This is a genomic window from Hyphobacterium lacteum (assembly GCF_036330345.1).
GTDB classification, from domain to species: Bacteria; Pseudomonadota; Alphaproteobacteria; order Caulobacterales; family Maricaulaceae; genus Hyphobacterium; species Hyphobacterium lacteum.
On the sequence record NZ_JAZDRP010000002.1, the window covers coordinates 224,005 to 281,675 of the forward strand.

The following is a 57,671-nucleotide window of genomic DNA, read 5'->3' on the forward strand; positions in this document are numbered from 1 at the left end:
CGGAATTTTCAACAGCACCGTCAGTAGACGTGCCGTCATCATCACTCATCTCGCCGCCCGGGCTACAGGCGGTGACAAGGGCAAAACAGCTGGTAGCCAGCAAAAGCTTCTTGAACACAGATCAGCTCCCCAAAAAAACACCAACGGGGACACTAGTCCGGATCGGTCGGGGCTCAACTGACAATACTGTCATTTTTGAATAACAGAGCGGCCGGGCAGCTTTCCTCTATGGGTCCGGCACAGTGCGCACCGCAACGCTGGTCCCCCCGAAAACGTCATCATCCGCATCGGTGACAAATACCGTGATCCGGTTGGCATCCGGCGCGTTGGCAACATCAATTCCCTGCCCCTGAACAAAGAAGGAGAACGTTCGCACCTGTCCGTTGGCGAGAGAAAATTGTGGTCGCATCTGCGAGGGCGGCGCAAGACACTGCCCCGTAGCAGGATTGGTTTCGCACGCCAGAACACGAAGCGGCATTTGGGCAGAAATGGGTTCGGGAGTGCCTTCGGCATTATGAGCAGAGCGACCGTTCACCAGATATAGCATCTGAAGATTCTCGCCATCGAGGCCGACATTGCGGAGCGCCATCGAGAAAGCGGAACCGCCATTCAATGGCACCTCCACCGCTCCGGAATTCCCGATCGTCGCAGCCACGGCAGCAATATCGACATTGCGGAAATCATCCGCTGAAAAACGAAGCGTATTGAGGTCCGCGACGCTGCCCGCCGCAACAACCGTGTCGCAACGGAAAATCGGCCGCAAAATCGTCGACGGCTTGGACGGCTGGATCGTCGACGGTGTCAGGCTCAGAATGAAGGTCTGGGCGCCGCCCGGCGGGATGGTGACCGGCGTATTCGGCTGCCCCGTGGGCGTATTGGTTGCCGGATCCGTGGTTTGATAGGTCCAGTCTCCATTGAAGCCGAATGGCGGATCAATACGGCAGTTTTCACCGGCAACACCTGGTCCCGCAGGATTGATGACGGTCGCAAAGGCCGTTGTCGGCTGGCCGACCTGCCCGGTTCGCACGGTCGGCAGAACCGACGCGACCAGCCGATGCGCCGGTTGGCCCGTCATGGCCCAGGGCAGGTCGAAAACGGCCTCCTCGGGACCGTCGACGAAAATCAGATAGGTTTGTCCGGCCGTCGCATTAAACGGCGCTGGACCGTTGAGCCCGGCCTGAATTGCATTCAGATCACTGTCGAAGATGACCAGCACTGTCTGTTGTGTACCCAGCGTCGGACCAAACCAGACAGGCCCGCTCATCGGAGCCGTCCACCGGAACCAGACCGAGTGTCCAAACCGCGTCAGGTTCTGTCCCTGGATCCCCAGAACAGGCTCGTTGGGATCGGTCGTTGCACCATAGGTCGTACCCGCAATATGCCCCCGCGATCCGGTGAGCACCGTGGCATTCGCCATCATGTCGTTTTCGGGTTGCAGGATCGGCCGGAGCGTGGCCAACCCCTCACCGCCGGTCGCCGACTGTCCGGCAACCGCAATATGGTAGGTCTCTCCCGCACTGCTTTCGAATACCCGGACATGGATCGGCGCGCCTGTTCCGGGAGCCACACCGGTATCGCCCTGGCTTTGCTCGGGCGAAAGTGCCCCAATCGAATTGCCGGTATAGACGGCGATCACCGGATCAAAGTTCGGATTTGACAGGACAAAGCCAACAAGGCCGGAATAGTTTGCCGTCCAGCGATACCAGACGGTCGCCCCGGTTCCTGCAACGCCGTGATTGCCTTCTCCGGCTTCCGTCGTCGCCGTGGTTGAGTCTATCAGGAATTCGTTGGCCCCCAGCGCCAGTTCAGCGGCATCGGAAAAATTGTCGTTCGCCGCCGCTGGCAGCACCGTCATTCTGGCCGCCAGGCTGAGCGTGTCCGTACTCGCTTGCGTGGATATCTGATAGCGGGACTGATAGGCGCCGGGATTCATCCCGGTTGCGTTTGCCAGGACGAAAACCGTCGTGCTGGCCCCAGGCTCAAGCCGCCCCCCGAGAACCTCGACAGCATTACCCAGGGAATTCTCGCTGCCCGGGCTCGCCTGGGAAAACCGTATCCAGCCGGCATGGGAACTGATCGTCCAGTTCAAAGGCGTGTTCCCGGTATTCCTCAAAGTATGCACCTGCCCGAAGCGGGTGATGGGCGATGCCTGTGAGACCACCGGGTCAAACGGCTGGATTGGAGAAACAGAAAGATTTCCAAGCGCGCCATTGCCGGCAATTGTCAGCTGGGCATGCGCTGCATCCACCTGGATTCGGGGCGCTTCAATGCCATAACGCTGAGCGGTGATGACCCGCCCGGTGGCTTCCAGCGCATTCTCGATCATGTCGACGCTGGCATCCGGATGGGCCGCCCGCAACAGGGCGAAGGCGCCCGCCACATGCGGCGATGCCATGGAGGTGCCGTCGAGATTCTGAGCGCGCGCCGGTCCCGTATCACCGACCCTCGGAAAGGCCGAGAGAATGGCGCTGCCGGGAGCCAGCAGGTCAATCGGATAACCGCTGTTTGAAAACAGCGACAGCTCATCCGTATCGGTGGTTGAGCCGACTGTGATGGCTTCTGCGATACAGCTTGGTGTCCCGACCCTGTCGCGGAACCGCGCATTGCCGGAGGCTATCACAGTCGCCACGCCCGCCGACCGCAGCATCCTGATCCAGGGCGCTACATTGGCATTTCGGCAGGCATGCCGGTACTGGCTGCCGCCCAGGCTCATATTGATAGAGGCCAGACTGAACGCATTGCGGTTGTTGTAGAGCCATTCAAGCGCAGCAGCCTGATCGGAATCAAACGTGGTTATGTTTCCATTGCGCTGCCGGCTGAAAACATTGACGGCAACAATATTGGCGCCGGGCGCCACACCCCGAATGAACTGACCGGGAATATCCGGGTTTTCAAAATCGGCCCCGGCAGCAATGCCCGCCACATGCGTGCCATGATGACAGTTCTGGCCACCGTTTTCGGGGTCATCCTCCAGATCCTCGCAATTATCCCCCGCCTGTGGAGAGCTGGTATCAACGTGCGTCCCGTTCGGGCAGAAACTGGTGGTCTGGTTGGCCGGGTCTGATCCGGAAAAACAGGCCGACCCCACTATCCGCCCGGCAAACATCGGATGCTGGTGATCAACGCCGCTGTCCAGAATGGCAACCGAAACGCCCGAGCCGGTCAGGCCTGCCGTGTGCAGGTTGCGCGCACCCACAAGATCAACCGAGGTGTCGAGGAGCGGATAACTCACACGATCCAGCTCGATACGGCTGACAGCAGGGTCGCGCAACATGGAATCGATTTCCGCCGCGGAGAGATACATCGCGGCGGCCGGAACATAGCTGTATTCATACATCAGCCCGGGCTGCTGGAGGGTCAGAGGCTGACCCGCCATCATGTCGGGCGACACACCCAGCGACCGCTCGATAATGGCATCCCGCGAGGCGTCCATCTGCGCGATTTGCGATTCCAGGTCAAAGCCATCGCCGCCATCCCGCGCCAATTGCGGAATATCGAAAAAAACGAAAACCCGAACCCGGGGCTGCTCCTGAAGCGCCTCCTGCAAATCCGGAGTAATATTGAGGGTCTGGGCAGTCGCAGCAGGCGTCAGAAAAACGCCGAGAACAAGCGAAAGCAGGATAACGCGCAACATTGAAACCATCCCCCACGTTGAAACCATAGGGAAATTAAGCCCGTTAACCATGCTATGGGCAAGCACCACTTAAAAAAAATGGCCCGGCGCAAGGCCGGGCCATCTCATGACAAGGTGTTTTTTTGTTCTACCAGATCCGGACGCGTTCTTCCGGCGGCAGATAGAGCAGATCGTCTTCCTCGATGCCGAAAGCGTCATACCAGGCATCCAGATTCCGCACGATACCATTGGTGCGGTATTGCGACGGGCTGTGCGGATCAGTCACCAGACGCTGACGCAGATTGTCCTCGCGATAGAGGCGGCGCCAGACCTGGGCCCAAGCCAGGAAGAAGCGCTGATCGCCGGTATAACCGTCGATCACCGGCGCACCTTCATCGCCATAGGTTGCCGCGACATAACGCTGATAGGCCGAATAGGCCATCTGCACACCGCCAAGGTCACCAATGTTCTCGCCCATGGTGAAGGTGCCGTTCACGCACTCGCCTTCCAGCGGACAATAGGTGTCATACTGGCTGCCCAGCGCACCGGCCCGCTCCATGAAGGCGTCATTGGTGGCATCCGACCACCAGTTCCGGATACGGCCAGCCTCGTCGAACTGACGGCCCTGGTCGTCGAAACCGTGACCGATTTCATGGCCGATCACCGCACCGATGGCACCGTAATTGATCGCTGCATCAGCATTCGGATCAAAGAAAGGCGCCTGCAGGATGCCTGCCGGGAAGGTGATCTGGTTCATCAACGGATTGTAGGAGGCGTTCACGGTTTGCGGCGGATACGGCCAGTCACCGCGATCAACCGGACCGGAAAGGTCCTCGACCTGCTGGTTCCAGTTGAACTCGGCGATGCGGCGCAGATTGCCGAACAGATCGCCGGCCTGGATTTCCAGCGCCGAATAGTCGGTCCACTCGTCCGGATAGCCGATGCGCGGCTCGAAGGTTGAAAGCTTGAGGAGAGCCTGCTGGCGGGTCTCGTCATCCATCCAGGACAGGTTCTGAAGACGCTCCTCGAAAGCCGCGGTCAGATTGCCGACAAGCTCTTCCATCTGGGTCTTGGATTCCGGCGGGAAATGGCGGTCGACATAGACCTGACCAACAGCCTCACCCAGAACGCCACCGACCAGGTTCACGCCCCGGCGATCGCGCGGGCGCTGTTCCTCGGTACCATTCAGCGTGCGGCCGAAGAAGTCGAAGCTCGCCTGGTCAAAGGCCAGCGGCAGCGCGTTGGTATTGTCGTTCAGCGTATGGAAAACCATGTAGTCGCGTAGAACGTCGACCGGGGTTTCCGAGAAAATTGTCGCCGTACCTTCGATCGCGCTCGGTTGCGCAACGAGATAGGTCTCGACGCTGTCGATACCCAGAGCGGTCATGCCGGCTTCGAAATTGAATTGCGGCGCCAGCGTCGCCAGATCGCCCAGCGGCATCGGATTGTAGATCGCCTGGATGTCGCGGCTCTGCTCCTGGGTCCAATGAACCTCGGCAATCCGCATCTCCAGATCCATGATCGACTGAGCGCGCTCGGCACTATTGTCATAGCCGGCCAGATCGAAGAGCTGGGTGATATAGGAAAGATAGGCGGCGCGGTATTCGTCATAGCGCTCGCCCTCGCTCAGATAGAAATCGCGATCCGGCATGCCGAGGCCGGACTGGCCGACAAACACGGTGTAGCGCGAGGTATCTGCCGGGTCTGGAATGATACCCACACCGTACATGGCCGGGCTGTGGACCGTGGCAAACATGGTTGCGAATTGCTCGTGGGTCTCGACCGCTGCGATGGCATCAAGATCCGGCTGGATCGCTTCCAGACCGCGCGCATCCAGCGCTTCGGTATTCATCCAGCTGGCATAAAGATCGCCAACCTGTTGCTCGACCGAACCGGTATCGCCACCGGCTTCAGCGAGCTCGAGGATAATGTCCTGGACGTCCTGCTCGGCTTCCAGCGCCAGCTCGGTAAACATGCCGTAATTCGACAGGTCCGCCGGGATCTCGGTGGTGTCCAGCCATTCGCCATTGGCATAGCGGAAGAAGTCATCGCCTGGATCGACGGTCATGTCGCGCCCGTCCAGGTCAAAACCCCAATCGCCGATAGCGGCAGACGCCATTTCGACTTCGCCGCCCTGCGCCTCGGTATTGCCCTGAACCGTGGTGGTATCGGTGGCCGGTTCACTGCACGCCGCCAGCAAGGCAAGGCATGCGGTACCCAATAGCAGTTTCTTCATTGTCTCATTTTCCTCTTGAAGCCGGCCCCCGCGACCGGCTGGACTGATTGTGTAAACGGATATTAGCGGCAGAAAGCCGGCTGGCCAGCCCGCCATGCGGGCCGGCCAGTCCTGGCTGACTTATTCGGCAGGCTGGATGGTACCGACATCGGTCTCCGGCTCGCCGCCCTTGGTCTCGTGATAGGTCGATCCAATTCCCGGCTGTTTCTTGCCGGTCCACATTCCGACGATACCGCGCTTGATATCCACACCGATCGCGTACAGCGCCGGCACCAGAAGCAGGGTCAGGAACAGGGCGAAAACAACCGCAAAGCCCAGCGAAACCACCATCGGCTTCAGGAACTGGGCCTGGGTCGAGGTTTCGCCCATCATCGGCAGGATACCGAGGAAGGTGGTGACCGAGGTCAGGATGATCGGGCGGAAGCGCTGTACGCCCGCATCGATCAGCGCCTGGAAGGCGCCCACGCCATTGGCGCGGAGCCGGTTCACGAAGTCCACGAGAACCAGATTGTCATTGATCACCACGCCGGCCGCTGCGCCCACTCCGAACCAGGAGAACAGGGCGAAGGAAATACCGAAGAAGAGGTGGCCGAAAACAGCACCCGCGAAAGCGAAAGGAATGGCGATCAGGATCAGAGCCGGCTGGGCGTAGGACCGGAAGGCGATCGCCAGCAGGATGTAGATACCGCCCAGAACCAGGATCACCAGGTTGAACAGCTCGGCCATGAACTCGGCTTCACCCTCAGCCTGACCGAACTCCTGGCGGGTTACATTGGGATGGCGGGCTTCCCACTCCGTCCAGAAACCATCATTCAGGCTTTCCATGATCTCGCCACGCGCCGCCGGGTCGCTCAGTTCGGCGCTCACCGTAATGGTGCGCATCCGGTCGCGTCGGTTGATCCGGTTGAGGCCAGGGGCGAATTCCACATCGGCAACTGCCGACAGCGGGACTTCCCGGCCATCACTGGTGCGGATGCGGTAGTTGCGCAGCGTATCCAGTGACCGGCGGGCATCCTCCGGCAAGCGAAGCATGACGCGGACATCCTGACCATCGCGGGGCAGCCGCATGACTTCCTCGCCATAGAAGGCCTGCCTTACCTGACGGGTCACATCTGCCAGAGTAATGCCAAGGGCCTGCGCATCGGGGCGCAGCGAGAACTGAAGCTCTTCAGCGGACGACTGGAGATTGTCGACCACATCATAGAGCGTGTCATAGGAACGCAATTGTTCCTTGAGTTCGTCGGCAGACGCCCGCAGTTCATCCAGATCCTGTCCGGAGATCGCAAAGCGCAGACCGTTGCCGCCATTGTTGATGGTGGTATCGAGACGCACTTCCTCGGCATCCGGGATCGGGCCCAGGAATTCGCGCATCCGCTGTGCCACTTCACGCGTCGACAGACCGCCCGGGCGTTCTTCCGGCGGTGCCAGCGTGACCCAGGCCCGGACACGGCCATCCGTTGCCAGGGTTGAACGGCTGTCGATCATGTCGATCTCGCCGGGGAATTCCTCGCGATAATATAGAAGGGTTTCTTCTTCAGCGTGTTCCAGTTGCTGGCGTACAGCTTCGGTACGCTGCCACGCCGTGCCTTCTGCCAGCTGGATCGTCACCTGCACGGTGTCGTTCTCGATTTCCGGCATGAACACCGTGCTGACACGGTTGGTCGCCTGCAGCACGATGGCCAGGCCAAACAGGCCGATAAAGAAGAGCAAGGTGGCATAGCGCTGGCGCACGGCGAACACGGCAACGTGGCGATACACATGGCGCGCGAACCACACCATAGAGTCGGCAATGGCACGCTGAAGCTTCAGCAGGGGGCCCATCAGGCCCGTCATTTTCTGCGGCTTCATGTGGCCAAGGTGGGCCGGCAGGATCAGCAGTGACTCGATCAGCGAGAAGACCAGCGCCGCAATCACGACAAGAGAGATCTGGCGGGTGAACTGCACTTCCGGGCCAGACAGCAACATCCAGGGCGCAAACATCAGAATGGTCGTGATGACGGCAAAAATCACCGGCTTCATGACCATCTGCGTTCCGACGACCGCAGCCGTCAGCCCGGTTTCGCCGCGCTCAACCCTGTTGTGAATATTCTCGCCGACAATGATCGCATCATCGACCACGATCCCGATCACGATGAGGAAGGCGAAGAGGGACAGCATGTTCAGGGTCACACCGAACATGGGCAACATCAGGAAGGCGCCAAGGAAGGCGGTGCCGATACCGACCGTCACCCAGAAGGCCACGATCGGGCGCAGGAAGAGGATCAGGGTCAGCAGAACCAGCGCCATACCGAAAGTCGCCGAGTTGAAGATCGTATTCATCCGGCCCTCGTAGAGCTCGGAAGAATCCCACCACAGCGAAAGCGATACGCCTTCCGGGAGGGTTTCCTGGCGTTCAGCAATGAAACGCTCGACGCCATCAGATACGTCCACGACGTCCATGCCGGGGCTGGTAAGGATCACAACCAGCGCCATCGGCTCACCATTATACGTGCCGATCAGGTTGGCATCGACAAATCCGTCGGTAACCGAGCCGATATCGCTGATGCGGATCGTGCCGCCATCTGCCGTTTGGCGAACAATAATGTCCTCGAAATCCTCGGCGGTATCGCCCAGCTGGCGTGCCGTGAGTGAAACATCGCCGATTTCGGTACGGACCTGACCGGCGGAAGCGTTCAGAGAGGAGTTGCGCAGTGCGCGCGCGACCTGGTCAAACGTCAGATTATAGCGGCGCAGATCACTCTCATCGACCTCGATCGAGACTTCCTCCGAGAGCGTGGCCCAGACATTGACCAGCGACACTCCGGGCACATCGGCAGCCACCTCGTCACGAATTTCGCGCGCAATGCGCTGGAGATCCCGGCGTGGCACATTGCCATGGATGGCAAAGCCGACGACCTGGTCTTCATTACGCCACTGATTGACGATCGGACGGAAAGCAGATGGCGGCAGATTGTTGACCGAATTCACCTGCTGTTCGATTTCATTGATAAAGGTACGCATGTCGACAGTGCGCGTACCCTCGATATTGATGAAGGCACTGCCCTCGCGTGAAGTCGAGGTAATGGTCTCAATACCGTCAACCGAGGAAACGGCTTCCTCGATCCGAACAGTGATCTGTTCTTCCATTTCCTGCGGAGACGCACCCGGCCAGGCGATGGAAACCGTCGCACCCGAGAAGCTGGCCGTCGGGAAGACTTCCCTTTGCATTGAAAGGTAACCGAGGATACCGCCGACAATCGCGACCAGCATCAGCAGGTTGGCGGCAACGCCGTTGCTCGCCCACCAGGCAATGATACCCTTGAATTCGGTTTCCTGCTTGGGATCTGTCATCACCGCCTCCTTGATCGCGGATGGATGCTGGGTCTAGTCGACCGAGCTGACGAGCTGGGCTTCGTCGTTTCCTGCCTCGGCCTCAGCCGAATCTTCATCGTCGTCATCATCGCCGGTCGGCAGAGTGGTGGACCGCGATTCGACGATCTCGCCCGACTGGTCGAAAGTCCGGATTCTCATGCCGTCACTGGCGGCACGCACAGGGCTCGTGACGACCATGTCGTCAATAGTGACACCATCGGCGACGACCAGACGCTCGGGGCTTGATGTGATCACACTCACATTACGGATGCTCAGCAGGCCGCCCTCTTCAGCCACATACACCGTGTTGGCACCACGAAGTGCCGAGCGCGGCAATATATAGGCATCAGCAACAACGCGCCCTTCAATCTCGGCATCCACGAACAGACCCACCGGCAACGGTGCACCGACGCGCTCAGCCGTCTCGCCATAAGGATCATCGATCCGGGCGATACCGTAGAGCACGCGGGTTTGCGTATCGATAGCGCTGTCGGTCCGCACCAGTTCAGCTTCCCATTCACGGTACTGGCCGGCCAGTGTGGCCGTTATCCGCACGCGCGGACCAGGCTGGTCAGAATTCGCCTGGAAGGCCACCGGAATATTGAGCATGGACAATTCATTATCCGTCAGCGGCAGCCGGACCTGCACTGCATCCGTGGCAAACACTTCGCCCAGTGGAGTTCCCGGAGCAACAAACTGGCCGAGGTCGGCCGACTTGGTGCGGACACGGCCAGCGAAGGGCGCTGAAATCCGGGTTCGTTCAAGACCCAGGCGGGCTTCCTGCAATTGCGCCTGAGCCGCCGCCAGGGAGGCGCGGGCCTGTGCCAGTTGCGGTTCGCGTAACGTCAGGGAAGACGCCTGGCCTTCGCCCAGCTCTGCCCATTCGGCAGCCGCCAGGTCGGATTCCGCCTGTTCGCGGACCAGTGCCTGTTGGGCCTGGGCGACCTGAGCCTGGGCCCGGGTGACCGCCAGACGATAATCGGCATCATCAATCTGGATCAGCGTCTCACCGGCTTCGAAAAAGCCGCCCTCGATGAAGTTCGGATTCACGTAGACAATGCGGCCGGAAACCTGTGGAACCAGACTTATCTGGGTGACCGGACGAACTTCTCCCTGCGTGTTCACGCGGAGCGTGACGTCCGTATTCTCTACGGCCGAGGCAAAGACTGCCACCGGTCGCGGCTGCGCATTCGCCCGCTCCGGCTCGGGCGCACTAGCGATCAGCGCGCCGTAAATTACAAAAAATATGGCGCCAACGCCGAGGAAAATCAGGACTGAAAGAATAATGCGACCCATGACGATCTCCTAACCCTCTTGGTTCCGCAGATCGGGCGCTTCAAAGCTTCCGCCGATCGCAAGATAGATATCCACTCGATTTGTGGCGCGCTCACGGCGCGCCGAGATGTATTGACCCTCTGCCGCTATTCTACGGCTCTGGGCGTCCAGCAGTTCAAATACGGTCGCAAGACCGGACCCGTATTGACGGATCACCAGTTCTTCAGCGGCTGCGGCCTGTTCGTAGGCGGTCTGCAGGGCATCCACCCGGGCCGCCAGCATGCCATCCGCATAGATGGCGTCCTCGGCTTCGCGCCAGGCGGCCAGCACCGTGCCGGCATAGTTCCGGACGGCTGCTTCTGCAGCCGCCTCGGCCCGGTCCCGTTCGGCCCGAAGAGCGCCGCCCTGGAAGATTGGCGCCGTCAGGCCGCCAATAACCGTTGCCACCAGCGTGTCCAGATCAAACATGTCGGCCGGGTCGGCACCGCCGGTATCCAGATTGCCCCTCAAGGTCAGGCTGGGAAGCAATGCATCGCGGGCAATTTCCGCCTGGAGACCCGCAGCTTCCAGACGAGCCTCGGCCGCCAGTAGGTCCGGACGGCGCGTCAGCAATTCACCCGGCGCACCGATACCGGTCAGCTCTGAGAATTGCGGCAGATCGGCTTCGTGCTCGATGGCACCGGCAGGATACCGGCCCAGCAGAATTTCAAGACTGCGGGCGGCGGCGGCCTCCGCGCGCTGGCGCGAGGCCAGCACGGCCTGGCTGGAGGCCAGGGCCGAGCGGAAGGTACGAACATCGGTCGAGCGCGACACACCGGCACCGAAACGGCGTTCGATCAGAGCCAGCGAACGTTCCTTGGCCTCGACATCACGTTGGGCCAGCTCGGTTTGCAGCCGCGCCTCGATCAGCAGGAACCAGGCGCGCGATACCTGACCGGCAATCGACAGGCGCGCGGATTCAAAATCGGCATTCGTGGCGTCATATTCCAGCAAACCCGCTTGCGAACGGGCAGCCAGACGGCCCCAGAGATCAGCCTCCCACGAAACACCCAGCCCCAGACCATAAGCCGTTGTGCTGGCCGTATTGGTCTCGCGCTGGGTGATGCTGGTATCGGCGCTGAGGCTGGGCAGCCGGCCGGCATTGGCCGCGCGAGCGCTGGCCCGTGCGGCTCGAATACGCGCTTCGGCGGCCATCAGACCGGGATTTTCAATGACCGCTTCATCGATCAGTTGCGACAGCCGGACATCGCCGAATGTCGCCACCCAATCCTCGATACGGGCAGAATCATAATCGCCGCCCGCCGCCCAGCTCGTGGGCGCGGCAGGGGCAATATCGGCTGCGCGCGGGACCTGACCAGTTGACGCGCAGGAAGCAAGGACAAACGCCGTTGCAGACAGAAGGAGTGTTCTTTTGATCATCTTGCACTCTTGATGCCGGAGGGAGCCGGATTGGATGCACCCTAGATTCCACTTTTCGAAAGTCAACAAAAATTTATCGAAAAACAGTAATTCTTTAGCGAAGATCATGAAAACCCTCTCGAATGTCGTTATACAAAAAGGGTGGACAGGCGGGCGCTGCCGGGCCCTTTCCGGCTGGCGGAACGCTTGATTGACAACAGGATTGCGGCCCTTATGAGCGCAGCTCAGGCAATAGGCGAATGAATTTTGAGCAAGGATTCTCCCCCAGAGAGTGAGGGCCGCAGACTGCGCCGGCGTGATACGATCGCGCTGACCGCCATTGCCATCGCTGTGTTGCTTATCCTTTTGTTCAGCGGGGCCATATCCTTGCCGGTCGCCCTGACGGCCGTCGGCGCCATCGCCGCCATGTCATTCATCTATTACCTGCTGGCCAGCCCCGCATCGCCAGACAGCCGGCCGGCCGAACCCGATCAGGGTGAAAACCGCATTACCGCAAACGAGGCATCAACATCGGGTGCCATGCTTGAAAACCTGCCTTTTCCGGTTCTGCTGGTCGGTTCCGGAGGCCGCATTGAGCGGGCCAACCCGGCAGCCCATGAATATCTGGGCCTGGGCTCGGAATCCGGCCTGCTGTCGGCCTCACTGCGGCAGCCGAAAGTGCTCGAAGCCGTCAGTAGCGTGCTGCGCGGTGATGGCGGCAAGATTGTCGAATACTCGACCTTCGCTCCGATAGAGAGTCATGTCCGGGTACACGTCATTCCCCTCAAATCCGGAGATAACGGCGCTTTCCCCTGGCGCGCACTCCTGGTGCTGGCAGATGAAACTGCCAGCAAGCGGGCAGAGCGGATGCGCGGCGACTTTCTGGCCAATGCCAGCCATGAGCTGCGCACCCCCCTCGCCTCCCTTGCCGGCTTTATCGAAACCCTGAAAGGACACGCGCGCGAGGATATAGAGGCACGCGACAAATTCCTGAACATCATGCAAGACCAGACTGAGCGCATGGGCCGTTTGATCAATGACCTTCTATCGCTCGGGCGCGTGGAAATGGATGAGCATGTTCCGCCCAGCGGCGATACAGATCTGTCCGGCATGACCCAGGACACGATCGATTCGCTGACGCCTCTGGCAAAATCCAAAGGCATCACGATCGACTTCGAAGGCGATGCCGAAGCCCGTGTTGTGGGCGACCGGGACCAGCTGTTTGAAATCGCCCAGAATCTCATCGAGAACGCGATCAAATATTCCAACCCGAACACGCGCATTGTCTGCGACGTTCATGCCAATGTCGGCCGTGAGGAAATCGACAGGCTGACCAACAGCCTCGGACGCGAGGCCGGTCGGCTGACCATCACCAGCCCGGCTCTGACCGGCGGGCGGAGATATGCGATTCTGCGTGTCCGTGATGCCGGGTCGGGAATCGAGCGCCGACACCTGCCGCGCCTGACAGAGCGGTTTTATCGGGTCGATGGCCAGAAGAGCGGCCCGAAAGAGGGAACCGGCCTCGGTCTGGCGATTGTGAAACACATTATCAGCCGTCATCGCGGCGGCTTTTTCGTCGAAAGCCGGCCAGGTGAAGGCACTGTTTTTTCAGTGTGCATTCCCAGCCAGAAGGCGCGCCCGAGTTCAGGCGATTTCTGACATCACCGGCACCGTCACTAAACTGTTACAAAACTGACATCAGCCCGCCTTCAACGGGCTGCTAGGGGACGGCTTCGCGCGCGTGGGGCGAGGAGCGCCCCGTTAGCAGAACTACGGGAATTTCATGCCGGCCAATGCCTTGCTTCTCCTGATGATGCTGGTGCTCATCTCGGCCGCCTTCTATCTGGGGCGCAGCCGGGCTTTGCGTTCGTCACCAGGTGGTTCAGCGGCACTGCATTCGCTGCCGAATTATCACGGCTATTTTGTCGCCCTCTGGACCGGCTTCCCGGCACTTCTTCTGATTGCCCTTATCGGCCTGTTCGGCGCCACAGCGACGAGTCAGATCGTTGAATCGCGATTGACGGCAGCTGCAACACCCCTCGTGGAGATCTACGACGCACGCCTGGCGGAAGACAGCGGCGCCATTTCCGCCCGGGAGGCCATCGCACTTGGCGGCGAACCTGCGTCCATATCCCGGGCCCGCACTCAGCTTGCAGAGCGGCAATCCGCAATTGCTGCCGAGGTTGAACAGATGGCCGAAAGCGAAGGCTATCGGCCATTGGCACGGGCCGGATTCCACTTCCACGCCCTGCCACGCGAGCGGCGTCAGCTCTTCATGAGCGACGCCAGAGCCCTCGCTTTCAACGGCCAGCCCAGCGAGCAAACTGCCGAGCTGGAAGCCGCCGCCGACGTTTTCCGGCCGGTTGACCAGTCCATCCGTTATGGCGGAGCCATCCTTGCCATCATCCTCGCGCTCGCCGGTCTGTTCTGGTCCCGCTCTCGTGTTCAAGCCGGCTTCCGCGCGCGTAATAAGGTCGAATCCGCCTTTACCGCCGCGCTCGTATTCTGTTCGGCGATCGCGATCCTGACCACGATCGGCATCATCGCGTCGCTGCTGTTTGAATCCCTGCGGTTCTTCGAGGCGATCGACTGGCGGATTGATCAGTTCCTGTTTGGTACCCAGTGGAGCCCGCAAATCGCCATTCGCGCCGATCAGGTCGGACAATCGGGCGCGTTCGGTGCCGTTCCGCTATTTGCCGGCACCTTCATGATCACGGTGATTGCCATGCTGGTAGCCGGGCCAATAGGCCTGTTCTCGGCCATCTACCTGTCTGAATATGCCGGCAAGCGCACCCGCAACATCGTCAAGCCGGTCATGGAGATTCTCGCCGGAATCCCGACTGTGGTTTACGGCTTCTTCGCCCTGCTGACCGTTGGACCGGCCATCCGCGCGGCTGCCCAATGGGTCGGCTTCGAAGGGGCCGTTACCCAGTCTGCTCTGTCTGCCGGATTGGTGATGGGCGTGATGATAATTCCTTTCGTTTCTTCGCTTTCCGATGACGTGATCAATGCTGTGCCGCAAAGCCTGCGCGATGGTGCCTATGCCATGGGGGCGACGCGCTCGGAGACGGTTCAGCAGGTGGTTATCCCAGCCGCTCTGCCCGGCATTGTCGGTGCCTTGCTGCTCGCGGTTAGCCGCGCAGTCGGCGAAACCATGATTGTTGTCATGGCGGCCGGCCAGGGCGCAAACTTGACGGCCAATCCGCTGGAATCTGTTACCACGATCACCGTCCAGATCGTCATGCTTCTGACCGGAGACCAGGAGTTCGATAGCGCCAAGACGCTTTCGGCTTTTGCCTTGGGCCTGGTCCTGTTCATGTTCACGCTGGCCCTGAATGTGGTGGCCCTGCGGGTCGTCCAGAAATACCGGGAAAAATATGAATAACCGGACTGCCATACAGGCCGCTGTCGAAGCCAGGCTGGCCCGCCGCTACCGCGCCGAAGCCCGGTTCCGCCTGTTTGGCATTCTGGCCATCATGGCGGCCATCAGCGTGCTGATCCTGCTGATCGGCTCGATTGGTGCGCAATCCATCCCGGCTTTTCGTACCAATGAGTTGACGCTGCAGATCACGGTGGATCCGGCCCGCGTCGACCCCGCCGGCGATCGCAGCGAAGCGTCTCTACGCCGCGGCTCATACAGCTCACTCATGCAGGCGGCCCTGCGCGAACAGTTTCCTTCTATTGGCGAGCGTTCGCAGTTGCGCGAGCTGTTCGGCCTTTACACGCCACTGAACTCGGCTCGCCTCCTGGACGAGGTGATCGCCAATCCGGATCTGGTCGGGCAGACTATCGATTTCAGCTTCCCGATTTCCGACGATGCGGACCTCTACCTCAAAGGGCTGACCACCGGGACAAGCGAGATGCGGCCGGGGTTTCTCGCAACGCCCTCCGGCACGAGTGGCGAGATCACGCTGCGCGCCAACGCCAATGTCTTCTCACCGATTGTATCGGATATTCGGGCCCAGCTGACCCGGCGCGCCCTCGCTGTCGAGGAGCGCGTCGCGCGCTACCGCCAGCGCGCCGCCAATGCGACCAGCGAAGAGTCGATCGAGCGCTTCAACAGCGAAGCCGAGCACGCCGCCGCTGAAGCCGCCGAATTGCGGGCGCTGGCCGAACCCGGCGCTGACAGTGTCGAAATGTCGCCTGACCTGCCCAGCAGACTGGTTCGCATCAATGGCGGCACTGTCCTGATCGAACGCATCAGCGATGGCGGCCGGGTGGCCGAGGGTCATGTTCTTGTCGGGCTTGAAAGCGCAGAGGCCAGCGACGACTGGACTATCTGGACGCTCGAGACGCCACAGGCCGAGCGCCGGATCACGGATTCCCAGATTGCCTGGGCCGAAGTGCTGCGCGAGCGTGGCCTCGTGCGGTCGGTCTTCAACACGTATCTGTTCACCAATGCCGACTCCCGGGAACCAGAACTGGCAGGCGTGCTGGGGGCCATGATCGGTTCTGCCCTGACCATGCTTGTGACCATGCTGTTGGCGGTGCCAATCGGTGTTGCGACCGCCGTCTATCTTGAAGAATTCGCGCCGAAGAACCGGCTGACCGGCTTTATCGAGGTCAATATCAACAATCTGGCTGCCGTGCCTTCCATTGTTTTCGGCCTGTTGGGCCTGGCCGTGTTTATCAGCCTGTTCGGCCTGCCCCGCTCTGCACCGCTGGTCGGCGGCATGGTTCTGGCGCTGATGACACTGCCCACCGTGATCATTTCCTCCCGCGCGGCGTTGAAGGCAGTTCCACCCTCTATCCGCGAGGCTGCACTGGGCGTCGGTGCATCGAAAATCCAGACGGTAACCCACCACGTACTGCCGCTGGCCGCGCCGGGCATTCTGACCGGGTCGATCATTGGCCTCGCCCAGGCTCTCGGTGAAACAGCCCCGCTTCTGATGATCGGTATGGTGGCCTTTGTCGCCGACGCGCCCAGCCTGTCCCTAAGCGGCCTGACCGAGCCGGCTACAGTCATGCCGGTTCAGATTTTCCTTTGGTCCGACGGGGCCGAACGCGCCTTCGAGCCACGCACTGCGGCCGCAATTCTCATCTTGCTGGCGCTGATGATCCTATTCAATGCCGCTGCAGTATTCCTGCGCCGGCGGTTCGAACGGAGATGGTAGAAATGGCCGATACCGGCTTGCATAACGCCACCGTCTATCACGACGCGACGCGCAATCTTCAAGGCAAGATTTCGCTCAGCGACGTCAACATTTTCTATGGCGAGAAACAGGCGATCCACGACGTGTCGATGGATATTCCTGACCGCTCGGTGACGGCTTTTATCGGCCCGTCGGGATGCGGGAAGTCAACAATCCTGCGCTCGATCAACCGCATGAACGAGACCATCGATATTGCCCGCACGACAGGATCGGTAAAAATCGACGGCGAGGAAATCAATTCCCGCTCGGTTGATCCTGTGATCCTGCGTGCACGCGTCGGTATGGTTTTCCAGAAGCCCAACCCGTTTCCGAAATCCATTTATGACAATGTCGCCTATGGCCCGCGCATTCATGGCCTGGCGTCATCGAGAAGCGAGCTGGATGGTGTTGTCGAGACCAGCCTTCGCAAGGCCGGCCTGTGGGACGAAGTGGCCGATCGTCTTGATCAGCCCGGAACAGGTTTGTCAGGCGGTCAGCAGCAAAGGCTGGTTATCGCCCGGGCCATTGCGGTGAGCCCGGAAGTCATCCTGATGGATGAGCCCTGTTCTGCGCTGGACCCGATTGCAACGGCCAAAATTGAAGAGCTGATCGACGAGCTGCGAGAGAATTACTGCATCGTGATCGTGACCCACTCCATGGCCCAGGCCGCCCGCGTGTCGCAAATGACGGCGTTTTTCCACATGGGCGATCTGGTCGAATACGGGCCGACCGAAGATATCTTCACCAATCCGCACGAGAGCCGGACGCAGGATTACATTACCGGCCGGTTCGGTTAGCGGTTGAAAGGCAAAACCGATGAACACGCCATCTCATACCGTCAGGGCCTACTCCGAGGAGCTGAATGCGCTCTCGGACGAAATTGCCCGCATGGGCGGTCTGTGTGAAAGCCAGGTCACGGACTGCATCACAGCCGTTGTCCGGCGCGATCCGCAGCTGGCCGATACGGTTGTCAAAACGGACGCAGAAGTCGATGCGCTGGAAACCGCCATTGAACGCCGCGTGATCCGGATGTTGGCGCTGCGCCAGCCCATGGCCTCCGATCTGCGGACCACCATCGCGGCCTACCGGATTTCCGGTGATCTGGAACGCATTGGCGACCTTGCCAAGAATGTCGGGCGCCGCGTGCACGAGCTGAACAAGTCTGAACCGCTGGACCTGACCCGCAGCGCCGAGCGCATGGGCCGGCTGGTTGTCGCCAATCTTCACCGGGTGCTCGACGCCTTCGCTTCCGGGTCAGCCGAAGAATGTATTGCTGTTTGCCGCGCCGATGAAGAAGTCGATGAGCACTATAATAGCCTGTTCCGCGAGCTCCTCTCCTTCATGATCGAGGATCCGCGGACCATCACCGCTTCGGCACACCTGCTGTTTGTTGCCAAGAATCTCGAGCGTATCGGCGACCACATCACCAATATCGCGGAAATGATCCACTATCTGGTGACCGGAGCGGAACTGCACCGCGATACCCGTCGCGAAACGGCTGACGGCGGCTAGATCGGGAGACTGTCATGGACCCCCATATTCTCGTGGTTGAAGATGAGGACGCCCTGTCCACGCTTCTTCAGTACAATCTCGAAAAAGAAGGCTATCACGTCTCCGTTGCGGGAGATGGCGAAGAAGCCCTGATGCTCGCCGAGGAATCGGTTCCCGATCTTGTCCTCGTTGACTGGATGCTGCCCAAACTGTCCGGCATCGAGGTCTGCCGCCGCCTGCGCAACCGCTCCGAAACCCGCAACGTGCCGATCATCATGCTGACGGCGCGGGGCGAGGAAGCCGATCGTATCCGCGGCCTCGACACGGGCGCTGACGATTATGTCGTCAAACCATTCTCCATGACCGAACTTTCTGCCCGCATTCGCGCGGTCATGCGGCGGATTCGCCCGGGCCTCGCAGAAGACAAGGTTTCCTACGGCGATATCATCATCGATCGTGTCGCCCACAGGGTTCGCCGCGGCGGTCAGGAAATTCATCTCGGACCGACGGAATTCCGCCTGCTGGACTATCTCATCCAACATCCGGGCCGGGTCTTCTCGCGCGAGCAATTGCTGGACGCGGTCTGGGGGTCGGACGTCTATGTCGAGGTGCGCACGGTCGATGTGCATATCGGCCGCTTGCGGAAGGCCTTGAATCTGGCCGGCGAGACCGACCCGATCCGCACTGTGCGGTCAGCCGGTTACTCGCTCGACCTTCAATAGGCTCAGAAATTCACCCGGCGGGTCGCCTGAATGGCGTCAAGGGCCGCCGTTGCATCTGACGTCTTGCGCTTGCGCTTTTGCTGCGGCTGGTAGGCGATCTGAGCGTGGGCTTCGCAATAGGCGTCGCCAGCCTTGGTCCGATGACCGCAGAACCGGAAATCACCACTTGCCGGGTCACCGATCGGCCATTTGCACATGGAGTCCTTGAGCGTCAGCACGGTGGCAAATTCGCCATTCGGAAGCGGCTCGGGATCCGGCGCCTGAACAGGCGGCGGTACCGGCTTGCGCGCTGCCGGCGCCTTGGCTTTCGCTGGTGCCGAAGCCGCCGCGGCGGTGACGCGCGGCTTGGGTGTACGTGCCGGCCGGCTGGATGGGCGCGACGGAGCAGCACGGCCGGACAGGCCCAGACGGTGCACCTTGCCGATCACAGCATTCCGGGTCACGCCACCGATTTTCTTGGCGATCTGGCTGGCTGAAAGGCCCTCCGCCCAAAGCTTCTTCAACTGTTCTACACGCTCGTCGGTCCAGGCCATGTCATCACTCCGCCAATGCTGCGGCTATACTATGGGAAGTGTTCTCACTTCTCTCAACCGCAATATGTTGTATCTGATACAAGATACAGTATCGGCAGTTTCTGTGGCCACAAGATGCACGCACTGATTCGCCTGTGGAAAGCTGATTCGTTTGCAGCAGGTGGCGGCCTTTGGGCTCGCCCGAAGCCCGGCCGCGTGCTACGTCCGGACCTATGACAGAACCTGTTTCCGCCCGTCCGGCTCCCAATCCCCGCCGCTTTGGCGCCCTCAATGTGCTGGGTCTGTGGACCCTTTACCGCAAGGAGGTTCATCGCTTCTGGAAAGTCATGTTCCAGACGGTGTTCGCACCGGTGGTTACGACCCTGCTCTTCTTTGCCGTGATCAATCTGGCTTTCGGCGAACGCCGCGGAGATATTGCCGGGATTCCTTTCTCGGACTTCCTGGCCCCCGGCCTGGTACTGATGGGCTTGTTGCAGAACGCGTTCGCGAACTCGTCCTCATCCATCCTGGTGTCCAAGGTCCAGGGCAATTCCGTCGATTTCCTGATGCCGCCCCTGTCGCCGCTCGAGCTGATGATCGCCTTCATCGCCGGTGCCGTGACGCGTGGTGTTGTCGTGGCGCTGGCCACCGGAATTGTCGTCGCCTTCTTCGTCGACATGCGTCCGGATCATATCTGGGCGATCGTCTTTTACGGGATCACAGGCGCTTCGCTGCTGGGCATGGTGGGGTTGATCGGCGGTGTCTGGGCCGAGAAATTCGACCACATTGCAGTGATCACGAATTTCATCATCACGCCGCTGACCTTCCTCTCCGGTACCTTCTATTCCATAGAGGTCCTGCCCGAGCCCTTCTACACGCTGAGCCACATCAATCCGTTCTTCTACATGATTGACGGCTTCCGCTACGGCTTCACCGGTCATGCCGATGGCAGCATCCTGATTGGCGTTCTTTTCATCCTTGCGCTTAATGCCATTCTCATGGCCGCCTCCTACATGGTCCTGCGCTCAGGATGGCGCTTGAAGAGTTAGCGCCGGAGGCCTAGAGGGGTTCTCGGACATCACCACAATCATTCCAGGGAGACGCTTTCATGCCCGCACCGCTTATGGACACCTATGCCCCGCCGGATCTGGTTTTCGAGCGCGGCGAAGGCGTCCGCCTCTACACGGCTGAAGGCAAGGCTTATCTGGATTTTATCTCGGGGATCGCGGTCAACGCGCTGGGTCACCATCACCCGAAGGCGGTCGCGGCCCTGAAGGAACAGGCCGACAAGCTCTGGCATCTGTCGAATATGTTCAAAGTGCCCGGCCAGATCGAGCTGGCAAAGAAATACACCGACAGCACGTTTGCCGACCGGGTCTTCTTCACCAATTCCGGTGCCGAAGCGGTGGAATGCGCCCTGAAGACCGCACGGCGCTATTTCTACGACAAGGGCGAGCCGCATCGTTACCGCATCATCACTTTCACCGGCGCCTTCCATGGCCGCACCTATGGCGCCATCAATGCCGGTGGCAATCCGAAATATCTCGAGGGCTTCGGCCCGCGGATGGAAGGTTTCGATCAGGTCGAGTTTGGCGACCACGAGGCCACGAAGGCGGCTATCACCGAGGAAACAGCAGCCATCCTGGTAGAGCCCGTCCAGGGCGAAGGCGGGGTGCGCGCGCTGCCCGAACAATGTCTCCGCGGCTTGCGAGAGCTTTGCGATGAGCACGGTCTGCTGCTGATCTATGATGAAGTGCAATGCGGCGCCGGACGCACGGGCCGGATGTGGGCACATGAGTGGGCGGATACCGCCCGGCCCGACATCATGGCGGTGGCCAAGGGTGTTGGCGGCGGTTTCCCGATGGGTGCCTGCCTCGCCACGGAAGCGGCCGGCAAGGGCATGGTCATTGGCACGCACGGCTCCACTTTCGGCGGCAATCCGCTGGCCATGGCGGTCGGCAATGTCGTCTTTGACGAACTCAACGCACCCGGCTTCATGGACAATGTCCTGAAGGTCTCGAACTTCATGCAGCAACAGCTGACCGGACTGGCGGACCGGCATTCCGGCATTGTGACGGAAGTCCGCGGCAAGGGCTTGCTGATGGGCCTCAAGCTCGTCGATGACGTGGTCGCCAAGGAGTTTGCCGGAAAGGCACGCGATCGCGGCCTTCTGATCGGCGCTGCAGGCGACAATGTTGCCCGGATGGCGCCACCGCTGGTGATCGATGAAAGCGATGCCAGCGAAGCCATTTCCATTCTTGATGATACGCTGGCCGATTTCGCGAAATAGTCATGACCGATCCGCTGGGCGAAGCCGATGACATTGTCGCTGTCTTCCAGGTGGACGGGTATTCCGCGCGTGGCCGCATGGCCCGCATGGGCGCTGTGCTGGAAGACATTGTCTCTGCTCACGATCACCCCGTAGCGGTTCGCCGTCTGACGGGAGAAGCCGTCTTGCTGGCCGCGCTGATTGGCGATTCGTTGAAGTTCGATGGCCGGTTGATCATCCAGGCGAATGGAGACGGACCTGTCAGTTTCGTCGTGGCGGAATGGAATTCCGGCGGCGCTGTACGCGGTTTTGCCCAGTACGATGGCAGCGCCGTGGCAGAGGATGCCGGGGTCCCGGGGTTGCTCGGCAAGGGCGCCTTCGCCATGACCATCGATCCCGGTGAAGGCATGGAACGCTATCAGGGTGTGGTCGCCCTGGAAGGCGAGACCCTTGCCCGGTGCGCCGAGCGCTATTTCGAGCAGTCCGAGCAGACACCAACCCGCATCAAGCTGGCTGTCGGTCAGGACATGCAGGCTGGTGGCGGCTCGGTCTGGCGTGGCGGCGGTGCCGTCCTTCAGCAGATAGCCGCGGATGAAACGCGCGGCGATCCCAAGGAAGACTGGGACCATTGCCGCGCCCTGTTCGAGACGATCAAGGATGATGAGCTGATCGATCCGGATATCTCGGCCGCCACGCTGATCTACCGCCTGTTCCACGAGGACGGCGCCCATCTGTTCGAACCACGCCAACTGCGAAAGCATTGTCCCTGCACGCGTGAGCGGCTGGTGCGCGTCCTGGCGAGCTTTTCCGACGATGATCAGTCCGAGATGGAAAAAGACGGCAAGATCGGGATGACCTGCGAATACTGTAACAAGCTGTTCGAGTTCACGCCCGAGGACATCGCCAACGTCGACAGGTCATGACTGCCAGAAACGCGGTGTAAACAGAATCAGCACGGTCAGCACTTCCAGCCGGCCGATCAGCATATTGGCCATCATTACCCATTTCGCCGCTTCCGGCAGGCTCTGGAAACTGCCTGCCGGACCGATAATACCGCCAAGGCCCGGCCCGACATTGGCGAGCGTCGTCGCTGCGCCGGACAAGGCCGTCGTGGTATCCAGCCCGATCGCGCCCAGAAGCGCTGCTGACAGGGTGAAGACCGCGATAAAGGCGAACAGGAATCCGAGAACCGAATAGACCGTTTCCGGAGAGACCGGCCGCCCGCCATAGCTCAGTCGCGTAATGGCACGGGGGTGGGCGAGCGAAACGATGTGCTGACGGATGGCCAGCAGCGCAATCTGATAACGGAATATCTTGATCGAACAGGTCGTCGATCCGGCGCAGCCACCGGCAAACATCAGGACAAAGAAAGCGGCCGTTGCTGGCGCGCCCCAGGCACCGAAATCCGCGGTCGCATACCCGGTCCCGGTTATGACTGAAACCGTACTGAACGCCGCTGCCCGGACGCCCGCCGCCGGGGCATAGAGATCGGTTAGCACAACAAACAGGGTCATGGCCGCGACGGCGGCCACAACCAGTGCAAAGAAGCCCTGCACCTGAGGGTCTCGCCAGAGCACGCTGGGACGTCCCCTCACCATTACCAGATAGGTCGCAAAAGGCAGGGCGGCGAGCAGCATGAAGATGATGGCGACAATATCCGAACCACCCGCCACAAAATCGCCCAGCGATCCGTCCCGCGTGGAATACCCGCCGGTGGCGATCGTCGTCATGGCATGCGCGATGGCATCGAACCCGTTCATGCCGGTGAAGGCATAGGCCATGGCACAAATGGCGGTCAGCGCCAGATAGATCAGCGAAATGGCGGTTGCGATCTCGGCAGCGCGCGGCAGGACTTTTTCAGAGGAATTATCGGAGGACTCCAGCTTGAACAGCTGCATGCCGCCAACCCCCAGAAGCGGCCAGATGGCCATCGCCGTCACGATGATGCCGATGCCGCCAATCCATTGCAGGATGGCGCGCCACATCAGGAAGCCCGGCGGGCGATTGTCGAGCTCCGTCACCACGGTAGCCCCTGTTGTGGTCAGCCCGGAAATCGCCTCGAAGACAGCATCCGTAAAGGACAGGCCATGGCCGCCGAAATGCATTGGTAACGCAGCCACAATCGCCAGCACCAGCCAGGAACCGGCTGTCACAAGAAAGGCGGCGCGGGTCGAAAGGTTCTGTTCCTCGGCCCTCACCCCTAGCGCCACGGCCAGTGACAGAAACCCGCAACACGCGGCAGACCAAAGAAACGCACCGGCGCTGTCCATCTCGCCGGCGCTCAGATCCATCCAGGCCGGGATCAGCATGGCGGCGGCCAGGCTGGCGACCATGATTGCCAGAACAAAAAGGACGGAGCGCACCGACTCGCTCATCAGGATGTCCGCCAGCCGCTAATGGACGCTGGTCCGCGCATACGGACTGTCGAGTGAGAATGCCGGAATAGCCGCATCGAAACGTCCGCCTGACTGGCGCGCCATTTCATAGCAACCGGACATGAATCCCGATGGCGTCTCCAGGGGCGCCCCTGACGTATAGGAAAAACTGTCACCCGGTTCGAGAACCGGCTGTTCCCCGACCACTCCGGGGCCACGGACAACTTCCACCTTTCCCTTGGAATCGGTAATCGACCAGTAGCGCGAAATCAGCTGCACCGTATCCGTGCCCCTGTTCTCGATCTCGACGGTATAGGACCAGACAAAGCGATGCTCGCCCGGGCTCGACTGGTCCTCAAGGAAATCCGGCTGCACGCGCACGAAAACGCCATGCGTTTCGCATTCATATTGCCGGTGTTTCGATCCCGAGGTCATGGTGCAATGATCGCCCCGATTTCCCCGGCGCTCAAGTCCCGCGCTCGGTACTTTCGCGAAAGCCAGAATTCGCCTAACCAGAGACAGGCATATCCGACAGGGTCAGGACTTCATGACAGCTCCAGGCATTCTTCCCGATAGCGAGATCCGCGCGCTGGCCGAAGCCGGAGGTGTGTCGGTTGAACAAGCCTTCGCGGAAGGCCAGATCCAGCCGGCCAGCCTTGATCTCCGCCTCGGAAAAACCGCCTACCGCCTGCGCGCCAGCTTTCTGCCGGGCAAAAGCCGCACGGTCGAGGAGGTCCTGTCCTCCGGTCTGGTCATGCACGAGCTGGATCTGGAAGACGGCGCCGTTCTGGAAACCGGCTGCGTCTATCTTGTGCCGCTGATGGAAGCGCTGCGCCTGCCTGCGGATACCAGCGCCGCCATGAACCCGAAAAGCTCGACCGGCCGGATTGATGTCTTCACCCGGGTGATCGCCGACCGGGCGAGTGCCTTCGACCACGCACCTGCCGGTTATTCAGGCCCGCTCTTTGTCGAGATATCACCGCGCACCTTCTCCATTCTCGCCCGCACCGGCGACCGCCTCGTCCAGGCCCGCTTCCGCCGCGGAGAACGCCGCATCACGCGTGAAGTGACGGTCTCGGTCGACCTGGAAGGCTTTGACGGGCGCATTGGCTGGCGCGCGCGCCGTCATGCCGGCCTCATCGATCTTTCCCGCATCGGCGGGCACGACAAGCTGGACTATTGGGAGCCGATCGATGCCCGTGGCGGGCGCATGGTGCTGGATCCAGGTGAGTTCTATATCCTGGCCTCCCGCGAGCCTGTGATCATCCCGCTGGAAGAAGCGGCCGAAATGGCGCCTATCGCACCGGAAATCGGCGAGTTTCGCGCGCACTATGCCGGCTTTTTCGATCCCGGCTTTGGCGTGAAGGAAGCCGGCGGTACCGGTGGCCGCGCCGTTCTGGAAGTCCGCGGCCGCGACGTGCCCTTCATCCTCGAGCATGGCCAACCGGCCGCCCGTCTCGTCTATGAGTCGATGTCGGCCACGCCAGACCGGCCCTACGGGACACTGGGTTCGAATTATCAGGCACAGAAGCTGAAACTGGCGAAGTATTTCAATACGTAACCATTCTTTGCACAGGCACGGAAGACGGCTAGTGTCTGACAGCCGGGCGCGGGTGTAGCTCAATGGCAGAGCAGGAGCTTCCCAAGCTTAAGACGAGGGTTCGATTCCCTTCACCCGCTCCAGTTCTGCATGAGCTGTTCTAGTGGACGCACCCGGCTGCCAAAGCTAAACGATAGACCACCGAGCTAAAAGATAGTCGGCTCGGCCAAGTAATTGATGCACGGATAGCAAGCTGCGCTCAAAGCTCAACGCCTCGCAGACGACCACCAGAAAGCCAAGACAGGCAATTTCAAAATTAATGCTTTGTGCACGATAGCGACACAAAAATACGGCGTAAATGACATCGATGAAGCCACTGATACCATTACACCAGGTTCAGAAGCATGCAGGCAGCGATCTATCCTGAAAACGAGTCTGAGCGACAAGCCGCGCTGAATGATCTGTTTGTACTGGATACCCCTGAAGACACATCTCTGGACGATCTGACTGCATTGGCAGCGGCTCTGGTGGGGGCGGATATCGCTCTTATCTCTCTGGTCGATAATGAACGACAATGGTTCAAGTCGCGCGTCGGCTTGGACATTTCTGAAACCCCCAGGGACATCTCCTTCTGCGGTCACGCAATTCACTCTGATGAAGTCTTTAGTATCCCGGACGCGCTCAACGACGAGCGTTTTGCCGACAATCCGCTTGTTACCGGCCAGCCGAATATTCGAGCCTATTTCGGTATTCCGCTAAAGACAGCGACCGGTTTCAGAATTGGCACGCTCTGCACGATATTCAGGGAACCTAAGAAGCTTGAAGACAATCAGATCACACAGCTGAGGATATTGGCGCGCGCTGCAGTTGACCGGATCGAGTCCCGCCGGTCCGACGAGAAGCTAAAGCGATATGCCGCGCAGCTGTCAATTATTTCGGACATCCAAGCCGAATTTATCTCGCAACCGGGAAATCGGACCAATCAATTCGACTCATTGCTGGATGCGGTCATTCGTCAGACAGACGGCGAATACGGTTTTATCGGTGAAATTCACACCGACGATCAGGGTACTTTCCTGCGGACTCATGCGATAACCGACATTTCCTGGAATGCGGAAACACGCGAGTTCTACCAGCAGCATGTCGAAAGCGGTCTCGAGTTCCGAAATCTGGACACATTATTTGGTTACGTGATCAGGACAGGCGAACTGGTCCTTGAGAATTCCCCGGCAAATCATCCAAGCGCTGCCGGCATTCCGCATGGTCACCCCCCACTGAATTCCTTCATGGGTGTCCCGCTCTTCAGGGGGAAGGACCTTATCGGCATGGTCGGGGTTGCAAACCGACCCGGCGGCTTCGATCAACAAACGCTAAAAGATGCCCGGCCACTTCTGAATTGTATTGCCGCGGTCATTATCGGTGATGCGGCTCACAAGGCCCTTGTACTCGCACGCGACGAAGCGGAACGTGCAAATATTGCAAAAAGCGAGTTCGTGGCGACCATGAGCCACGAGATCCGGACACCCATGAATGGTGTACTGGGCATGCTGCAATTGCTGGGCAGATCAAATCTCGAAGACACACAGATGAAATGGGTCGGCATCGCCAGTCAGTCGGCGGAATCGCTGCTGACCATTATCGATGATGTGCTGGATCATTCAAAACTTGAAGCGGGCAAGATGGAACTCGAGGCTGTCGAATTCCCGCCGCATGAATTGTCCGAGAGCGTTTTAGAACTGCTGAAAATCAAGGCCGAGGAGAAGGGGCTGAGCTGCAAGCTCGACATCGCCGATGACGTGCCGCCGCTTTTCGTGTCCGATCCCACACGGATCCGCCAGGTACTGTACAACATTCTCGGCAATGCCGTGAAATTCACCGAAACTGGCAGTGTAACCCTGAAGGTGGAGGCAACGCCGGTCCAGCCCTTCGGCGGCTTGAAATTCTCGGTCATCGACACGGGTATTGGGATTGATGCCAATCAGCAATCCAAGCTGTTCCAGCCTTTTGCCCAGGCCGACAGTTCAACGACGCGCCAGTTTGGGGGTACCGGCCTTGGCCTAACGATCAGTCGCCGGCTGACCGAAGGTCTGGGCGGCACGATCGAATTGAGTTCGGTTGCAGGCAAGGGGACAACATTCACAGTCGAGCTGCCCGGCAGCGGAAAAGCCAGCGGCGCCATCGAAGCACAAGCTGTCGAAGAAAAAGACGAGACCTTCCGGCCGCTGCGTATACTTGTCGCCGAGGACAATCTGCTGAATCAGAACGTGATCCGCGGCCTGCTGGGCAATGCTCACGAGCTGACAATCTGCGGCGACGGGGAAGAAGTCCAGACCATCGCCTCGAAACAGTCATTCGACCTGATCCTGATGGATATTCACTTGCCGAAGGCTGACGGGATCACGGCGACCGCCAATATCAAGGCGAAGGGCTCAGCAGTGCCGATTGTTGCGTTGACCGCCGATACCGGACTCGCCACCCTGACGGCAGGCGAGCGTAACGGATTTGACGGTGTTGTGCTGAAGCCGTTCAAGGTGCGCCAGCTCTATGAAGAGATTTCGCGGGTGCTGATAGCCGCGCAGTCAGGTACGGACGATGACGAGCGTTTTGCCGCCGGCTAGTGCCCGCCGCCGTGAGCGGCCCTGATGGCATAGTGAAGTTCACCAACCCGAACCGGCTTCAACACCAGCCCGGTAGCGCCGAGTTTCGGCACTTTTTGCTTCATCATTGGCGTCGCGAGTAGCGACCAGGGTGCTCAAATATCTGGCGAGCCGACGGTGCCTCATTGGTAGCTAGACGCCACACCAAGGGAATGATAGCGCCCAAAAATCTTTGAAAGTAATGGCGCACCGGGGAAGATTCGAACTCCCGACCCCCAGATTCGTAGTCTGGTGCTCTATCCAGCTGAGCTACCGGTGCAGGCCGTTTCGCGCGAGGTCAGCCCCGGCGAAGAGGCGCGGAAACTAGCTTCGCCTTTTCAAAATGGCAAGGCAGCAAATGCCGTGATTTTACGCCTGTTTCACCGCGCGGGAAAAACCGGCCACAGCCGGGGCTGTGACCGGTCTCCTAGCCCCTATTCCGTGCGGACGGCAACGCTGGTTGCGCCCACCGGCTGGCCCCCGGCAGCAAACCTGACAAAGACCCGGTTATTGGCCGGATCATTTGCGATGGCCGAGCCATTGCCGGCCACAAAGATACCGAATGTGGCCGTTCCGTTGGCCGGAACATTCAATGTCTTCGTGGTTTCCAAGCCATCGGTGCAGGCGCCCGTTCCCGGATCGGTCTGACACATTGTGATCGTATTGACGGCCAGGGTCCGGGAGCCGGTATCCGCTGTTACGGTCACGTCGCCAGTCACCCCGACATTCGAGATCGCCACCGAGAATACGCCGGTCTGGCCACCGGTTGTCGGCACCACGACATAACCGGGATTGGCCGGCAGTGTCGCGGCCAGCGCGATAATGTCGGTCGGAGCAGTCGCATTCGATGTGAAGGTCAGTGTGTTGAGACCGAGAATGTATTCGGCCGACCGGCGGTTATCGCAATAGGCCTCGATGAACAGATTGGTCTCATTATTGGCCGAGGGCTGGGCGCCAAGTCCGACATTGTCGCTGTAATCGGTCGCGCTGGTGACCGAGAACACGAAGTTCTGCGTGCCGCCCTCTGCGATATCGACCGGTGTGTTGGCCGTCCCCGAAAGCGCATTGGCCGGGGTCGTGGTCTGATACGAGAATTGCGCACCGGACGCCCCGCCCAGTCTGAGCCGGCAGCCTGTTGCGGTCGAACCGGTACCATTGGGGTTGATCACGGCCGCAAAAGCGGTGGCCGCTGTGCCGTTCTGGACCGACCGGGTTACCGGCAGAACCGATGACACCAGACCCGGGGCCTCTGCCTGGAAGCTGGCAACATCGCGGCTTTCCTCACGGGCTGCCCGCGCATTATAGGCCGGGTCCTGATTGTCCATGGCCGGACGCGAGAGATCACTGACCGGAACAGCTATGCCGCAGGCCGCTCCATTCGGACAGAGAGTCAGCTCCGGATTGGAGAAATACGGCGCTTCCTGCTCATTGCCGAAAGTACGCGATGCGCCTTGCGGGCATTCGGTGGAAGCATTGGTCCCGTTCGATCCCGTGGGATAGGCCATAATGGTAATGAACTCGCAATCGACGCGGTGGCCATTGGCATAGTTCCGCACACCGGTGCCGACGCCGGAATTTTCAACATTGTGGGCCATGCCCATATTGTGGCCGATCTCGTGGGCCAGCGTAATGTCGGAGCAGAAGCCGCCACCGCCCCCGTCTTCGTACCAGTCACCCGTTACCGAGAAACCGCGATCCGCCCAGTTGGCATTGATGTCGCCCGCGTCCGAACCGGCGTCCAGCGCGCCCAGAAGATTGGCAATACCGCAACCGCCATGACCGCCCTGTGTCCGCTGGACAACCGCCACGAGGTCAGCGCCATGTGACGTCCGCACGCCGCGTTGCGCCGTCAGGTCCTGCGTGATGTTCGGCGCTTCCTGCGGATCGGGTATGCCCGAGATATTGGCCAGGGTCTGGGCCTGATCGGCATTGTCATCGGTCAGCGTGACACCGCCATTGAATACAAGGCGTGCGCGAAGCCCTGTATCGCTGTCGATCAGCGCCTGATCCAGCACAGCGATCAAATGTTGTACGCGGCCGCCCGACGACATGCCCCAGAGCGCGGAAAAGCTCTGGGAATAATAGACCGCAATATCGATCGTGCCATTGGAGCCGACCGGCACCGCGGCAGCGATGGCTTCAGCTTCGGCAATGGTCAGATCATCGGTGAGCGGCGCATAGCGTGTATGAACCACAGTGTCGTTTTCGCGATAGCGCGACGAAAGGGATGGAACCTGAACGATTTCCTGGCGCCCGTTGAAGGAGACCACCTGCCAGACACCATCCGGTGTCGTAATCCGGCCAAAGGCATCGCCATTTGTTTCGGTGATCAGCACACGGTTACCAATGCCCATGCCTTCCAGGCGCCCGGCCCAGACCGTTCCACCCAGCGCCTGGTAGCGGATCTCATCCAGCTCGGCGACATAGCCCGGCCCGAAATTGAGCGAGATCGTCTCGCCCGGCGACATGCGCATGACGTCCGGCGACAAACCGTCAAACGTGATGCGGTCCCGCCCGCCATCGGCCGCCAGCGTCTGGACATTCGAGAACATGTCCTGCGCCCACACCGGTACGGCCGCTGCGGCCGCCAGCGCCGCTGCTGTGATAAATCTGATCATGGATCTCCCCCGTTGGACTCCCCGAGCAAGGAGTTAACACCGGAATCCTTTGGGAAAGCGAGCAAATTCGTGCTTCAGGCGTAAAAATCCGACTGCTCGCGGAACAGATCCCTGTAGACACCCTCCGCGCGGGCCAATTCGCCCGGAGTGCCGTCCTGGACTATACAGCCCTTCTCCAGCACCAGGATCCGGTCGCATAATCGCAAAGTCGACAGGCGGTGACTGATCACGATCAGGGTCGCGTCGCGCTCTGCAATGCGGGCGACGAATTCCGCTTCGGCGGCCGGGTCCAGCGCCGCGGTCGGCTCGTCCAGAATCAGGATGTCGGCTCCGGAACGCAACATCGCCCGCGCCAGCGCCAGGCGTTGCCATTGCCCGCCTGACAATTCCCGCCCGTCGACGAATTGCTTGGACAGTTTCGTGTCCATGCCTTCGGGCAGATCGTCCAGTACAGGGGCAGCCAGCCCGGCCTCGGCGGCATTTTGCCAGCGCTCCCGGTCCATCTCGCGCAGCCCTTCGCCCATTGCGATATTCTCGCCCGCCGTCAGGCTGTAGCGCTGGGAGGGCTGGAAAACAGCTGCGGTGCGCGCAAACAGGGCTTCCGGAGCCCAGTCACGCACGGCCAGCCCGTCCAGCGCGATCGTGCCGGTTTGCGGCAAATAGAGACCGGTCAAAAGCTTCACCAGGGTCGACTTGCCGGACCCGTTCGCTCCGACAATCCCCAGCTTCTGGCCAACCGGAATATCGAAGCTCAACCCGCTTAGCGCCGCGCGTTTGCTGCCTGGATAAACAAAGCCCACATCGCGCAGCCGGAAGCCGCTGCCCGGTTGGGGGCCCGCCGTGGCGCCGCCCCGTGCCTGCCCTTCTTCGCGGCCGAGCAAGGCATAGAGATTGGAAATGTAGAGCAGATCCTCATATCCGCCGCCCAGCGTTGCCAGCAGGGTCGTCACCGTGTTCTGACCCTGCTTTAGCACCGCGGCATACATGGTCATCTGGCCGAGTGTCAGAGCGCCCATCACGGTCGCCCAGACCACCCAGGCCTTGCCGCCCAGGAAGAAGCCCGAACTGACCAACAGGAGAACCACACCAAAGGCCGTCCGCTTGCCGTGCAGCTTCCGGTCCTCGCCGAACAGAAAGCGGAATAGCGAATTATAACGCTCGCGCACCTGTGTCGTGGCTGCGGAATGGAGGCGTTCCTGCGCCGGGTTTTCCGATGTCATCAGGGATTCGAGGTAATTGCGCTGGCGCATTTCCGGCGTCCGCCCGGTATAGAAGCGGAAGGCCGATCCCGAAAACCGCAATTCGGCGAGGAAAAGCGGCAGACCACCAATCAGGATGATCAATACCGCCAGCGGTGAGAAGGTCCACAACACGGCCGCCAGCGAGACCAGTGTCAGGCTGTGCTGACCGGTCTCGATCAGCCGGTTGGCCAGATTATAGGGCCGTGCACTGGCATGCTGACGGGCCAGCAGGATCTGCTGCTGGACATCCGCCCGCTCGATCGTTTCCAGATCGAAGCGGCTGGTCTTGTCGAAGATTTTTGCACTGACGGCAAAGCCCAGCTCGGCATGCAAAAGTCGCTTCAGGAAAACGAGAATCCGGCGTGCCGCCATGCCGCCGCCCAGAACGGCAGCCTCGGCCGCCACCCAGATCATTGCAGCATGCCGGTCGGCGGCGTCCTGGCTGGCAATGGCGGCCAGCACGGTATCGACGATGAGCTTGGCCAGATAGGCAGCCAGCGCCGGCACCAGCGCCACCACGATAGTCACCGCGGCGATCGTCAGTGTCAGGCGCGGCGCGGTCTGCCAGACCAGGCCGAGCGTGCGACCGGCATAACCCAACGCTTCGCGGAAGCCGGGAGCTTCAACGTGCGCGAAAGGCGTGTCGGAACTGGCCATGATGGCGGGCGCTTACTCCGCCACCTGGGCCGCTGCCCGAGCGGCTTCAACCCGCTGGGACATGACATTGCCCTTGTGCGGAAAGGGCTCGGCCGGCACCGGAACACCCATGAAGGGCGCCAGCTTGTCAAAGCCCTCGCCATCGCAGACGTTCAGGATCAGCAGGTCATCGGGCCGGTCCTTGAAGTATTCCTTCACTTCGCGGACATGCTTTTCGTAGACCCATTTGAAGCGCTCGGGCTGGAAATTGTAACAGCCATAGACCGCCGCCCGGAGAAGCTGACGCATCAGCAAATGGGTTTCCTCATCGGGATCGTCCGTATGCTTGAAGGCGGGCCGGTTGAACCAGTGATTCTGGCAAGACCTGAGCCAGCCTTCCTCATCACGCACGGTGAGGACAAACTTCGAACCGGGATATTGCTTGTCGAGCTGCTGGTAGTAGGGGATCGTCGTGATATCGGTCAGACCGTCATGGTATTTCAACAGGGTCAGATCGTACTGGCCATAGGCCAACTCGGTGTAGGTGTCCTCGTCAATCGGATAGTGGGACGTATCCCAACCCAGCATCTGCAGGCCGGCGGTTAGCGAGCGGGTGCCGGTCCGCGACAGGCCGAGGCCGAACACCATCGGCTTGTCCTTGGCGGCGCCGTAGATGTGCCGGTCATCATTCTTGTCCAGCCAGTGTTCCAGATCGTCCATCATAAACGCCTCTTTCTCGACCACGCCGAGACGTTCCAGTTCCTGGGCGGCGAATTGCGGCAGGGCTTCGATAAAGGCGTGCGTTTCCGCCGCCGTGGCGTGTTTGCCGACATGCTTGCGCGCGAACTGGATGGCATGGTTGGCGATGACGAAATCATCCATCGAACCGGTCTCGTCCGGCCAGTGCTTCATCGCCGAGGACAAACGCTTCAGCTGAACCTGCGTACGGCTGCGCAACTCGCGCAGCGCGTACTTCATGAAGACATGGCGGTAGTATTGGAAATAGTCGTGCAGGATATCGAAATTGCGGAATTGCTTGCTCATCCGCAGCGGCTTCATCGCCAGATTGCGGAGCCGCGATTCCGGCCGCAGCACGTATTTCATATCGTCCAGCGGTGGCTTGATCGCCCCCATCGCCCGAACCAGATCGATTCGGGTGATATGCACACCGCAATGCAGCCGCCCACGGAAACGGTCGGTCACATAGGCGTCGACATAGGCGGCATCGGTCTGCTCGATGAACTCGCGCATGTCCTCGAGAATGAGGCAGTCGGCATCAAGATAGACGACATAGTCGCAATCATGGTCGATGCGCAGCATCTGGTTCACGCATTCGGTGAAGGGCCGCACATCGTCGATAATGTAGACATTGTCCGGGCGGATATGCTTCTTCGCCAGCTCCAGCGAGACGTCGCGTGTGCGCTCGTCAATCTGCCGGAAAACGAGATCGATCTTGGTCATGCGCCTATTCCCCCCAGGCCATGGCGGCATTGAACTCGCCGGCGAGCTCATTGAACAGTGCCAGCTTTGACGCAGGCATTTCGGTTTTCCAGCGCAGATCCAGACGGATGTCGCCGGAATGTTCGGCATAATAGCTTTCGGTGCGCGGTGTCAGTTTCAGGATGGCATCCGGATCGTCCTCGACCTTGTCGCGCGCGGCCACGAATTGCGTGCCCGTATTCCCGCCCAGCGGATGGGACTCGCCCCGGGTGAAATCCAGCATGGCCGGATCAAACGGCAGGCCGGCGAGCTCGCAGATCGAATGGATCACGGCTTCCGGCGAGGTCGCCAATTGCTCGTAACGCACCTCGATCTTCTCGCCATGGAAAGCGTCGAATACGTCGCGGCTGGCGGCAATCTGGCCTTTCCAGGCCTCGATCTGCTCGGCAGCGTCCTTGTCCGGATATTTCCGGAAGCGCGAATTCAGAACGGCGCGGCCATCACGTTGCAGGAAGATCAGAACGGCCTTGTCTCCCTGCGCGTCCAGCTCGGCAGTGCGCGCCTTGATCCAGCCGGGATTCTTGGTGGAATCGACAATCGTCGAGGCGCCAACATGGTCGGCGACCTGCCGGTAGAGCGGCTGCGTCTCGTCCCAGTGGAAACCGGACCAGACCGGGCAATCCTCACCGCACACCTTGCAGGCGCGTTTGCGCAGCGGCTTTTTCAGATCGTGCAGATAACGGACCTTGCCGCCTTCGCCCATGTAGAATGCGTTTGCCGCGCGCCCCAGAATGAGCCCCAGCAGGGTGGAACCGGAATGGCCGGCCCCGCAAATCATCACGCCCGTCAGGCGCTGATCAGTGTTCATACGCTTATTGCCCGCCAAACTTGACCGGCAACCCCCGGGCAAGAACTCCCCTCGCAGTTAAATTATGGCGCAGACCGGGGTTTTTGTGCAAGCGCGAAGCACCGTTAGGCGCGCGCGGCCTGCGCCGCGTGAACCCCCTTTGCGATCGCCCGCGCCAGGCAGTCGGCGGCCAGCGACCCCAGGCGGGACAGCGTGAAGGCGGACGGCTCGGCCATCTCCTTGCCGCCGGTCGCTAGCGCAAACACCGTGTCTCCATCCAGCGGCGTGAAAACCGGCCGGATCGCCCGCGCAAACCCCGCCGATGCCATCTGCGCCATACGCATGCAGCCAGCCGGATCCAGCACGGCATCCGTTGCGATACAGGCAATGGTCGTATTGGTTCCGGCCGCCGGATTGAACTTGGCATCGCCCCAATCGTCCGGATCGAAAGGTCCGGATGGCAGGGGCACACCGCCAAACTCATTGTCGATCTCGTAGGGCGCAGCCCAATAGGCGTCGCTGCCCGGCACCCGCACAGAGCCGAAACAATTGACCGCCACAATGGCCCCGATTGTATAGCCATCATGTGTGACCACGCTGGCGGTTCCGACCCCGCCAGCCAAACGCCCGGCACTGGCGCCGTAGCCGGCACCCGCACGGCCTTCACGAACCTCGCCGGACACATTCGCCAGCGCCTCGCGGCCAAGGCCGGGATAGGGCGTTGCTTCTCCCCAATCCTTGTCTCCGCCATTGGCGAGATCATAGAGGATGGCCGCAGGAACCACCGGCGAAACCGGAATTTCCGGGCTCGGGAACAGTTCAAAACCGCGCCGCCGGCTGCCCAGTGCTGCCGCTACACCATCGGCTGCAGCGAGCCCGTAGGAAGACCCGCCAGACAGAACAATGGCATCAATCGCATCGACGAGTGTGTGCGGCTGCACCGCATCGGTTTCACGCGTGCCCGGGCCACCACCGCGCACATCCACGCCGCAGGCCGCCCGCTGGTCCGGCAATATCACCGTCACCCCGGTGCGCACACTTTCATCATGGGCCTGTCCGACCTGGATGCCGGGCACGTCGGTAATCGCATTCCTGGATCCGGGCTTTGCCATATGAAGGCCTTCCGCTGTTTGCGTTGCGCGCTATGGTGCCATCGACACGATTGGGAGCAAGTCACTTGATCCGGTATCTCGTAATTTCGCTGTTCGCCTTCACGACAGCCTGTTCCAGCCTGCCGGATGTCGGCCTCGCCGATTTCCACCTCCCCTTCCGAGGGGAGGCCGTTGCACAGGAGAGCGGCCCGGCCATGGTCGCCTCCGCCAATCCGCATGCCACCGAGGCGGGTCTGGAAGCGCTGAGAAACGGCGGCAATGCAATCGATGCCGCCATCGCCATCCAGACCACATTGTCGCTGGTGGAACCGCAATCGAGCGGCATCGGTGGTGGGGCTTTCATGCTCTATTACGACGCCGCCTCGGGCGAAACCACGGTTTATGACGGGCGGGAAATGGCGCCAGCCTCCACCCATGAGGACCACTGGCTGGACGAGAATGGCGAGCCGCTTCCCTTTTTGACGGCGTGGACGTCCGGCCGCGCTGTCGGCGTGCCTGGCGTGATTGCCATGCTGGCCCTGGCGCATGACGACCACGGCGCGCGCGCCTGGTCCGACAATTTCACCTTTGCCGAGGCACTGGCAGAAGACGGCTTTGCCATCAGCCCGCGCATGCAGGGCTTCATGGTCCGCGTCGGCCAGATGCGCGACGTTTCGACCACGCCGGACATGCAGGCCTATTTCTTCGACGAGGAAGGTAATGCCTGGCCGGTCGGTCACATCCTGCGCAATCCGGAATATGCCAACACGCTGCGCCACATCGCCGCCGACTGGCGCTATTTCTACGAGGGTCCGCTGGCGTTTGACATTGTCGACGCCGTCAATGCCAGCCCGATCCCGGGGAATATGAGCGTTGAGGACCTGGCGAACTACAGGCCGGCCATTCGCCAGCCCCTTTGCCGGGATTATCGCGACTATGAAATCTGCTCGGCACCGCCCCCGGCGTCCGGCGGCGTGATCGTCAACGAAATCATGGGAATGCTGGAAAATTTCGACATGGCGTCCACCGGCCCCGACACGGTTGAAGGCTGGCGCCGCTTCATCGAGGCGAGCCGCCTCGCCTATGCTGACCGCGATGAATATATCGGCGATCCGGCTTTCACCGATATTCCGGTCGAAACGCTTCTGTCGGATGAGTATATCGACGCCCGCGCCGCCCTGATCGATCGCGACACGGCGATTCCCGATGTTTCAGCGGGAGAGGCCGGAATGCCCGGCACGAGCCATTTCACAGTGGTCGACCATCAGGGCAATATTGTCTCCATGACCACGACAGTGGAGTTTCTCTTCGGCTCCAACCGCATGGCCGGCGGCTTTTTCCTGAATAACCAGCTGACCGATTTCAACTTCCGCGCCCGCAATGAAAATGGCGAGCTGACGGCCAACGCCCCGGCTGCCGGAAAGCGTCCGCGTTCCTCGCTCTCGCCCTCCATCGTGTTCGATGAAAATGGCGAATTTGTCCTGACTACCGGCTCGCCGGGCGGGGCATCCATCATCGCCTATACGGCCAAGACGCTGGTTGGCATGCTGGACTGGGGTCTGACACCGCAGGAGGCAATCGAGCTGCCCAATGTCGTCGCGCGCGGCAATGTGGTGCGGTTGGAAGAAACCTTCCCGGCGGAGATCGCCACGCAGTTGGAAGCGCTGGGCTTCACGCTGGACGCCAACCGCTCGGAAAACTCCGGTATCCACAGTATTCGCCGGCTGGAGGATGGCACGTTGATCGGCGGCGCTGATCCACGGCGTGAAGGCGTGGTGGGAGAACTTACTCCGCCTTCGGCAGAGTAACCGCAAACACGGTTCCGTCCTCACCCGTACGGACCAGCACGATATCACCGCCATGGGCGCGCGCGAGTTCGCGCGCCGTGCTCAGGCCCAGCCCCGTGCCTTCGCGCCGGGTCGATGAAGTGAAGGGCTGGAACAGGTTTTCCCTCGCCTTCGCGTGCAGGCCCGGACCGGCATCCTCGACCTCGATCCGGATATAGCCGTCCTCTTCGCCAGACTTGACCGCCAGCTTCAGTTCGGCCTCCACCGCCGTCATCGCCTGCAGAGCGTTTCGGAAGAGATTCAGGAATATGCGGTGAACATGGTCGGGATCGGCCTGAATGATCGTACCTTCCTCGATCACATTGACCCACAGGCCTGCACCTTCGCTTTCAGTCGCCATGGCATCGGCGGCAGCCTCATCCAGCGCCCCGCGCAGATCCAGTGGAACCGGCTGGGGCGGGCTTTCCTCGGCTTTGCCGTATTGAAGCGTCGCCTCGGTCAGGCGGATCCCCCGGCCCACGGCCCGCACCATGCGTGCACCCATCTTGCGCACACGCTCATCCTCGAACGACACCAGCCGGTCGGAGACCAGCTGCGCCGAGGCCAGCACATTGCGCAAATCATGATTGATCTTGGAAACCGCCGAGCCCAGGGCCGCCAGCCGCTCGCGCTGTTTCAGGGCGGTACGCACATCTTCCTGCATGGCGGCCAGCGCCCGCTGCGCCTCGCCGATCTCGTCCTTGCGGTTTTCCGGCACGATGGCGCGCTTGGGGTCCATCGGATCCTGCTGGAAGCTCGCCATGTCGGCGGCCAGCTGCCGCATCGGGCGCACAAAGGCGTAAAGCAGCGTCACATAAAGCAAGATCCCGGTCACAATGGCGATAAACAGGGAGAGCTGGAACAGGCTGGCCGAATAGGCGATCAGATCCTCGCGCAACGCCATTTCCGGCACGATGACATCGATCGTATCCTCCGGGCGCGCCTGCGGATTGGCGATAATTCGCAAAAACCGGTTACCTGACGAAATGAAAGTGCCCGCCGCCGCAGAGATTCGCCTGGCCCAGGCTTCGCTGCGCAGATCCGCGACGATCAGCGGCGCATCGATCGGTCCGCCCTGCAATACCAGCTCGTTGCGGCCTTCTGTCTCCCGCGCCACGGCCACGGCGTCAGAAGCTTCCAGCAGTTCGCTGACCTCCATATCACCCAGCGTTCCGCCTTCGGCCACATCTGCCGCCAACGCGGCGATGAAGGCGGTCTCGGCCTGGTCGGTCAGCCAATTGGTCCGGAATTGTGCGGCCAGCGGCAGAAAGATCAGAAGCTGGGCCAGCATGACAAAGACAAGGGTGAACAATAGAAGCCGCCCCGGCAGGCTTTCAAAAACTGCGCGGGCGGCAGCAATCGCAGCCTGCTCGACACGCTGCGTCGCTCGGGGGGAAGGTGGCGTCTTTGTCATATCCCTCGTACATCCAGCCGATAGCCCACAAGGCGCTGCTGAACAAGCGAGGGATACGCCCTTGACGCCCCGTAATCACTCGCGTATTGACCGCGCCTCTCGAGATTTGCCCATGTAATGGAGCGCGTGCAGTGAAACGTACATTCCAACCTTCCAAGCTGGTCCGCAAGCGTCGGCACGGCTTCCGCGCGCGTATGGCGACCAAGGCAGGCCGTCAGGTTCTGGCACGCCGCCGCGCCCGGGGCCGCAAGCGGTTGTCGGCCTGATCGCTAACAGCGATACCGAAATCAGGATATCCCGCCTGCGCGTCAGGCGGGATTTTCTATATGTGGCCCAGGGCCGCAAAGCCGTCCGTTCCAGCATTGTGATCCAGGCCCGCGAGGGCCACTGCCCGCCCGGCGAAATCCGCGTCGGCTTTACTGCAACCCGCAAAATTGGCGGAGCCGTCGTCCGCAATCGTGCGAAAAGGCGGCTAAAAGAGGCGGCCAGGCTGCTATTGCCCCTCCACGGACAGGCCGGGAATGACTATGTGTTCATCGCCCGTGCCTCCACGGCGGGACGGGAATGGCCGCGTTTGCTTGACGATGTCACGCAGGCGCTGCAAACCCTCGCCCGCCCGGACAAGGGCGAACGCAAAGAACAGAACTGATCGGGACACCCAATCATGGGCGAAAACCGCAACATCATCCTCGCCATTGTTATCTCGGCTGCGATCCTGATCCCGTATCAGATCTTCGTGCTCGGCCCGATGAACGAGCGCCGCCAGGCAGAACTGGCTGCCGAGCAGAACGAAGCGGTTCAGGCCGAGATCACGCAACTCGCTTCGGATACGACCGAAAACGTCGAGGCCGCCACTACCGAGGAACAGCGTATCGAGATTGTCAGCGAGGCTGTGACCGGCTCACTGTCCCTGACCGGCACGCGCATCGATGAATTGCGGCTGGAGCGTTACGATACCGGGGTTGATGACGAAACGCCGGTCGAATTCCTTCGCCGTCGTGACGGCGCGAATGCCTTCTATGCACAGGATGGCTGGCAAGCGATTGGCGACGGCCCGGCGGATGCCCCCGGCTTCAACGCCAACTGGGCACTGGTCTCGGGCGATCAACTGACCCCGGACACCCCGGTCGTGCTGGAATATCGCGGCAGCGACGGTCTGGTCTTCCGCCGCACCATCTCGCTCGACGAGAATTATATGTTCACCTATGCCGATGTCATCGAGAATACCTCGACCACACCGGCAAACCTGTCGCGTTTTGCGCGTGTACGCCGTGATGGCGAACCGCCGGCACCGTGGAACCCCTTCTTCATTCTGCATGAAGGCCCGATCGGCGTCGTCGGCTCACAGCTTCGGGACCGTGGCTATCGCGACATGGATCCGGGTGATGAGGTCACCGAGAGCGGCGCCGGCGGCTGGCTGGGCATTACGGACAAATACTGGATGGCGGCCGTCATTCCCGATCAGACCATGGAAATCGAAGGCTCGCTGCGGCTGATCGGCCGCCAGGGGCCGGACACCTATCAGTCGGGTTATGTCACCCAGCCGATCGAACTGGCACCGGGCGAAACGCTGGAAACCACAGCTCGCATCTTTGCCGGCGCCAAACGCGTCGACCTGCTCCAGGCCTATGAGGATGATCTCGGCATTTCCCGTTTCGACATGGCGGTTGACTGGGGCATGTTCTGGTTCCTGACGCGCCCGTACTTCTGGCTGCTGCACATGCTTTCCGGTTATCTGGGCGGCATCGGCTTTGCCATTCTGGCGGTGACCGTTCTGGTCAAGCTGCTCTTCTTCCCTCTCGCCAACCGCGCCTATGTGTCGATGGCAAAGATGCGGAATCTGCAGCCGAAAATGCAGGAAATCCGCGACCGCTTCGAAGACGACAAGCAAAAGCAGCAACAGGAAATCATCGCGCTTTATCAGCGCGAGAAGGTCAATCCGCTGGCAGGCTGCCTGCCCATATTGTTCCAGATTCCGGTTTTCTACGCCCTCTACAAGACCCTGTTCGTGACACTGGAAATGCGCCATCAGCCCTTCCCGGGCTGGGTACAGGACCTGTCCGCACCGGATCCGACGAATCTCTGGAATCTGTTTGGCCTTCTGCCCTATGACCCCTCAGGCATGCCGCTGATCGGCGGTGTTCTGGCGCTGGGGGCGTGGCCGATCATCATGGGTATCACCATGTGGGCCCAGCAATCGCTGAACCCGCCGCCGCCAGACAAGATGCAACAGCGGATCTTCGCCTTCCTGCCGCTGGTCTTCACCTTCGTGCTGGCCAAGTTCGCTGTGGGTCTGGTGATCTACTGGGCTTGGAACAACTTCCTGTCGGTAGTGCAGCAATACATCATCATGCGGCGTCAGGGTGTGGATACCCAGCTCGACAAGCTGATTGCCCGCCTGCGCAATCGTGGTGGAGAAACCAGCTGACCGGCGAGCCCGGCCTTCCGGGCGCCGGGCGCGGCCGGGCGCTGTTTGCACGTCCCTGCGACTTCATGAAGGGCGCGGTCGACCTGCAGGGCCTGCCGCCCGCCGACATGCCCGAGGTCGCCTTCTGGGGCCGTTCCAATGTCGGGAAATCCAGCCTGATCAATGCGCTGACCAATCGCCGGCAGCTGGCGCGGGCGTCCGGTGAACCCGGCCGTACACGCGAGTTGAATTTCTTCAATCTCGGTGGCGAAATCCGGCTGGTCGATCTGCCGGGTTACGGCTTTGCCAAGGCACCGAAGAAAACCGCCCAGGTCTGGACCCGTCTGACGGAGGCTTTTCTGAAAGGCCGGCCCAATCTGAAGCGGGTCTATCTGCTGGTCGATGCCCGCCACGGCCTGAAGCAGACCGACACCGTCATGATGGACGGGCTGGACGAAGCTGCCGTGAGCTATCAGATCGTGCTGACCAAGGCGGACAAGCTGAAAACGGCCGAGCAGGACAGGATCACAGCGACGACGCTGGGCCAGCTCGCCAAGCGGCCGGCAGCCTATCCGGAAATTATCGCGACATCCTCGACCAAGAAAACCGGTCTGGATGATCTGCGCGATGCAATTGCCGCATTCACGACGGAGTTTTCAGGCTAGATTGGACTCATGATCCTGCGCGCCCTGTTTATCGCTCTACTCCTTTTGCCGGCGGCGCCCGCACGGGCTGCCGACATTTGCAATGAAACCAGCTTCATTGTCGAAGTCGCACTCGGCTGGGTCACCGAAAGCTCGGAGATCGCCGTGGAAGGCTGGACCCGTGTCCGGCCCGGTGAATGCGTTGAGTCCGGGCCGACATTCGACCCCGAAAGCGACCGCCCACTCCTCTTCTATGCCCGATCGACTGCAGCCTATCTGGGCGGCGTGCGCGAATGGGGCGGCCAGCTTGATCTGTGCGTCGGGGCTTCGGATTTCGCCGTGGAAGGCGTCAGCGATTGCGAATCGCTTGGCCTTGACCGGCGGGGCTTCGACATTTTGCGCGGGGACCACCGCTTGCGGACCGTGCTGGTCGAACCGGCCGACTATGGCGATGACGCCCAGGAAGCCGGTACCCAGCGTCTATTGCGCGATGCCGGCTTTGATATCCGCACCATTGACGGGCTTGAGGGCCGGCGCACCTTCCGCGCAATCTCGGCCTTTGTTCAGGCTGAGGGACTCCCGAGCACACCTCCCAGAGCCGAACTGATTGACGCGCTGGAGGCGGCTGCCATCCGGCGAAATGCAGATGCCGGCCTTGTCATCTGCAACGAGACCGAGGGCCGCATCGCCGTCGCGCTCGGCCGTCAACGCAATGAGGAATGGGAATCCCGCGGCTGGTGGCGGCTTGATGCCGGCGGTTGTGCGCGTCTTCTGGCCGAGCATCTCGATGAAGCCAATGCCTGGTTCTATGCCGAGCGTACGGGCGATACGCCCGGCCGCCTCCAGGGCGGTACGGAATCTTTTTGTTATTCACCCTCGCGCTTTGTTGCCGAGGGCCGCACGGAATGCGCCGGACGCGGTTATGGCACCGGTCTGTTCCGCATTATTCCGGATCCGGTGGACGGGACCAGCCGGATTGCGCTGACGATCAATGATTTCCGTGTTCTGGAACGGACGGCCCCGGTGGAGCCTCAGGAATGAGTGCCGACCTGTCGCATATCTCGACCTGGGTCTTTGACCTGGACAACACCTTGTACCCGTCCGATGCCGAAGTGATGGCGCAGGTTGACCGCCGGATGACAGAATATGTCGCCCGCCTGCTCGATCTCGACCATGAGAATGCCCGCAAGGTACAGAAAGATTACTGGCGCAATTATGGGACGACGCTCAACGGTCTGATGGCCAACGGACAGGTACCGGACGGGCGCGACTTCCTCGATTTCGTACACGATATCGATCACAGCGTAATTACGCCCGACCCGGAACTGGCCCGTCATATCCGTGACCTGCCCGGCAAGCGTTATGTCTATACAAATGGCTCGCTGAAACATGCCGAGCAGATCTGCGACAAGCTGGGTCTGCATGACTGCTTCGACGACATGTTCGATGTCGAGGCCGCCGGGTTCAAACCCAAGCCACATCTGGAAGGTTTCGAGATCTTTTCCCGGCGCTTTGACGTGAAGGGACCGGAAAGCGCCTTCTTCGAGGACTCCATCCGGAATCTGAAGACCGCCTATGAACTGGGCTGGACGACGATCCTGGTGCGCGCCCGTCCCGGTCCGCGTGACGAAGAAAGTGCCGGTCCGGACGATCATCCCGACCATGTCCATTTCGCCGCCGATTGTCTGAAGACTTTCCTCTCGACCGCCCGAACGAAAGACCAAGCTGCATGACTGATACTGCCCGCCTTGCCTCGATTATCGACGACGCCTGGGACCGGCGCGACCAGGACGGCGCGCTGAATTCGGAAGTCGCCGATGCGGTCGCACAGGCCATCGCTCTGCTTGATGGTGGCAAGGCCCGGGTCGCGGAGAAGTCCAGCGCCAGCTGGGTCGTCAATCAATGGCTGAAGAAAGCCGTCCTCCTGTCCTTCCGCCTCAATCCGATGGCCGAGATCAGCGGCGGCATAGGCGGTGCGAAATGGTGGGACAAGGTGCCCTCCAAATTCGACGGCTGGGGCGAGGCCGAGTTCAAGGCCGCAGGTTTCCGGGCCGTACCGCCCTGCGCTGTGCGCCGCGGTGCCTTCATTGCGCCCGGCGCCGTGCTGATGCCGTCCTACGTCAATATCGGCGCCTATGTCGGTGAAGGCTCGATGGTCGATACCTGGGCCAGTATCGGCTCCTGCGCGCAGATCGGGAAGAATGTCCACGTTTCTGCCGGGGCCGGCATTGGCGGCGTGCTGGAACCCTTGCAAGCCAATCCGACCATAATCGAGGACGGCGCCTTCATCGGCGCGCGTTCGGAAGTGGTGGAAGGCGTGATCGTGCGCGAAGGCGCGGTGCTGGCGATGGGCGTTTTCATTTCCGGCTCAACCAAGATTGTCGATCGCGCCACCGGCAAGATCACCTATGGCGAGGTGCCGCCCTATGCCGTGGTCGCACCCGGCACGCTCCCCGACCCGAAGGGTGGTCCGTCGCTCGCCTGCGCGGTGATCGTCAAGACGGTCGATGAGAAGACCCGCGCCAAGACCGGCATTAACGAGCTTCTGCGCGATTAGATGTCCGATCCCCTTCCCCTCGCCCAGGCCCTGATCCGCGCGCCCTCCGTGACGCCGCGCGATGAAGGCGTGATGGACGTGCTTCAAGGGGCGTTGGTGAAACTCGGCTTTACGGCGAAACGCTATCCGTTCGACGAGGTCGATAATCTCTATGCCCGGCTGGGCACCGAAGGTCCGGTGCTGGGCTTTGCCGGCCATGTCGATGTCGTCCCGCCCGGCGATGATGCCGCCTGGACGAAAGGTCCGTTCGAAGCCCGGATCGAGGAGGGTGTCCTCTGGGGCCGTGGTGCGGCTGACATGAAGGGCGCTCTGGCCGCCATGGTCGCCGCCGTGGAACGCGTTCAGTCTGCCCATGACATTCCCGGCTCGATCGTCTTCCTGATCACCGGCGATGAGGAAGGCCCGGCCGTCAACGGTACGAAGAAACTGATGGAAGCCCTGCATGAAGAGGGCGAGCGCTATGATCATGTGCTCGTCGGTGAACCGACCAATCCGCATCATATGGGCGATACCATCAAGGTGGGCCGCCGCGGCAGCCTGAATGGCGTGATCCGCGTGATCGGCCGGCAGGGCCATGTCGCCTATCCCGAGCGCGCCGAGAACCCGGTTCCCAAACTCATCGAATTGCTGAACGCCCTGCTGGCGCGGAAACTCGATGATGGCGCGCCGCACTTCCAGGCCAGCAATCTGGAGGTGACCTCAATTGATGTCGGCAATGAGCCGCACAATGTGATCCCGGCCGAGGCGCGGGCAAAGTTCAATATCCGTTTCAACACGGCCCATAAGGGCGATGATCTGAAGCGCTGGATAGAGGATGAGGCCAAATCCATCGGCCTTGGTTTTGAAGGCCGGATCGAGCTGGATCTGAAAGTGACCGGCGAGGCTTTCCTGTCCACACCGGATCATTTCACTGATGCATTGAAAGCCGCCGTGGAAGCCGAGACCGGCCGCACCCCGGCCATGAATACCGGCGGCGGCACATCCGATGCCCGCTTCATCAAGGATTATGCGCAGGTTGCCGAGTTCGGCCTCGTCGGTGCGACCATGCACCAGGTGGATGAGCGCGTGGACATTGCCGATATCGAGACGCTGACCCGCATCTATGCGCGCCTGATCCGCGCCTATTTCGGGCTGGGCGCATGATCCGGCTGATTGCGGAAGCCTGGATGGGCCTGACGGCCGTAATGCGGGCCCTGTCCTTCCGTGCGGACTGGGACCAGCGCGTGAATCTCACCGCCGCCGGTCTGGTGCGCAGCTTTTCTGCCATATTCCTGACACTGCCGGTCTTCTGGTTCACGCTTCAGGGCGCGGTTCGCCTGTCCGCCGAATTGTCCCCGGGTGCAAACTTCACCTATTCGCCCGGCGAATTCCTGCTCGATCTTGTCCGGATCTGGCTGGTCTTTCCCGTGCTGGCGGTCTTCCTGACCCGCCTGGCCGGGGTCAAGCATCGCTTCGTGCACTGGATCGTGTTGCATAACTGGGCGGTGATGTTCCTGTTCCTGGTCCAGGCTCTGATGTTTGCTTTCTACCTGTCAGGCATCATGAACGCGCAGGCCGCCGCCACCGTCTACACGCTCGGCTATTTCATGCTGAGGATTTTCGTCCATGTGCGGGTGGCCGTTTCGGCACTGGGCCTCCCGCTGGGCGCTGGCATCGCCATGGGCCTCATTCCCGTCTTCATTGACTTCATGATCATCCAGTTGCTGCCCTAGGCCGGATAATCCACCTTTTCCAGGTACAGCCCGTCAGCCGGTGCCACCGGTCCGCAGCGTGAGCGGTCGCGTGCCTTCAGAGCCTGCACCAGATCCGTCTCGGTCCATTTGCCCCGGCCGATCTCGACCAGCGACCCGGTGATCGAGCGCACCTGCCGGTGCAGGAAGGACAGGGCCGAACAGGTCAGCTCCACCTCGTCCGCCACCCGGCGCACAGCGATGGCATCCAGCGTTTTCACGGGCGAATCCGCCTGACACTGGGCATCGCGAAACGTCGAGAAATCATGCTGGCCGGCCAGCCTCTGTGCGGCCTGATGCATGGCGTCCACATCCAGCTTCACCGGCACTCGCCAGATCTTGCCTTTGTCCAGCGTCAGGGGCGGGCGGCGGTCAATGATGCGATAGATGTAATGCCGCTTCGTGGCCGAAAAGCGGGCGTGGAAATCCTCGTCCACCTGCTCGCAATCCAGCACGGCAATGAGGTCCGGCTTGAGGTGCTGGTTGACGGCATCACGCACCGTGTCGGTCCGCAATTCCTTGTCCAGATCAAGATGGGCTACCTGCCCCAGCGCATGAACGCCGCTATCGGTGCGGCCCGCCCCGATCACCTCCACCGGCGAGCCGTTCAGTTGTCCGGCAGCGCGTTGCAAACTGCCCTGGATGGACGGGCCATGATCCTGCCATTGCCAGCCCATGAAGGCTGATCCGTCATACTCAATCGTCAGCTTGTAGCGCGGCATCAGTCCAGCACCGTGCCGGCGGGCAGCGCATTGCCACGCAAGAACTCGTCCGCCTCCATGGCCGATTTGCCCTCGCGTTGCAGCCGCGTCAGACGCACCGCCTCATCACCACAGGCGACCAGCAATTCATCGTCCAGCGCGGTGCCGGGCGCGCCCTCACCCTCCTCGACTTTTGCCAGATGGACTTTCACGCGGGACCGGCCTTTGGATGTGGGCAGTTCGAACCACGCTCCCGGAAAGGGCGAAAGGCCACGGATCTGGTTGGCGACATCCGTGGCCTGGCGCGACCAGTCGATGCGCGCCTCGTCATTGGAGATTTTCTTCGCATAGGTCGCGCCATCATCCGATTGCGCCACCGCTTCCAGCGAGCCGCGTTCCAGCGCGGCCAGAGCGCGCGGCCACATCTGGGCACCCGTCGCCATCAGCCGGTCATGCAGGCTGCCGGCCGTATCGAAGGGAAAGATTCGCACTGTTTCGGACAACAGGATCGGCCCGGTATCCAGCCCCTCCGCCATCTGCATGATCTGGACGCCGGTCTTTTCATCACCTGCCATGATGGCCCGCTGGATCGGTGCCGCCCCGCGCCAGCGCGGCAAGAGCGACGCGTGAAGGTTCAGACAGCCCAGGTGCGGCGCCTCCAGTGCGGCTTTCGGCAGGATCTGGCCATAGGCAACGACCGCCGCCAGATCGAGATCCAGACCGGCGAAGTCGGCCAGAACCTCCGGATCGCGGAAGCTGTCCGGCGTGTGCACCTCCAGCCCCAGCGTTTCGGCCAGTTCATGGACTGGTGTCTTGCGCTCTTCCTTCCCGCGCCCGCGGCGGCGCGGCGGCTGGGTATAGACGCGCACAATGTCGTGGCCGGCTGCGGCAATCTCGGCCAGTGAGGCAGCGGCAAAGTCGGGTGTTCCCATGAAGGCAAGGCGAAGCGTCATGGCGGCGTTTGAGCCAATCGGGCGGGAAAGATCAAGCCTTGGCGGCGGTCAGTCCTCGAAACCCCAAGGCGCAGGCGGGGCGTCCACGGGCGTGGAGAGATCAAACACGGCGCGGAATGTGCGGCCCGGACGGTCGAGCCCGTAGGTGAAGCTCTCACCCTCAATCTGCATCAGCCAGACATTCTCCGACGAGGCCGGAATGCCTTCGCGCTCGAACAAATCGCGGCTGAACGGGTCAGCCGGAAACTCGACACGCGAGTCCGATACTGTGGAACTGTCGCCACCATACTGGGTCAGCACATCTTCCGAACCATCCTCGTGGCGATGGTCATGCTTCAGACGGAAACCGGCCTCCGTGCGCGACACTACCCAGGTGCGCGAGCGGTCTTCACCGACATGCAGGGGGATGCGGATCTCATTATCCGAGCACTCGCGCACATGCATGGTGAGCGTCTGGCCGGCCCAGTCCGCATCGCGCGGATCCTCGCTGGCGACAGCGCCCTCGAACGCCTGCCCGCAATAGGCTTGCAGCGCATCAAACAGGGTCGCGGCCTGCACCTCATCCGGCGGAGGCGTACAGGCGGCCAGCAGCGCCGGCACCGCCATGGCGGTCACTAATCGGATCATGCAGCGTCGTCCTGTTCGCGGGTTTTGACGAATTTCTTGACCTTCTGAACGGCGCGCTGACGCTTCAGCCGCGAGAGATGGTCGATGAAGAGCACGCCTTCGAGATGGTCCATCTCGTGTTGGATGCACACGGCAAACATGCCCTCGGCAATCTCGGTCTGCGGCTTGCCGTCATAGTCCAGATAATCAATCCGGATCCGGTCCGGGCGCTCGACCTCGTCGAAATAGGTCGGCACGGAGAGGCACCCCTCTTCATAGGGCAGCTTGTTGTCGGAGGGATCAGACAGGACCGGATTGACGAAATAACGCGGATTGCGCTCGCCCTTGCCCCAGTCGAGATCCATCACGATAACACGCTTGGGCACGCCGATCTGTACCGCAGCCAGGCCGATACCATCGGCGGCATACATCGAATCCAGCATGTCATCCATCAGCGACCGGAGCTCTTCGTCGACTATATCGACGGGCTCCGATTTCTGTTTCAGAACCGGATTGGGAACGGTGAGAATCTCGCGTACTGCCATGCTGCATAGGTATGCGAGCGGACGGCGGGGTTCAAGTCACAGTTGCCCACCAAGTCAGAAACTGCCGAATCAGCAATACTGCGGGGCTGGAAACGGAGAGGCTGCATGGCCGAGACAATCGATCCGGGCTTTCTGCCCTACGCAGCCGGCCTGTTGGTGCTGGCCGTTCTGGCTGGCGCCGGACTGGCAGCCCTGTTGTTTCGCAAGAACAAGGGAGATGACGGCGTGGCCGCTGCGATTGCCGAATTGTCGCGCGCCAATGCCGAATTGCAGGGTCGCCTCACCCAGATCGCAAATGACCAGCAATCAGGCCGAACCGAGCTCCAGAAATCCATGAATGAGCGCCTGGATGCGGTCACCAAACGGGTTGGCGACAGTCTGGGCGAACAGACCCAGCGCACGGCGCAGTCGCTGCAGACACTGAACGAACGCCTCGCCCTGATTGATGCTGCCCAGAAGAATATCTCGGAACTTTCTGGTGAGGTGACCGGGCTGAAACAGATCCTGTCGAACAAGCAGGCTCGCGGCGCCTTCGGCGAGGTTCAGCTGAAGGACGTGATCGAAAGCCTCTTGCCGCCATCGGCCTTCGATTTCCAGCACACATTATCGACCGGAAAGCGGCCCGACGCGTTGATCATCCTGCCCCAGCCACCCGGCCCGATCGCCGTGGATGCGAAGTTCCCCCTGGAGGCCTATCGCAATCTGGTCGGCGCCACCGACGAGGCCACGAAGCTCTCGGCGTCCCGAGCTTTTACAGCCGATGTAAAAAAACATCTCGATGCCATTGCCGGGAAATATCTCATCCCTGGCGAAACCGCCGACACAGCACTGATGTTCGTTCCGTCCGAGGCCGTCTATGCGACCATTCATGCCGACTTCCCGGATTTGGTCGATCACGGCCGCGCCCGCAAGGTGCTGGTGGTATCGCCTACCACGCTGATGGCCATCCTCAATACGGTGCGCGCCGTGCTGCGCGATGCCGAGATGCACAAACAGGCCCATTTGATCCAGGCGGAAGTCGGAAAAATGGTCGACGATGTCCGCCGTCTCGACGACCGCGTCGACAAGCTACAGCGCCATTTCGACATGGCCGTTCGCGATGTCAGTGACATCAGGATTTCCACCGGCAAGATCATAGCCAAGGGCGAGAAAATCGCCGAGGTCGATCTTGAAGACGAGACCCCCGGAAAAGCCCTGCCCGGCGCCTAGAAACCGGCATCTTTCTTGCTTTTCCCCGTCAAAGCGAAACGGGAGAGGCAGAATGCGCGTGAAAAGCGTTTCGATCCGGGACTTGTCACAGGCTCAGCTGGAGCAATGGCGCGACTGGGCGTGCCAGGATGGCCAGCCGGTCAGCCCCTATCTTCTGCCGGACTTTGCCATCGCCGTAGCCAATGTGCGTTCAGATGTGCAGGTCGCCCTTATCAGCGAAGACGACGAGACCATCGGCTATTTCGCCTATCATGCCCCGCGCCGCCTCGGTATCCGGCCCGTGGGCTCGCCCATGTCGGACTATCAGGGTGTCGTCACAAAGCCGGGCACCAGCTTCTGCGCCGGCGATTTCCTGACCCGGATCGGCGGCGGCTTCATGGCCTTCGAAAACTGGTGGAACGGCTCTGATTGCGCCTCAATGGATACGCGCGAACGCGATGGCTCGGTTGTGGTCGATCTCTCCGATGGACCAGACGCCTATTTCGAAGGCCGAAAGGCCGCCCACAAATCGCAATTCAAGAAGATCGAGCGCCGCCGCCGCAATGCCGAGCGCGATTTTGGCCCGCTGCGCCTTCAGAGCGGCGATCCCGATGGCCGGCTTCTGGACACGCTGACATCGTGGAAATCCGAACAGTATGACCGCACGGGAAAACTGGACGTCTTCAATGTCGGCTGGGCGCGCCAGTTGATTGAAAACCTCAACCGGCTTGAAGATCCCGCTTTCCGCGGCGAGGTCTATTCGCTGTGGTTTGGCGACCATCTGGCCGCCGTTGAATTTGGCCTGCGCGCTAGTGGTGTCTATCACTCCTGGTTCCCGGCCTATGACGAGCGCTTCGCCAAGGTCTCTCCCGGCCTTCTCCTCCTGCATGAAATCTTCCACGCGGCGCCGGAATTCGGCCTCTCCCGCGTCGATCTCGGCAAGGGCGGAGCCCACTACAAGACCTATTACGCATCCTATGAAGTCCCGCTGGATACCGGCCGCGCCATCGCCCCGAGCTTTGCCGCGCTCGGCATCCGGACCTGGGATATCGCGGAAACCGCCGCCAGCATCCTGCCGGGCAAGCTGAGCGAACTGCCGGCTCGGGCGCGCCGCCGCTGGGCGCAGATCAGCGCCTTCGAACCCGATATGGGCGCGGCACTCGCCATTTTTGCCAAGGCGTTGCGGAACCCGCCAAGAGCCGCCTAGGCCGGCCGCCGTGACTTAAACGCTGCTGCCAGCGTTCCATCATCCAGATAATCCAGCTCACCGCCCACCGGCACGCCGCGGGCAAGGCTGGTGATGGTGACATCCAGCCCGTCCAGCCGGTCGGACAGATAATGCGCGGTGGTCTGGCCATCGACCGTGGCGTTGAGAGCCAGAACGATCTCGGTGATCTCCGGAGCTGCGGCGCGCTCCAGCAGGCGGCCAATGTTCAGATCATCCGGCCGCACCCCGTCCAGCGGTGACAAGACCCCGCCCAGAACGTGATAGCGCCCCTTGAAGGCCCCCGCCCGTTCCAGCGCCCAGATATCGCCAACGGTCTCGACCACGCAGATCACCGACGGATCGCGTCCCGGCGCCGCGCAGATCGCGCACGGATCGGAGACATCCAGATTACCGCAAGTGGAACAGGCGGTGATCTTGTCGGCGGCCTCCGACAGGGCTTCGGCCAGCGGACCCATCAGGGCTTCACGCTTTTTCAGCAGGTGCAGCGCCACGCGCCGCGCTGATCGCGGGCCCAGCCCTGGCAGCTTGGCCAGCAGTTGGATCAGGCGTTCAATTTCGGGTCCGGCGGAATAATTCGACACGCGCGTGACCTATCCCGGAAAGGAGAAGCCGGGCGGCAGCGGCATGTCGCCGGCCGCTTCCTTCATTACCCGCGCCTGGATGTCCTCGGCCTTGCGGCGGGCATCGGCATGCGCGGCCGAGATCAGGTCTTCGACCACCTCTTTTTCGCTGGCGACCAGAATGGTCGGGTCCAGCTCGATCCGCTTCATGTCGCCCTTGGCAGACAGGGTCACGCGGACGAGACCAGCGCCGGATTCACCCGTGGCTTCTTCATCATCGAGGCGCGCCTGAGCTTCCTGCATGCGCTTTTGCAGTTCCTGCGCCTGCTTCATCAAACCCATCAGGTCTTTCATGACTGGCCCTCCGCGCTGGCCGCGGCTCCATCTTCATTGTCTTCGGTATCAGGCTTCGTCACCGAGACGATCTCGGCGCCCGGGAAAAGGCGCATCGCCTTGGCGATAGCGGGATCACGCGCCACCCGCTCCAGATGCTCGCGTTCCTCGCGCTTTTGCCGCTCGCGGATGGTCTCGCCGCCGCGGCTGTCATGTGTCGGCAGCACCGCCCAGGTCGAACCGGTCCGGTCTTGCAGCCATTTCGCCAGCCTTTGCGCCAGATCCGGCGGCGCATGTTCGGCAGGCTCGAAAACGATCTTGCCCGGCTTGAAGGAGATCGGCCGGACGAAACGGGTAATATCCGAGCGCAGATGCGCATCGGCGCGTTCACTCATCGCCTCATGGAGTTCATCGAGGGACGCCGGAGCGTTTTCAAGCGGAGCGGCTGGCTCGGCCTCGACTTCCATCTGCGCCACCGGGGCCGGTTCCGGCGCAGGCGCCGGCTCAGACTTTGGGGCGGAGGGGGCGGCCTCCATTTCACCGCGCAGCATTTTGGCTGCATCTTCCGGCGAGGGCAGCGAAGCCGCCGACCCCAACCGCAATAGTGTCATTTCGGCGGCCGACAGAGGATCGGGCGCCCGGCGGACATCTTCCAGCCCGACCAGCAGAATCTTCCAGAGCCGGGTCAGTTGGGCGATCGACAGATTATCGGCCAAAGCAACAAGCCGCTGGACGGTTTCTTTCGCCTCGGCCAGATCGGTGTCCGGCCCGGCAGCCTTCACGCGGGTGATGGCGTGGACATAGTCGAGGCAGTCGCGGGTGATGATCGCCGGGTCGCCGCCGGAATCATAAAGCGAAGCCATCTCGGAAAGCGCCCTGGCATGATCACCGGCCAATGCGGCTTCCAGCAAATCCAGCACTCGCGCCCGGTCTGCCAGTCCCAGCATGTCTCGCACCTGCAAGGCGCTGACAGGCCCGTCCTCGCCTTCGCCCTGCACGATAGCCTGGTCCAGAAGCGACAGCGCATCGCGCACCGAGCCTTCGGCGGCGCGGGCAATCAAAGCGAGACCATCCTCGGCCACCGAGGCGCCTTCGTTTTCGGCAATCCGGTCCAGATGTCCGGTCAGCACATCGCGGTCGACGCGTTTCAGGTCAAACCGCTGACAACGTGATAGCACCGTCACCGGCACCTTGCGGATTTCAGTCGTCGCGAAGATGAATTTCACATGCGGTGGCGGCTCTTCCAGCGTCTTCAGAAGCGCGTTGAAAGCCGAATTCGACAGCATGTGAACTTCGTCGATCACATAGACCTTGTAGCGCGCCGAGACCGGCGCATAGCGCACGCCTTCAAGGATTTCGCGAATATCACCAACGCCTGTCCGAGACGCGGCGTCCATCTCCATCACATCGACATGGCTGCCCTTCTGGATGGCCTCGCAATGTACACCTGGTGGATCCAGCGCGATTGACGGCTGATCGACATCGTCAGTCAGATAGTTCAGGGCCCGCGCAATCAGCCGCGCCGTCGTGGTTTTCCCGACACCGCGTACGCCGGTCAGCATGTAAGCATGAGCAATCCGGCCGGTCTTGAACGCATTGGTGAGCGTTCTCACCATGGCTTCCTGGCCAATCAGATCTTCAAAACGTGTGGGACGGTATTTGCGCGCCAGCACCTGATAGCCGGCATCATCCTCCGGGAGATCGAGCCCCAGAGACGGCCCCGGATCGGTGTCCGTCATCTGTTCGGGCGCGTCGTCCATATCACCTTGTTGGGCTGATTCCGGAGTTAGGTGGAAGACCGGACAGCGACCCGGAGCAAAACTCGTTACGGCTGCTTCCTTCCGGACCTGACCGGGTTGGCGAGGCGTCCGTCCGCGCCGGTCTTCCACCCCCAATATCGGCTTTCGCGCGCCCTATAGCAAGGGCAAGGAGTCAGCGTTCGCTGATGCTGATCCGATAACGGCTATGGCGGGAGGCCAGCCGCGGTTCCTGTGTCGAGATTTCAACGATCACGGGCGCGTCCGCCTCGATGGCAAAGCTGTGTTCGCCCGGTTCCGGCCGCTCGCGCTGCACCCGGCGCCCGGTATCCGCATCGAAGACCGTCACGCCGAAACGCATCTCGTCATTTTCCAGGTCGACCAGAACATCCACGGGCCCGGACACATCAATCTGCCAGAGATCGATGAGATCATCATGGCCAATGAGCCCGGTTCCGGTTTCACCCGGCGCCAGCGCCGGATAGACACCCTCGCGTTCGGAATCGGCATCGCCCGCTCCATTGTCGGATGCATCCTCGATGGCGATCTCGAACAGGCTGAGCGGACTGGTGCGTTCGTAATTGTCACCAATGCCGATGATGAAGCCCTCACCGCTGGTATCGACATAATAGCCGGTGAGGCTCTCGCCCGGCAGATTGCGCTCTCGCGGGAAGCCGGACCCGGCGCGTTCGCCCTGCGGGTCCAGTATCCGGATGGTCATCGCCCCCAGCGAGGCCGCGGATTCGACCGCGCTGTCATCCTCGCCTGTATAGGCATAGCTTTGCAGAAGGCCGCGCACGACGCCCATTTCGCCTTCCGCCGTATCAATACGGAAATAGCGATACTCACCCCGCGGCAGCAATTCACCGATAGTGTAGATACCCGGCTCCAGCGGAATGGCTGTCTCCGGCGTCAGCCCGCCCTCGACCGGGTTTTCACAGCGGATCAGTTGGCGCTCGGACCGGCTGACCGTCATGCCGGCGACTTCCCGCATCGCCTCGGCCAGCGCATCGGCATCCGGCGCATTGATGTAACGCCCGCCAGCCGCTTCGGCGACTGCCCGCATCTGGGCTTCCTGTTCGGGGTCAAGATCAAACCCGACGACATAGGCCGAGACATTGATCGCCTGGTTCCGCAGGCTTGCCGCCGTGGCCACCGGATCGCCATGGCAGGTCTCCTCGCCATCGCTCAACAGCACGATCAGCCGTTCACGCGCCTCCTGCGAGGCGAGATCGGCGGCGGCCGCCTCAAGACTGGTGGCAATCGGTGTATAGCCATAGGGCGAGAGGTCGGCTGCCGCAGCACCCATTGCGCTCATATCACCGGAGAGAAAGCCGGTCAGTTGCTCTGTGTTGGGGCAGGAGGCCTCGGCGGTGTGCTCGACGCTCGAATCAAATCCATAGGCGCGCAGCGAAGCGATGATGTTGGCGTTCTCGATCACATCCAGCGCATTGATGAAAGCGGTCCGCGCGATTTCCATCTTGGTCCGGTTGCCGGCCGACGCGCCCATCGATCCCGACGCATCGAGAATGAACTGGACCGCAATCGGGCCTTCACCTTCCGGCGCGACGTCCTCGCTGCCTTCAAAGGAAACACCCCGCACGACTTCAAGAATGCGCTGCTGAATGATGTCGAAGGCCGGACAGGCATCGATACCGTTTTCGACGGGTTCAACGCTGGTCTGGGCCAGAGCCGATGCGGCCAGGCCCAAGGACAATGCGGCACTCGCAAGATGGAATTTCATGCCAGACCTCCCCTGATCCGGACTCCGACATAGCACATTTGGAGGGGCCAGGTGGCCCCGTTCGGGAAGGCTGAATAGAAAATGTGTCTAGCGGGCGCCCGAGGTCGACCGGCCCCAGCGGGCATTCCAGCCGCGTTCGTCGACATGCACGAAGGGTCCATGCGCCGAGGTCGAGCCGTATTCACCCAGTCCGCCATGGAAGTGGGTGTGATCCGGATCACCCAGCAGGCGATCAACCAGATCATAGAGCGCACCGGCATCCCGGCGGTCGAGCACGCCATCGCCGTTGAGATCATCCATGATCCCGTCACCATCCTCGTCGATATAGATATCCGCCGCCCCGCCATAGACGTGGCGCGAATAACGGCCATTGCCGATCGCCGCATTGTAGGACGGGGTGCGATAGCCGCTCATGACGACAAAGCCGTCCGTGCGCCAGCCATGATCATTTACCTCGGCCAGCAGCCATTCCAGCTTGAGGAGGAGATCCTCGCGTACAATCGCGAAACGCTCGGGTCCGCCCTCCTGCTTGCAAAGGAACTGGCCCAGCGTGAAGTGCGGGGAGATCGGCAGATCACGCAGCTCCGGTGGCACGCCGATAAAGCCTTCCGGCGGCAAATAGGCATCATGCCCGCGATAGGGCGTTTCCGGATAGGCGCCGATGGCATAGCCATGCAGGGCACCGCCCTCGATCTCGTCAGCCGGGTGCAGAACGAAGATATTGAGGCGCATGACCTCACCGGTGGCACCGGCAATCTCGATCACATGATGACCGGGCGTGTCCGGGGCCTGCCAGGAGACCACACCCTCAACCGGCGTCAATGGAGTGTTCTGGCTGGAAAAACGCGCCCCGTATTCGGCCCCTAGCGTGACCGTATCGCCGGGCATCGCCATGACGGAGAAGATCGAATAATCGGTCTCGACCCGGTCATTGATCCGGACAGAAAAACCCAGCCGGCCCGCATCGAATGCCGGACGGACAGACGATGCGTCAGCCCGAGCACTCGGTGGCGTATCCGTCGCCATCGCGGCGGAAGACGACATGACCAGGCTCA

At 61.2% G+C, this 57,671-nt stretch carries 48 protein-coding genes, 2 tRNA genes and 1 other RNA gene (2 of these 51 only partly in view); 24 read left to right on the forward strand and 27 right to left on the reverse strand.

The genetic code is table 11. The annotated features are described in order from the left end of the window. From V0U79_RS03660 to V0U79_RS03685, 6 genes are all read right to left on the reverse strand, one after another. Nucleotides 1–118, reverse strand: the 5' end (the start) of a protein-coding gene (locus V0U79_RS03660) for a M13 family metallopeptidase (protein WP_330198114.1). 1,985 nt of this gene lie to the left of the window's left edge; 118 of the gene's 2,103 nt are visible here — the first part of the coding sequence; the start codon lies at nt 116–118; the stop codon falls past the left edge of the window. Nucleotides 119–226: 108 nt separating this feature from the next. Then, a complete protein-coding gene (locus V0U79_RS03665; RefSeq protein WP_330198115.1) occupies nt 227–3,634 on the reverse strand; it encodes a S8 family peptidase in 3,408 nt (1,135 codons plus the stop codon). A gap of 127 nt (nt 3,635–3,761) precedes the next feature. Continuing rightward, on the reverse strand, nt 3,762–5,849 hold the full coding sequence (locus V0U79_RS03670; protein WP_330198116.1) for a M13 family metallopeptidase: 2,088 nt from the start codon (nt 5,847–5,849) through the stop codon (nt 3,762–3,764). A gap of 120 nt (nt 5,850–5,969) precedes the next feature. Continuing rightward, nucleotides 5,970–9,179 (reverse strand): efflux RND transporter permease subunit, encoded by a 3,210-nt coding sequence (locus V0U79_RS03675; RefSeq protein WP_330198117.1) that lies wholly within the window; start codon nt 9,177–9,179, stop codon nt 5,970–5,972. A gap of 33 nt (nt 9,180–9,212) precedes the next feature. Next, nucleotides 9,213–10,496 (reverse strand): efflux RND transporter periplasmic adaptor subunit, encoded by a 1,284-nt coding sequence (locus tag V0U79_RS03680; protein WP_330198118.1) that lies wholly within the window; start codon nt 10,494–10,496, stop codon nt 9,213–9,215. 9 nt (nt 10,497–10,505) lie between these two features. Beyond that, nucleotides 10,506–11,894: an efflux transporter outer membrane subunit gene (locus tag V0U79_RS03685; RefSeq protein WP_330198119.1), complete on the reverse strand. Its 1,389-nt coding sequence runs from the start codon at nt 11,892–11,894 to the stop codon at nt 10,506–10,508. Between the two features lie 246 nt (nt 11,895–12,140). Between V0U79_RS03685 and V0U79_RS03690 the strand changes: the two genes are divergently transcribed. The 6 genes from V0U79_RS03690 (at nt 12,141) to phoB (ending at nt 19,218) form a co-directional block, all read left to right on the forward strand. Next, complete coding sequence (locus V0U79_RS03690) at nt 12,141–13,532, forward strand: ATP-binding protein (protein ID WP_330198120.1); 1,392 nt, start codon at nt 12,141–12,143, stop codon at nt 13,530–13,532. Between the two features lie 124 nt (nt 13,533–13,656). Next, complete coding sequence (gene pstC / locus V0U79_RS03695; RefSeq protein WP_330198121.1) at nt 13,657–15,258, forward strand: phosphate ABC transporter permease subunit PstC; 1,602 nt, start codon at nt 13,657–13,659, stop codon at nt 15,256–15,258. Further along, nucleotides 15,251–16,987, forward strand: a complete 1,737-nt coding sequence (gene pstA, locus V0U79_RS03700; RefSeq protein ID WP_330198122.1) for a phosphate ABC transporter permease PstA — start codon at nt 15,251–15,253, stop codon at nt 16,985–16,987. The genes pstC and pstA overlap by 8 nt, the downstream gene beginning before the upstream one ends. Before the next feature lie 2 nt (nt 16,988–16,989). Next, nucleotides 16,990–17,802: a phosphate ABC transporter ATP-binding protein PstB gene (gene pstB / locus V0U79_RS03705; RefSeq protein WP_330198123.1), complete on the forward strand. Its 813-nt coding sequence runs from the start codon at nt 16,990–16,992 to the stop codon at nt 17,800–17,802. 19 nt (nt 17,803–17,821) lie between these two features. Next, the gene (gene phoU / locus V0U79_RS03710) at nt 17,822–18,517 is read left to right on the forward strand and encodes a phosphate signaling complex protein PhoU (protein ID WP_330198124.1); all 696 of its coding nucleotides are present in this window, start codon (nt 17,822–17,824) and stop codon (nt 18,515–18,517) included. A 14-nt stretch (nt 18,518–18,531) separates the two neighbouring features. Then, on the forward strand, nt 18,532–19,218 hold the full coding sequence (gene phoB, locus V0U79_RS03715) for a phosphate regulon transcriptional regulator PhoB (protein WP_330198125.1): 687 nt from the start codon (nt 18,532–18,534) through the stop codon (nt 19,216–19,218). A gap of 2 nt (nt 19,219–19,220) precedes the next feature. On the opposite strand, the gene V0U79_RS03720 is transcribed toward phoB, so the two are convergent. Further along, the gene (locus V0U79_RS03720) at nt 19,221–19,751 is read right to left on the reverse strand and encodes a GcrA family cell cycle regulator (protein WP_330198126.1); all 531 of its coding nucleotides are present in this window, start codon (nt 19,749–19,751) and stop codon (nt 19,221–19,223) included. Between the two features lie 212 nt (nt 19,752–19,963). Here V0U79_RS03720 and V0U79_RS03725 point away from each other — a divergent pair, with 212 nt between their 5' ends. Genes V0U79_RS03725 through V0U79_RS03735 form a run of 3 tightly spaced genes read left to right on the forward strand, consistent with a single transcriptional unit; the run spans nt 19,964 to nt 22,922 of the window. Next, nucleotides 19,964–20,779: an ABC transporter permease gene (locus tag V0U79_RS03725; RefSeq protein WP_330198127.1), complete on the forward strand. Its 816-nt coding sequence runs from the start codon at nt 19,964–19,966 to the stop codon at nt 20,777–20,779. 59 nt (nt 20,780–20,838) lie between these two features. Further along, complete coding sequence (locus V0U79_RS03730) at nt 20,839–22,020, forward strand: aspartate aminotransferase family protein (protein WP_330198128.1); 1,182 nt, start codon at nt 20,839–20,841, stop codon at nt 22,018–22,020. A gap of 2 nt (nt 22,021–22,022) precedes the next feature. Then, on the forward strand, nt 22,023–22,922 hold the full coding sequence (locus V0U79_RS03735) for an Hsp33 family molecular chaperone (RefSeq protein WP_330198129.1): 900 nt from the start codon (nt 22,023–22,025) through the stop codon (nt 22,920–22,922). Here V0U79_RS03735 and V0U79_RS03740 read toward each other — a convergent pair. Beyond that, on the reverse strand, nt 22,917–24,374 hold the full coding sequence (locus V0U79_RS03740) for a TrkH family potassium uptake protein (RefSeq protein ID WP_330198130.1): 1,458 nt from the start codon (nt 24,372–24,374) through the stop codon (nt 22,917–22,919). The two genes, V0U79_RS03735 and V0U79_RS03740, sit on opposite strands and share 6 nt — an antisense overlap. Nucleotides 24,375–24,392: 18 nt before the next feature. Beyond that, nucleotides 24,393–24,809 (reverse strand): Co2+/Mg2+ efflux facilitator ApaG/CorD, encoded by a 417-nt coding sequence (gene apaG / locus V0U79_RS03745; protein WP_330198131.1) that lies wholly within the window; start codon nt 24,807–24,809, stop codon nt 24,393–24,395. A gap of 112 nt (nt 24,810–24,921) precedes the next feature. On the opposite strand from apaG, the gene V0U79_RS03750 reads away from it, so the two are divergent. The 3 genes from V0U79_RS03750 to V0U79_RS03760 all read left to right on the forward strand — a co-directional run bounded on the left by V0U79_RS03750 (nt 24,922) and on the right by V0U79_RS03760 (nt 28,532). Continuing rightward, nucleotides 24,922–25,935 carry a 2'-deoxycytidine 5'-triphosphate deaminase gene (locus V0U79_RS03750; RefSeq protein WP_330198132.1) on the forward strand — a complete coding sequence of 338 codons (1,014 nt, stop codon included), beginning with the start codon at nt 24,922–24,924 and terminating at the stop codon, nt 25,933–25,935. Nucleotides 25,936–25,983: 48 nt separating this feature from the next. Further along, nucleotides 25,984–26,057: transfer RNA gene (locus V0U79_RS03755), tRNA-Gly, on the forward strand. Nucleotides 26,058–26,318: 261 nt separating this feature from the next. After that, entirely contained in the window at nt 26,319–28,532 is a 2,214-nt protein-coding gene (locus V0U79_RS03760) for a GAF domain-containing hybrid sensor histidine kinase/response regulator (RefSeq protein ID WP_330198133.1), read from the forward strand. Nucleotides 28,533–28,753: 221 nt separating this feature from the next. Here V0U79_RS03760 and V0U79_RS03765 read toward each other — a convergent pair. From V0U79_RS03765 to V0U79_RS03790, 6 genes are all read right to left on the reverse strand, one after another. Continuing rightward, nucleotides 28,754–28,830, reverse strand: a tRNA-Arg gene (locus V0U79_RS03765). 154 nt (nt 28,831–28,984) lie between these two features. Next, on the reverse strand, nt 28,985–31,168 hold the full coding sequence (locus V0U79_RS03770; RefSeq protein WP_330198134.1) for a M12 family metallo-peptidase: 2,184 nt from the start codon (nt 31,166–31,168) through the stop codon (nt 28,985–28,987). A gap of 74 nt (nt 31,169–31,242) precedes the next feature. After that, nucleotides 31,243–33,066: an ABC transporter ATP-binding protein gene (locus V0U79_RS03775; protein WP_330198135.1), complete on the reverse strand. Its 1,824-nt coding sequence runs from the start codon at nt 33,064–33,066 to the stop codon at nt 31,243–31,245. Between the two features lie 12 nt (nt 33,067–33,078). Continuing rightward, entirely contained in the window at nt 33,079–34,506 is a 1,428-nt protein-coding gene (locus V0U79_RS03780) for a sulfotransferase family protein (RefSeq protein ID WP_330198136.1), read from the reverse strand. 4 nt (nt 34,507–34,510) lie between these two features. Next, nucleotides 34,511–35,353, reverse strand: a complete 843-nt coding sequence (locus tag V0U79_RS03785) for a sulfotransferase (protein ID WP_330198137.1) — start codon at nt 35,351–35,353, stop codon at nt 34,511–34,513. A 104-nt stretch (nt 35,354–35,457) separates the two neighbouring features. Next, a complete protein-coding gene (locus V0U79_RS03790; protein ID WP_330198138.1) occupies nt 35,458–36,444 on the reverse strand; it encodes a P1 family peptidase in 987 nt (328 codons plus the stop codon). 65 nt (nt 36,445–36,509) lie between these two features. Between V0U79_RS03790 and ggt the strand changes: the two genes are divergently transcribed. After that, a complete protein-coding gene (gene ggt / locus V0U79_RS03795; protein WP_330198139.1) occupies nt 36,510–38,231 on the forward strand; it encodes a gamma-glutamyltransferase in 1,722 nt (573 codons plus the stop codon). Here ggt and V0U79_RS03800 read toward each other — a convergent pair. Next, nucleotides 38,209–39,663: a sensor histidine kinase gene (locus V0U79_RS03800; protein WP_330198140.1), complete on the reverse strand. Its 1,455-nt coding sequence runs from the start codon at nt 39,661–39,663 to the stop codon at nt 38,209–38,211. The two genes, ggt and V0U79_RS03800, sit on opposite strands and share 23 nt — an antisense overlap. Nucleotides 39,664–39,794: 131 nt before the next feature. Here V0U79_RS03800 and rpmH point away from each other — a divergent pair, with 131 nt between their 5' ends. The 9 genes from rpmH (at nt 39,795) to V0U79_RS03845 (ending at nt 46,983) form a co-directional block, all read left to right on the forward strand. After that, nucleotides 39,795–39,929: a 50S ribosomal protein L34 gene (gene rpmH, locus V0U79_RS03805; protein ID WP_330198141.1), complete on the forward strand. Its 135-nt coding sequence runs from the start codon at nt 39,795–39,797 to the stop codon at nt 39,927–39,929. Nucleotides 39,930–39,964: 35 nt separating this feature from the next. Next, on the forward strand, nt 39,965–40,312 hold the full coding sequence (gene rnpA / locus V0U79_RS03810; protein WP_330198343.1) for a ribonuclease P protein component: 348 nt from the start codon (nt 39,965–39,967) through the stop codon (nt 40,310–40,312). Nucleotides 40,313–40,327: 15 nt separating this feature from the next. Continuing rightward, complete coding sequence (gene yidC / locus V0U79_RS03815) at nt 40,328–42,091, forward strand: membrane protein insertase YidC (protein ID WP_330198142.1); 1,764 nt, start codon at nt 40,328–40,330, stop codon at nt 42,089–42,091. 65 nt (nt 42,092–42,156) lie between these two features. After that, nucleotides 42,157–42,735, forward strand: coding sequence for a ribosome biogenesis GTP-binding protein YihA/YsxC (gene yihA / locus V0U79_RS03820; RefSeq protein WP_330198143.1), 579 nt, complete (start codon nt 42,157–42,159; stop codon nt 42,733–42,735). A gap of 9 nt (nt 42,736–42,744) precedes the next feature. After that, entirely contained in the window at nt 42,745–43,755 is a 1,011-nt protein-coding gene (locus tag V0U79_RS03825; RefSeq protein ID WP_330198144.1) for a DUF1036 domain-containing protein, read from the forward strand. Then, complete coding sequence (locus tag V0U79_RS03830; protein ID WP_330198145.1) at nt 43,752–44,447, forward strand: pyrimidine 5'-nucleotidase; 696 nt, start codon at nt 43,752–43,754, stop codon at nt 44,445–44,447. The genes V0U79_RS03825 and V0U79_RS03830 overlap by 4 nt, the downstream gene beginning before the upstream one ends. Next, entirely contained in the window at nt 44,444–45,271 is an 828-nt protein-coding gene (gene dapD / locus V0U79_RS03835; RefSeq protein ID WP_330198146.1) for a 2,3,4,5-tetrahydropyridine-2,6-dicarboxylate N-succinyltransferase, read from the forward strand. The genes V0U79_RS03830 and dapD overlap by 4 nt, the downstream gene beginning before the upstream one ends. Continuing rightward, the gene (gene dapE / locus V0U79_RS03840; protein WP_330198147.1) at nt 45,272–46,414 is read left to right on the forward strand and encodes a succinyl-diaminopimelate desuccinylase; all 1,143 of its coding nucleotides are present in this window, start codon (nt 45,272–45,274) and stop codon (nt 46,412–46,414) included. After that, complete coding sequence (locus tag V0U79_RS03845; RefSeq protein WP_330198148.1) at nt 46,411–46,983, forward strand: hypothetical protein; 573 nt, start codon at nt 46,411–46,413, stop codon at nt 46,981–46,983. Before dapE ends, V0U79_RS03845 begins: the two co-directional genes overlap by 4 nt. Here the strand turns inward: V0U79_RS03845 and truA are convergent. From truA to def, 4 genes are read right to left on the reverse strand one after another with little or no spacing between them, the layout of a single operon-like run. After that, nucleotides 46,980–47,723 (reverse strand): tRNA pseudouridine(38-40) synthase TruA, encoded by a 744-nt coding sequence (gene truA / locus V0U79_RS03850; protein ID WP_330198149.1) that lies wholly within the window; start codon nt 47,721–47,723, stop codon nt 46,980–46,982. The two genes, V0U79_RS03845 and truA, sit on opposite strands and share 4 nt — an antisense overlap. Beyond that, nucleotides 47,723–48,655 (reverse strand): methionyl-tRNA formyltransferase, encoded by a 933-nt coding sequence (gene fmt / locus V0U79_RS03855; RefSeq protein ID WP_330198150.1) that lies wholly within the window; start codon nt 48,653–48,655, stop codon nt 47,723–47,725. Before fmt ends, truA begins: the two co-directional genes overlap by 1 nt. A 48-nt stretch (nt 48,656–48,703) precedes the next feature. Further along, nucleotides 48,704–49,282 (reverse strand): hypothetical protein, encoded by a 579-nt coding sequence (locus V0U79_RS03860; RefSeq protein WP_330198151.1) that lies wholly within the window; start codon nt 49,280–49,282, stop codon nt 48,704–48,706. Then, complete coding sequence (def, locus tag V0U79_RS03865) at nt 49,279–49,806, reverse strand: peptide deformylase (protein WP_330198152.1); 528 nt, start codon at nt 49,804–49,806, stop codon at nt 49,279–49,281. Before def ends, V0U79_RS03860 begins: the two co-directional genes overlap by 4 nt. Before the next feature lie 105 nt (nt 49,807–49,911). On the opposite strand from def, the gene V0U79_RS03870 reads away from it, so the two are divergent. Next, on the forward strand, nt 49,912–51,015 hold the full coding sequence (locus V0U79_RS03870) for a DNA recombination protein RmuC (protein WP_330198153.1): 1,104 nt from the start codon (nt 49,912–49,914) through the stop codon (nt 51,013–51,015). Nucleotides 51,016–51,067: 52 nt separating this feature from the next. After that, nucleotides 51,068–52,201: a GNAT family N-acetyltransferase gene (locus tag V0U79_RS03875; protein WP_330198154.1), complete on the forward strand. Its 1,134-nt coding sequence runs from the start codon at nt 51,068–51,070 to the stop codon at nt 52,199–52,201. Here the strand turns inward: V0U79_RS03875 and recR are convergent. From recR to V0U79_RS03910, 7 genes are all read right to left on the reverse strand, one after another. Continuing rightward, nucleotides 52,198–52,803 carry a recombination mediator RecR gene (gene recR, locus V0U79_RS03880; protein ID WP_330198155.1) on the reverse strand — a complete coding sequence of 202 codons (606 nt, stop codon included), beginning with the start codon at nt 52,801–52,803 and terminating at the stop codon, nt 52,198–52,200. The two genes, V0U79_RS03875 and recR, sit on opposite strands and share 4 nt — an antisense overlap. A gap of 9 nt (nt 52,804–52,812) precedes the next feature. Further along, a complete protein-coding gene (locus V0U79_RS03885; RefSeq protein WP_330198156.1) occupies nt 52,813–53,136 on the reverse strand; it encodes a YbaB/EbfC family nucleoid-associated protein in 324 nt (107 codons plus the stop codon). Then, nucleotides 53,133–54,875, reverse strand: coding sequence for a DNA polymerase III subunit gamma/tau (locus tag V0U79_RS03890; protein ID WP_330198157.1), 1,743 nt, complete (start codon nt 54,873–54,875; stop codon nt 53,133–53,135). Before V0U79_RS03890 ends, V0U79_RS03885 begins: the two co-directional genes overlap by 4 nt. Before the next feature lie 29 nt (nt 54,876–54,904). Beyond that, an RNA gene (ffs, locus tag V0U79_RS03895) (signal recognition particle sRNA small type) lies at nt 54,905–55,002 on the reverse strand. Nucleotides 55,003–55,047: 45 nt separating this feature from the next. Beyond that, the gene (locus V0U79_RS03900; RefSeq protein WP_330198158.1) at nt 55,048–56,616 is read right to left on the reverse strand and encodes a vWA domain-containing protein; all 1,569 of its coding nucleotides are present in this window, start codon (nt 56,614–56,616) and stop codon (nt 55,048–55,050) included. 87 nt (nt 56,617–56,703) lie between these two features. Then, nucleotides 56,704–57,660, reverse strand: coding sequence for a D-Ala-D-Ala carboxypeptidase family metallohydrolase (locus V0U79_RS03905; protein ID WP_330198159.1), 957 nt, complete (start codon nt 57,658–57,660; stop codon nt 56,704–56,706). Then, a protein-coding gene (locus tag V0U79_RS03910) for a L,D-transpeptidase family protein (RefSeq protein WP_330198160.1) crosses the window boundary here: on the reverse strand, nt 57,608–57,671 show its final stretch. 1,538 nt of this gene lie beyond the right edge of the window; only the last 64 of its 1,602 coding nucleotides appear in the window; the start codon falls outside the window, past its right edge; the stop codon is at nt 57,608–57,610. The genes V0U79_RS03905 and V0U79_RS03910 overlap by 53 nt, the downstream gene beginning before the upstream one ends.

Excerpts from the sequence above, each read along its gene's own strand:
- V0U79_RS03665 (WP_330198115.1), bottom strand. The coding sequence starts at position 3,634 with ATGTTGCGCGTTATCCTGCTTTCGCTTGTTCTCGGCGTTTTTCTGACG.
- V0U79_RS03670 (WP_330198116.1), bottom strand. The coding sequence starts at position 5,849 with ATGAAGAAACTGCTATTGGGTACCGCATGCCTTGCCTTGCTGGCGGCG.
- V0U79_RS03675 (WP_330198117.1), bottom strand. The coding sequence starts at position 9,179 with ATGACAGATCCCAAGCAGGAAACCGAATTCAAGGGTATCATTGCCTGG.
- V0U79_RS03680 (WP_330198118.1), bottom strand. The coding sequence starts at position 10,496 with ATGGGTCGCATTATTCTTTCAGTCCTGATTTTCCTCGGCGTTGGCGCC.
- V0U79_RS03685 (WP_330198119.1), bottom strand. The coding sequence starts at position 11,894 with ATGATCAAAAGAACACTCCTTCTGTCTGCAACGGCGTTTGTCCTTGCT.
- pstC (WP_330198121.1), top strand. The coding sequence starts at position 13,657 with ATGCCGGCCAATGCCTTGCTTCTCCTGATGATGCTGGTGCTCATCTCG.
- pstA (WP_330198122.1), top strand. The coding sequence starts at position 15,251 with ATGAATAACCGGACTGCCATACAGGCCGCTGTCGAAGCCAGGCTGGCC.
- pstB (WP_330198123.1), top strand. The coding sequence starts at position 16,990 with ATGGCCGATACCGGCTTGCATAACGCCACCGTCTATCACGACGCGACG.
- phoU (WP_330198124.1), top strand. The coding sequence starts at position 17,822 with ATGAACACGCCATCTCATACCGTCAGGGCCTACTCCGAGGAGCTGAAT.
- phoB (WP_330198125.1), top strand. The coding sequence starts at position 18,532 with ATGGACCCCCATATTCTCGTGGTTGAAGATGAGGACGCCCTGTCCACG.
- V0U79_RS03720 (WP_330198126.1), bottom strand. The coding sequence starts at position 19,751 with ATGGCCTGGACCGACGAGCGTGTAGAACAGTTGAAGAAGCTTTGGGCG.
- V0U79_RS03725 (WP_330198127.1), top strand. The coding sequence starts at position 19,964 with ATGACAGAACCTGTTTCCGCCCGTCCGGCTCCCAATCCCCGCCGCTTT.
- V0U79_RS03730 (WP_330198128.1), top strand. The coding sequence starts at position 20,839 with ATGCCCGCACCGCTTATGGACACCTATGCCCCGCCGGATCTGGTTTTC.
- V0U79_RS03735 (WP_330198129.1), top strand. The coding sequence starts at position 22,023 with ATGACCGATCCGCTGGGCGAAGCCGATGACATTGTCGCTGTCTTCCAG.
- V0U79_RS03740 (WP_330198130.1), bottom strand. The coding sequence starts at position 24,374 with ATGAGCGAGTCGGTGCGCTCCGTCCTTTTTGTTCTGGCAATCATGGTC.
- apaG (WP_330198131.1), bottom strand. The coding sequence starts at position 24,809 with ATGACCTCGGGATCGAAACACCGGCAATATGAATGCGAAACGCATGGC.
- V0U79_RS03750 (WP_330198132.1), top strand. The coding sequence starts at position 24,922 with ATGACAGCTCCAGGCATTCTTCCCGATAGCGAGATCCGCGCGCTGGCC.
- V0U79_RS03760 (WP_330198133.1), top strand. The coding sequence starts at position 26,319 with ATGCAGGCAGCGATCTATCCTGAAAACGAGTCTGAGCGACAAGCCGCG.
- V0U79_RS03770 (WP_330198134.1), bottom strand. The coding sequence starts at position 31,168 with ATGATCAGATTTATCACAGCAGCGGCGCTGGCGGCCGCAGCGGCCGTA.
- V0U79_RS03775 (WP_330198135.1), bottom strand. The coding sequence starts at position 33,066 with ATGGCCAGTTCCGACACGCCTTTCGCGCACGTTGAAGCTCCCGGCTTC.
- V0U79_RS03780 (WP_330198136.1), bottom strand. The coding sequence starts at position 34,506 with ATGACCAAGATCGATCTCGTTTTCCGGCAGATTGACGAGCGCACACGC.
- V0U79_RS03785 (WP_330198137.1), bottom strand. The coding sequence starts at position 35,353 with ATGAACACTGATCAGCGCCTGACGGGCGTGATGATTTGCGGGGCCGGC.
- V0U79_RS03790 (WP_330198138.1), bottom strand. The coding sequence starts at position 36,444 with ATGGCAAAGCCCGGATCCAGGAATGCGATTACCGACGTGCCCGGCATC.
- V0U79_RS03800 (WP_330198140.1), bottom strand. The coding sequence starts at position 39,663 with ATGACAAAGACGCCACCTTCCCCCCGAGCGACGCAGCGTGTCGAGCAG.
- yidC (WP_330198142.1), top strand. The coding sequence starts at position 40,328 with ATGGGCGAAAACCGCAACATCATCCTCGCCATTGTTATCTCGGCTGCG.
- yihA (WP_330198143.1), top strand. The coding sequence starts at position 42,157 with ATGAAGGGCGCGGTCGACCTGCAGGGCCTGCCGCCCGCCGACATGCCC.
- V0U79_RS03825 (WP_330198144.1), top strand. The coding sequence starts at position 42,745 with ATGATCCTGCGCGCCCTGTTTATCGCTCTACTCCTTTTGCCGGCGGCG.
- V0U79_RS03830 (WP_330198145.1), top strand. The coding sequence starts at position 43,752 with ATGAGTGCCGACCTGTCGCATATCTCGACCTGGGTCTTTGACCTGGAC.
- dapD (WP_330198146.1), top strand. The coding sequence starts at position 44,444 with ATGACTGATACTGCCCGCCTTGCCTCGATTATCGACGACGCCTGGGAC.
- dapE (WP_330198147.1), top strand. The coding sequence starts at position 45,272 with ATGTCCGATCCCCTTCCCCTCGCCCAGGCCCTGATCCGCGCGCCCTCC.
- V0U79_RS03845 (WP_330198148.1), top strand. The coding sequence starts at position 46,411 with ATGATCCGGCTGATTGCGGAAGCCTGGATGGGCCTGACGGCCGTAATG.
- truA (WP_330198149.1), bottom strand. The coding sequence starts at position 47,723 with ATGCCGCGCTACAAGCTGACGATTGAGTATGACGGATCAGCCTTCATG.
- fmt (WP_330198150.1), bottom strand. The coding sequence starts at position 48,655 with ATGACGCTTCGCCTTGCCTTCATGGGAACACCCGACTTTGCCGCTGCC.
- V0U79_RS03860 (WP_330198151.1), bottom strand. The coding sequence starts at position 49,282 with ATGATCCGATTAGTGACCGCCATGGCGGTGCCGGCGCTGCTGGCCGCC.
- def (WP_330198152.1), bottom strand. The coding sequence starts at position 49,806 with ATGGCAGTACGCGAGATTCTCACCGTTCCCAATCCGGTTCTGAAACAG.
- V0U79_RS03870 (WP_330198153.1), top strand. The coding sequence starts at position 49,912 with ATGGCCGAGACAATCGATCCGGGCTTTCTGCCCTACGCAGCCGGCCTG.
- V0U79_RS03875 (WP_330198154.1), top strand. The coding sequence starts at position 51,068 with ATGCGCGTGAAAAGCGTTTCGATCCGGGACTTGTCACAGGCTCAGCTG.
- V0U79_RS03885 (WP_330198156.1), bottom strand. The coding sequence starts at position 53,136 with ATGAAAGACCTGATGGGTTTGATGAAGCAGGCGCAGGAACTGCAAAAG.
- V0U79_RS03890 (WP_330198157.1), bottom strand. The coding sequence starts at position 54,875 with ATGGACGACGCGCCCGAACAGATGACGGACACCGATCCGGGGCCGTCT.
- V0U79_RS03900 (WP_330198158.1), bottom strand. The coding sequence starts at position 56,616 with ATGAAATTCCATCTTGCGAGTGCCGCATTGTCCTTGGGCCTGGCCGCA.
- V0U79_RS03905 (WP_330198159.1), bottom strand. The coding sequence starts at position 57,660 with ATGTCGTCTTCCGCCGCGATGGCGACGGATACGCCACCGAGTGCTCGG.